At 41.6% G+C, this 43,392-nt stretch carries 44 protein-coding genes and 5 pseudogenes; 14 read left to right on the top strand and 35 right to left on the bottom strand.

The window, feature by feature from the left end:
- The first annotated feature begins 285 nt into the window (after positions 1 to 285).
- From ACED53_RS15050 to ACED53_RS15030, 5 genes are all read left to right on the top strand, one after another.
- Complete coding sequence (locus tag ACED53_RS15050; protein ID WP_241810843.1) at positions 286 to 1,023, top strand: helix-turn-helix domain-containing protein; 738 nt, start codon at positions 286 to 288, stop codon at positions 1,021 to 1,023.
- Positions 998 to 1,528 carry a hypothetical protein gene (locus tag ACED53_RS15045; protein WP_017098656.1) on the top strand — a complete coding sequence of 177 codons (531 nt, stop codon included), beginning with the start codon at positions 998 to 1,000 and terminating at the stop codon, positions 1,526 to 1,528. Before ACED53_RS15050 ends, ACED53_RS15045 begins: the two co-directional genes overlap by 26 nt.
- Entirely contained in the window at positions 1,509 to 2,306 is a 798-nt protein-coding gene (locus ACED53_RS15040) for a winged helix-turn-helix domain-containing protein (protein WP_017098657.1), read from the top strand. Before ACED53_RS15045 ends, ACED53_RS15040 begins: the two co-directional genes overlap by 20 nt.
- Positions 2,290 to 2,769 (top strand): hypothetical protein, encoded by a 480-nt coding sequence (locus tag ACED53_RS15035; RefSeq protein WP_017098658.1) that lies wholly within the window; start codon positions 2,290 to 2,292, stop codon positions 2,767 to 2,769. Before ACED53_RS15040 ends, ACED53_RS15035 begins: the two co-directional genes overlap by 17 nt.
- 157 nt (positions 2,770 to 2,926) lie before the next feature.
- Complete coding sequence (locus ACED53_RS15030; protein WP_017101131.1) at positions 2,927 to 3,955, top strand: GlxA family transcriptional regulator; 1,029 nt, start codon at positions 2,927 to 2,929, stop codon at positions 3,953 to 3,955.
- Between the two features lie 477 nt (positions 3,956 to 4,432).
- On the opposite strand, the gene ACED53_RS15025 is transcribed toward ACED53_RS15030, so the two are convergent.
- Both ACED53_RS15025 and ACED53_RS15020 read right to left on the bottom strand, forming a co-directional pair.
- Positions 4,433 to 4,690: a hypothetical protein gene (locus tag ACED53_RS15025; protein WP_017098660.1), complete on the bottom strand. Its 258-nt coding sequence runs from the start codon at positions 4,688 to 4,690 to the stop codon at positions 4,433 to 4,435.
- Entirely contained in the window at positions 4,680 to 5,075 is a 396-nt protein-coding gene (locus tag ACED53_RS15020; protein ID WP_017098661.1) for a hypothetical protein, read from the bottom strand. Before ACED53_RS15020 ends, ACED53_RS15025 begins: the two co-directional genes overlap by 11 nt.
- A 376-nt stretch (positions 5,076 to 5,451) precedes the next feature.
- On the opposite strand from ACED53_RS15020, the gene ACED53_RS15015 reads away from it, so the two are divergent.
- Complete coding sequence (locus ACED53_RS15015) at positions 5,452 to 6,957, top strand: aldehyde dehydrogenase family protein (protein WP_017098662.1); 1,506 nt, start codon at positions 5,452 to 5,454, stop codon at positions 6,955 to 6,957.
- Between the two features lie 193 nt (positions 6,958 to 7,150).
- Here the strand turns inward: ACED53_RS15015 and ACED53_RS15010 are convergent.
- Positions 7,151 to 7,285, bottom strand: a pseudogene (locus ACED53_RS15010) (transposase); the annotation flags it as partial.
- A gap of 67 nt (positions 7,286 to 7,352) precedes the next feature.
- Here ACED53_RS15010 and ACED53_RS15005 point away from each other — a divergent pair.
- Positions 7,353 to 8,275: pseudogene (locus ACED53_RS15005) on the top strand (IS5 family transposase).
- 124 nt (positions 8,276 to 8,399) lie between these two features.
- On the opposite strand, the gene ACED53_RS15000 reads toward ACED53_RS15005, so the two are convergent.
- Together ACED53_RS15000 and ACED53_RS14995 are read right to left on the bottom strand one after the other, a co-directional pair.
- Positions 8,400 to 8,819: a type III secretion system chaperone gene (locus ACED53_RS15000; protein WP_017096482.1), complete on the bottom strand. Its 420-nt coding sequence runs from the start codon at positions 8,817 to 8,819 to the stop codon at positions 8,400 to 8,402.
- Positions 8,820 to 8,880: 61 nt separating this feature from the next.
- Positions 8,881 to 10,911 (bottom strand): hypothetical protein, encoded by a 2,031-nt coding sequence (locus ACED53_RS14995; RefSeq protein ID WP_017100925.1) that lies wholly within the window; start codon positions 10,909 to 10,911, stop codon positions 8,881 to 8,883.
- A gap of 578 nt (positions 10,912 to 11,489) precedes the next feature.
- Between ACED53_RS14995 and ACED53_RS14990 the strand changes: the two genes are divergently transcribed.
- From ACED53_RS14990 to ACED53_RS14980, 3 genes and pseudogenes are all read left to right on the top strand, one after another.
- Positions 11,490 to 11,948 carry a CesT family type III secretion system chaperone gene (locus ACED53_RS14990; RefSeq protein WP_017096480.1) on the top strand — a complete coding sequence of 153 codons (459 nt, stop codon included), beginning with the start codon at positions 11,490 to 11,492 and terminating at the stop codon, positions 11,946 to 11,948.
- Between the two features lie 11 nt (positions 11,949 to 11,959).
- A complete protein-coding gene (locus ACED53_RS14985; RefSeq protein ID WP_017096479.1) occupies positions 11,960 to 13,429 on the top strand; it encodes a hypothetical protein in 1,470 nt (489 codons plus the stop codon).
- Between the two features lie 638 nt (positions 13,430 to 14,067).
- Positions 14,068 to 15,106 (top strand): annotated as a pseudogene (locus ACED53_RS14980) (IS630 family transposase).
- Between the two features lie 97 nt (positions 15,107 to 15,203).
- Here ACED53_RS14980 and ACED53_RS14975 read toward each other — a convergent pair.
- From ACED53_RS14975 to ati1, 18 genes are all read right to left on the bottom strand, one after another.
- Positions 15,204 to 16,181: a hypothetical protein gene (locus ACED53_RS14975; protein WP_017096476.1), complete on the bottom strand. Its 978-nt coding sequence runs from the start codon at positions 16,179 to 16,181 to the stop codon at positions 15,204 to 15,206.
- 12 nt (positions 16,182 to 16,193) lie between these two features.
- On the bottom strand, positions 16,194 to 16,634 hold the full coding sequence (locus tag ACED53_RS14970) for a type III secretion system chaperone (RefSeq protein ID WP_017096475.1): 441 nt from the start codon (positions 16,632 to 16,634) through the stop codon (positions 16,194 to 16,196).
- A gap of 422 nt (positions 16,635 to 17,056) precedes the next feature.
- Positions 17,057 to 17,692, bottom strand: a complete 636-nt coding sequence (locus ACED53_RS14965) for an HrpE/YscL family type III secretion apparatus protein (RefSeq protein ID WP_017096474.1) — start codon at positions 17,690 to 17,692, stop codon at positions 17,057 to 17,059.
- Positions 17,671 to 18,345: a SctK family type III secretion system sorting platform protein VscK gene (gene vscK / locus ACED53_RS14960; protein ID WP_017096473.1), complete on the bottom strand. Its 675-nt coding sequence runs from the start codon at positions 18,343 to 18,345 to the stop codon at positions 17,671 to 17,673. Before vscK ends, ACED53_RS14965 begins: the two co-directional genes overlap by 22 nt.
- Entirely contained in the window at positions 18,329 to 19,072 is a 744-nt protein-coding gene (gene sctJ, locus ACED53_RS14955; protein ID WP_029223148.1) for a type III secretion system inner membrane ring lipoprotein SctJ, read from the bottom strand. Before sctJ ends, vscK begins: the two co-directional genes overlap by 17 nt.
- A gap of 2 nt (positions 19,073 to 19,074) precedes the next feature.
- Positions 19,075 to 19,419, bottom strand: coding sequence for a type III secretion system inner rod subunit SctI (gene sctI, locus ACED53_RS14950; RefSeq protein WP_017096471.1), 345 nt, complete (start codon positions 19,417 to 19,419; stop codon positions 19,075 to 19,077).
- A gap of 8 nt (positions 19,420 to 19,427) precedes the next feature.
- On the bottom strand, positions 19,428 to 20,060 hold the full coding sequence (locus ACED53_RS14945) for a YopR family T3SS polymerization control protein (RefSeq protein ID WP_017100154.1): 633 nt from the start codon (positions 20,058 to 20,060) through the stop codon (positions 19,428 to 19,430).
- On the bottom strand, positions 20,060 to 20,416 hold the full coding sequence (locus tag ACED53_RS14940) for a YscG family type III secretion system chaperone (RefSeq protein ID WP_017096469.1): 357 nt from the start codon (positions 20,414 to 20,416) through the stop codon (positions 20,060 to 20,062). The genes ACED53_RS14945 and ACED53_RS14940 overlap by 1 nt, the downstream gene beginning before the upstream one ends.
- 3 nt (positions 20,417 to 20,419) lie before the next feature.
- Positions 20,420 to 20,668, bottom strand: coding sequence for a type III secretion system needle filament subunit SctF (sctF, locus tag ACED53_RS14935; protein WP_017096468.1), 249 nt, complete (start codon positions 20,666 to 20,668; stop codon positions 20,420 to 20,422).
- Positions 20,669 to 20,683: 15 nt separating this feature from the next.
- On the bottom strand, positions 20,684 to 20,890 hold the full coding sequence (locus ACED53_RS14930; RefSeq protein WP_017100155.1) for an EscE/YscE/SsaE family type III secretion system needle protein co-chaperone: 207 nt from the start codon (positions 20,888 to 20,890) through the stop codon (positions 20,684 to 20,686).
- Positions 20,883 to 22,178, bottom strand: a complete 1,296-nt coding sequence (gene sctD, locus ACED53_RS14925; protein ID WP_017096466.1) for a type III secretion system inner membrane ring subunit SctD — start codon at positions 22,176 to 22,178, stop codon at positions 20,883 to 20,885. Before sctD ends, ACED53_RS14930 begins: the two co-directional genes overlap by 8 nt.
- A gap of 5 nt (positions 22,179 to 22,183) precedes the next feature.
- Positions 22,184 to 24,055: a type III secretion system outer membrane ring subunit SctC gene (gene sctC / locus ACED53_RS14920; protein WP_017100156.1), complete on the bottom strand. Its 1,872-nt coding sequence runs from the start codon at positions 24,053 to 24,055 to the stop codon at positions 22,184 to 22,186.
- Positions 24,055 to 24,483, bottom strand: a complete 429-nt coding sequence (locus ACED53_RS14915; RefSeq protein ID WP_017096464.1) for a YscB family type III secretion system chaperone — start codon at positions 24,481 to 24,483, stop codon at positions 24,055 to 24,057. The genes sctC and ACED53_RS14915 overlap by 1 nt, the downstream gene beginning before the upstream one ends.
- A gap of 12 nt (positions 24,484 to 24,495) precedes the next feature.
- The gene (locus ACED53_RS14910; RefSeq protein ID WP_017100157.1) at positions 24,496 to 25,476 is read right to left on the bottom strand and encodes a T3SS regulon anti-activator ExsD domain-containing protein; all 981 of its coding nucleotides are present in this window, start codon (positions 25,474 to 25,476) and stop codon (positions 24,496 to 24,498) included.
- Between the two features lie 133 nt (positions 25,477 to 25,609).
- Entirely contained in the window at positions 25,610 to 26,479 is an 870-nt protein-coding gene (locus ACED53_RS14905; protein WP_017100158.1) for a helix-turn-helix transcriptional regulator, read from the bottom strand.
- Between the two features lie 480 nt (positions 26,480 to 26,959).
- Entirely contained in the window at positions 26,960 to 27,367 is a 408-nt protein-coding gene (locus ACED53_RS14900) for a YscW family type III secretion system pilotin (RefSeq protein WP_029223147.1), read from the bottom strand.
- 896 nt (positions 27,368 to 28,263) lie between these two features.
- The gene (locus tag ACED53_RS14895) at positions 28,264 to 29,751 is read right to left on the bottom strand and encodes a VPA0450 family T3SS effector inositol phosphatase (protein WP_017096459.1); all 1,488 of its coding nucleotides are present in this window, start codon (positions 29,749 to 29,751) and stop codon (positions 28,264 to 28,266) included.
- Between the two features lie 30 nt (positions 29,752 to 29,781).
- Positions 29,782 to 30,231, bottom strand: a complete 450-nt coding sequence (ati1, locus tag ACED53_RS14890; protein ID WP_017100160.1) for an Ati1 family type III secretion system chaperone — start codon at positions 30,229 to 30,231, stop codon at positions 29,782 to 29,784.
- 377 nt (positions 30,232 to 30,608) lie between these two features.
- Between ati1 and ACED53_RS14885 the strand changes: the two are divergent.
- Positions 30,609 to 30,923: pseudogene (locus tag ACED53_RS14885) on the top strand (transposase); the annotation flags it as partial.
- 381 nt (positions 30,924 to 31,304) lie between these two features.
- On the opposite strand, the gene vopD reads toward ACED53_RS14885, so the two are convergent.
- From vopD to sctW, 12 genes are read right to left on the bottom strand one after another with little or no spacing between them, the layout of a single operon-like run.
- On the bottom strand, positions 31,305 to 32,306 hold the full coding sequence (gene vopD / locus ACED53_RS14880) for a type III secretion system translocon subunit VopD (RefSeq protein ID WP_069591733.1): 1,002 nt from the start codon (positions 32,304 to 32,306) through the stop codon (positions 31,305 to 31,307).
- Positions 32,307 to 32,315: 9 nt separating this feature from the next.
- Entirely contained in the window at positions 32,316 to 33,515 is a 1,200-nt protein-coding gene (gene sctE, locus ACED53_RS14875) for a type III secretion system translocon subunit SctE (RefSeq protein WP_017096455.1), read from the bottom strand.
- 3 nt (positions 33,516 to 33,518) lie between these two features.
- Positions 33,519 to 34,010, bottom strand: a complete 492-nt coding sequence (locus ACED53_RS14870; RefSeq protein WP_017096454.1) for a SycD/LcrH family type III secretion system chaperone — start codon at positions 34,008 to 34,010, stop codon at positions 33,519 to 33,521.
- A gap of 12 nt (positions 34,011 to 34,022) precedes the next feature.
- Positions 34,023 to 35,909: a virulence-associated V antigen gene (locus ACED53_RS14865; protein WP_017096453.1), complete on the bottom strand. Its 1,887-nt coding sequence runs from the start codon at positions 35,907 to 35,909 to the stop codon at positions 34,023 to 34,025.
- 10 nt (positions 35,910 to 35,919) lie between these two features.
- Positions 35,920 to 36,210, bottom strand: coding sequence for an LcrG family type III secretion system chaperone (locus ACED53_RS14860; protein ID WP_017096452.1), 291 nt, complete (start codon positions 36,208 to 36,210; stop codon positions 35,920 to 35,922).
- Positions 36,211 to 36,250: 40 nt separating this feature from the next.
- On the bottom strand, positions 36,251 to 36,685 hold the full coding sequence (locus tag ACED53_RS14855; protein WP_017096451.1) for an LcrR family type III secretion system chaperone: 435 nt from the start codon (positions 36,683 to 36,685) through the stop codon (positions 36,251 to 36,253).
- Entirely contained in the window at positions 36,685 to 38,811 is a 2,127-nt protein-coding gene (sctV, locus tag ACED53_RS14850) for a type III secretion system export apparatus subunit SctV (RefSeq protein WP_102249940.1), read from the bottom strand. Before sctV ends, ACED53_RS14855 begins: the two co-directional genes overlap by 1 nt.
- The gene (gene vscY / locus ACED53_RS14845) at positions 38,795 to 39,133 is read right to left on the bottom strand and encodes a type III secretion system chaperone VscY (protein ID WP_017096449.1); all 339 of its coding nucleotides are present in this window, start codon (positions 39,131 to 39,133) and stop codon (positions 38,795 to 38,797) included. Before vscY ends, sctV begins: the two co-directional genes overlap by 17 nt.
- 5 nt (positions 39,134 to 39,138) lie before the next feature.
- Positions 39,139 to 39,516, bottom strand: coding sequence for a type III secretion system protein VscX (gene vscX / locus ACED53_RS14840; protein WP_017096448.1), 378 nt, complete (start codon positions 39,514 to 39,516; stop codon positions 39,139 to 39,141).
- Positions 39,513 to 39,887, bottom strand: coding sequence for a type III secretion chaperone SycN (gene sycN, locus ACED53_RS14835; protein ID WP_017096447.1), 375 nt, complete (start codon positions 39,885 to 39,887; stop codon positions 39,513 to 39,515). Before sycN ends, vscX begins: the two co-directional genes overlap by 4 nt.
- On the bottom strand, positions 39,874 to 40,158 hold the full coding sequence (locus ACED53_RS14830; RefSeq protein ID WP_017096446.1) for a TyeA family type III secretion system gatekeeper subunit: 285 nt from the start codon (positions 40,156 to 40,158) through the stop codon (positions 39,874 to 39,876). Before ACED53_RS14830 ends, sycN begins: the two co-directional genes overlap by 14 nt.
- On the bottom strand, positions 40,139 to 41,032 hold the full coding sequence (gene sctW, locus ACED53_RS14825; protein ID WP_017096445.1) for a type III secretion system gatekeeper subunit SctW: 894 nt from the start codon (positions 41,030 to 41,032) through the stop codon (positions 40,139 to 40,141). Before sctW ends, ACED53_RS14830 begins: the two co-directional genes overlap by 20 nt.
- Before the next feature lie 186 nt (positions 41,033 to 41,218).
- Here sctW and sctN point away from each other — a divergent pair, with 186 nt between their 5' ends.
- The 3 genes and pseudogenes from sctN to ACED53_RS14810 all read left to right on the top strand — a co-directional run.
- Positions 41,219 to 42,541 (top strand): type III secretion system ATPase SctN, encoded by a 1,323-nt coding sequence (gene sctN / locus ACED53_RS14820; protein WP_017100265.1) that lies wholly within the window; start codon positions 41,219 to 41,221, stop codon positions 42,539 to 42,541.
- Positions 42,538 to 42,999, top strand: a complete 462-nt coding sequence (locus ACED53_RS14815; protein ID WP_017096443.1) for a YscO family type III secretion system apparatus protein — start codon at positions 42,538 to 42,540, stop codon at positions 42,997 to 42,999. The genes sctN and ACED53_RS14815 overlap by 4 nt, the downstream gene beginning before the upstream one ends.
- A gap of 9 nt (positions 43,000 to 43,008) precedes the next feature.
- A pseudogene (locus ACED53_RS14810) lies at positions 43,009 to 43,392 on the top strand (hypothetical protein); the annotation flags it as partial.

Below are 43,392 nucleotides of genomic sequence, written 5' to 3'. Positions count from 1 at the left end.
AGCTGATCAGATCGTAGGTTCTTGATTTAGTTCCATTGAATTACGCAACAAAGCCGAGGAAGGCATCAACGCATCTCAATGAAACCAGACACATAAATGGAAGTAACTGTGCTGATTTAAGTATACCTTTCAAAGTTCTCGTTAAAAAACAAAGCAAAATTGCCCTCAACGCCTATAATCAATTCTTATTATAAACTCGAGTTCATACTATTTTACTAGTTGTTGTCTATTGAATAATTTGGTAAGTTTGTAATATTTCATTTAAAAACAACACCAAGTATAGGTATGCAGCTATCTATGTGGGATTTTAGACCTCATGAACACTCTCAACTTCGAAATAAAATATCAGGTGAAGAAAAGAGACTAACAAAAACAGAAAGCCAGTTATTATTGCTCTTACTGTCGAATAACCATCGAGTCGTAACTAAATCTGAAATTCACAAAAAAATTTGGCCGGGGAAATTTGTTTCAGATGCCAGTATCACACACGCCATTGCATCATTACGTTTAGCTTTGAATGATACAGTGGAAGCACAATGTATCATTCGAACCGTACCTAAAGCCGGTTACTTTGTCGCTTATAATAAAATAGCTCTAGTTTTAACTAACCAAGCCCAACCCGAGACTAGGCGACCTGATAAGGTAGTGGCTTTTAAGCTTAAATGTTCTTGGCAAGCTGGCGTAATAGTTTTATTAGTCAGCATGAACTGTTTACTGTTTTGGTTTTTGTTCATACCTTCACAAAGCGAACCTAAACTGAACATGTCAAGGTTGAACTCTCAAACTAACACCTTTACGATCAAGAACAACGATTTTCATAGTCAACAACTCTTAGAACAGCTGATTAGGCACCCTACTTTAAACAATGTGAATTTTTATATTGCTTCAAATAAAACTAGGATTTATGTAAGTTGCATTCACCAGAATGCATCATCACCTTACGGCCAAAGCATCAACTTTTCCATTGATGTTAAGCGCGCTATAGAGGGGATTAGCAATGATATTGTACAAAAATGCCAATAAACACTATTTGCTTAGCGTTGTCTTTTTACTTGCCTTGTTGCCTATTCAAATTTTTCTCAATGCATCGTTTATTCCTAGTTTTGCTCAAAACGTTAATACCCAAATAAGTAAAACAGTTCTGACTTACGGTGAGCAAATGGGAGATAAGAAATACAGAAAAATCGACTATCACTTAAAACCTTATCTATGGAACCGATTTCTATTAATGGCTTCTATCCATTTCGACAATGGAAAAAAACTGGACACACAATTTCTTATTACCTTTTGGCCGAAATCCATTTATTCCATAAAATATATAAATCAACTGGTTAACACTCCAGAAACAGAATATTTTGATTTACCAGAGCAACATGCGCTCTTTGATGGCGGCGAAGAAAATTTTCAAACTTTGTTAGAAACCTCCCACCAATATTGTTACATCCAACTGTCGAACAACTCAGTTCAATGTGTCAATATATCTGAAAATAAAGAAAAAATTGACGTCAATGACAAGAAAACAACATAGCATGTGGATATTTAATCCAACCCTTAGGCGCCAGCTAACTAACCAAAGTAATGGGGAGAGCAAAAAATTGCACTCTACAGATTGCAAAATTTTAGAGCTTTTATGTCAAAATCAAGGCGAAACCGTTTTAAAAAGTACCCTAATCGACGTGGCTTGGCCAGGGCGAGTCGTCTCGCAAGCTAGTTTAACTCAGTCTATAGCCCACCTACGTATAGCTTTAGGTGACAATGGCCGACAACAAAATATTATAAAAACAGTCCCAAAGCATGGTTATTTACTGGTAAGCAACATAATAAGCCTTGAGGTGCCAATAGTTCTTGAACAAAACAACTCATCAACACCTAGTTCAGAAATAATCCCAGACACTCTCCAACCTCAAGACCATGAGAAGACCAGTCTATCGGCCCATCTACAATACCTTCAAAGATTCATTCTATTGACTCTCTCACTGTTATTTTTAGTTAGTCTCACTTGGTTAACGCGGATCATATATTACAATAGCACCACAGATCGTATTCAATGGAACCAGCGTGAACATTTGGGCGTAACGTACTATTTTACTGATACTAAAAATGGAGATAAACGTTTCAATGACCTCAAAGGGAGATACTCAAGTGACTTACGTATGCTCTATATTTCTGAAAACCCTGAGCAACTCTATGTATCGTGTGTTTATCAACCTAATAATTTACATGAACACAACACAATGAATTTTAGTTTTTCCCGAGACTATTCAATCGAGCAAGTAAGAGAGGAAATTAATGAACAATGTCGGTAAAGCCATTATTTTTCTGGTCTTGGCAAATATACTCGTCATTACGTTTATCTCATGGATAAATACCCTTAATCATCCTCTATTCTTAGATGGTCGAAACAACATCATGTTATTTTCTCATGGTCGTACATATAAAAAATTTGAAGTCGACTCCTTCAAAGAAGTAATTACCGTAGATCATCTGTGGGGAGGAGTTCACGATGCGCATTGTAGCTTATTATCCGAAGGCGAAAACAAAGCCCTCAACATCTATTACTCCGTTTATTTCTGGGGTGCAGACCTCTTTTCGACAACCAACGCGCTACGTAGCGCAAACTACACTCCCTCAACAGAACTTGATTTCACTGAAGCACACTTGATTGAGAATTCATCGGAACAATTTTTCCAGACCTTATACCAAGATAAGTATATTTTCTGTTATTCCAGTTTATTGACCGGCAGTGTCCAGTGTATCACGGCCGATTAATTAGAGTAATCAATCTAAATCATCAACAGATTTAGTTATAACTAAACGTGTTGATTATAAACATGTAAATATCAATGACTTAATTTATTCATTTAAAATCAATCTAATGACGAGTAATTTAAATTTCGGATTTGTTTATTAGTGTTCTTAAGGGTTTATGGACATAGTACTAGCAAATAGGACATATTTGAGAAACGTAATACTCATGATCAGAAAAAGAGAACCTTTAAAGATTACTGCACTCTTGTTAGAAGGAAGCCCAATCACAGCAATTTCGGGACCAATCGAAATGCTGACAATTGCTTCAATGCAAGCAGGATTACCAGCGCCACTGGTCAGTTATGTATCAGTCACAGGGGGGCCGACTCAATTCTTAGGGGGGCTAACAATTAACAGTAGTACGCATTGGGAATCCGTCGAACATACCGACATTTTAATAATAGGTGCTTGTGGTGACATAAATAAGGGGTCTTATGTCTTACCCAAAGAGGTTAAATATTGGCTAAAAAAACAAATTACGCAGTGTGAATTTGTTCTCTCTTTATGTACGGGGACATTTCTTCTGGCTGAGCTTGGGGTTTTAAACAAACGAAGCGCAACTACACATTGGGTATATGCTGAAGATTTTCGAAATCAATTCCCCCAAGTAAAATTCAAACCACACTTGAAAATAACTCATGAAGACCGATATATTTGCACCTCCAGCATTAAAGAATACTTTGCTGCAACAATTTTGTTAATTGATGCTTTGTTAGGCACGGCCCAAAGAATTAAATGTGAACAGTACTTAGGAGGTGATGTTTCAAAAATTAAGCGAATTTGTTTAACGAGCTTTGCTCAATACCATCAACATAGCGACAGTTTGATTGATCGGTTACAAGAGTGGATGCACAATGAAGACCCAAGCAGGCTATCTGTCGCTATGTGTGCAGAGAAAAGTTTTTTGAGTGAAAGGCAAATGAAACGTCGCTTCAAAGCAGCAACTGGCGAATCTCCAATGAACTACATACAACGTATTAGAGTGGTATTAGCGAGAGACAAGCTGGACACTACCAGCTTAAACATAGAACAAATATCCCAGCAAGTTGGTTACAGTGACACAAACCATTTTAGGTCGCTGTTTAAAAAATTTTACGACATGACGCCCACAGAATATCGCAAAGCGACACAGGCTTGTGAGATTTAAGCACCTTAATTCTAACTGGACCTAAGCCCTTAGCTAAAAAGGGAGTTATTCACTTAGATTGAAATGATTAACCCAATAATAAAGCTGGTATCTCTCCGGCTTTGAGCTCCACAGCCTTCATCAATTCAACTTTAAGAAAGTTGATGTCTCTCCGCCTACGCTTGTATCTGCAAGCGTTCAACGACAAACCACAAGGGAAAGAAAAGCGAAACAAAAACAAAGTCGACTAATTTACCTGCAAGAAATAAACGATGACGATCTTGGTGAGTCAAATGCGTATTGATTATAAAATTCAGGGCGAGTAATCATGTGGATAAAAAGTGGCAACTAACATTCACTAGATACACTGTTAGCTCGTAAACCGTAAAAAGTTCAGCCTTAGGTTCAATCTGACAAACATCGCTTAAAAAATAATGACTGCCAGATTAGGCCCAAGCAACTACTTTTGATGTGACATTTTTGCCACTCAGACAAATACTATTGAGAGAGTTTTTCTAAGACAGGGGTTATGGACCGATGAAGCTCACTGGACTCATATGCACCAGCTAATAATTTACTCGGATAAGCAATTGAATGGCTTAATACCTCACCAATATTGTTAATATGAATACGCTTATCAGCCACACAAGCACTCAAACATGTTCTAATAAATTGTTGGGATGTATCAAGCTCAAGCAAGCGTGCGCATCGCAGCGCTTCTTTGGTTCTTTCATAAAGCATTTCTTCAGATAACACGATTTACCCCTTCTCCATTCAATAGCATAACAATATGAAACTCTTCGCTTTTCCTCATCGCAGCAAGGAAAAGGCTCTCTCTCATTTCTCTTTGAATTATATTGTCGCTAATTACATACTTCGTCAAAACGTCAATCGCTTGTTGCTCGTTAATGTCTTCCTGACTAACTATCGCTGACAAGACACTTTTCGATAGATTTGACGAAATATCAAAATTTAGTTCTTTTGCCTTTACAATCATCGCTTTTATAACTTTGTTTTTTTGAGCTCTGATAGTACATATCTTCAGCTCATGCTTATCAAATGCATATCCAATGTCATCTAACAGTTGGCTCAATTCTTGATACACTTTACATTCCTCTAGTTCATTGTTCTTGTTCCTCATATGTTAACGTTATATGTTTAAAATAAAACAGTGAAACCAATTGCACCAACAAAACAAACCAACCAAATATCATGTAGTTATAAAAATAACACCATTATTACGTCCATAAGATCAGATATATATGTCCTATTTGGTTACTATATTGGTAATGATAGCGATCTATTTACATTGATAGAACTAGCATATTAAAATGAAATTCATTAGAAAAAGACATATACCCTAAGCATTCAAGACTTTTAGTTTCACGGTTAATATATAAACCATTGATTTAGTATGGCTATTTTTATTCTAGCTTAACCTATGGTTGAAGTTGCTTATTTTATTTTTCATGTGCGGGTGGATAATAACGCACAGAATCTAAAAAAAGGAACTGAAAATGTTATATGCACAACCAGGAACTGAAAATTCGATTGTCGATTTCAAGCCGCAGTATCAAAACTTCATAGGAGGGGCATGGGTAGCACCGAAACATGGAAAATATTTTACTAATACCTCCCCAATCAACCATTCTGTAATTTGTGAAATTCCAGCTTCGACTCAAGAAGACATCGATTTGGCAGTTAATTTTGCGCACAATGCGAAAAATGACTGGGCTTCAACATCAGTCACTGAGCGTTCAAACATATTATTAAAGATAGCTGAGCGTATTGAGAACAACCTTGAGATGCTTGCTATTACTGAAACATGGGACAATGGGAAACCTATTCGCGAGACTCTCGCCGCTGATATTCCACTCGTTGTCGACCATTTCCGCTATTTTGCTGGATGCATTAGAGCTCAAGAAGGTTCCGCTGCGGAACTAGATTCACAAACCATGACCTACCACTTCCCAGAACCTGTTGGTGTTGTAGGACAAATTATCCCATGGAACTTCCCACTCTTAATGGCCGCTTGGAAGCTGGCACCCGCGCTGGCTGCTGGCTGCTGCGTAGTATTAAAACCAGCGGAACAAACTCCTGCATCAATCTTAGTATTGATGGAGCTCATCGAAGATCTAGTCCCTGCCGGTGTAATCAATGTCGTAAATGGCTATGGTTCAGAAGCAGGTCAAGCACTTGCTACACATAAAAAGATTGCTAAAGTAGCCTTTACTGGCTCTACAGAAGTTGGACAGCATATTCTGAAGTGTGCCGCTGAGAACCTAATTCCGTCAACAGTCGAGCTAGGTGGTAAATCTCCAAATATTTTTATGGCTGATATATTTGATCACGAAGACAGTTACCTTGATAAGTGTATCGAAGGTGTCTTGTTAGCTTTTTTCAATCAAGGTGAAGTCTGCACGTGTCCTTCTCGAGTTTTGATTCATGAATCAATTTACGATCGCTTCATTTCACGTTTGCAAACTCGCATGAAAACGATCCAACAAGGAAACCCACTCGATACCGACACACAAGTTGGTTCACAGGTGTCACAAGAGCAATTTGACAAAATTCGCAAATACATAGCTCTTGGTCATGAAGAAGGTGCCGAATTACTTATTGGTGGTAACAGCAATGAAGACAATGGTTACTTTGTCGAGCCTACCCTCTTCAAAGGAACTAACGATATGCGTATTTTCCAAGAAGAGATTTTTGGCCCAGTCGTTGCTGTTACTACATTTAAGGACACTGAAGAAGCTCTGGCAATCGCCAACGATACTGAGTATGGCTTAGGTGCTGGAGTATGGACACGTGACAACAATCTGATTTCACATATGGCGAAAAATATACAAGCTGGGCGAATTTGGGTTAACTGCTACCATGCTTACCCTGCTCACGCTGCGTTTGGCGGCTATAAAAAGTCCGGGATTGGTAGAGAAACACACAAAATGATGCTAGACCACTACCAGAACACCAAAAATATCATCGTTAGCCACAGTGTTAATCCTTTAGGCTTCTTTTAAAAATTAAGCTAATTGTCTGCCCGAAAACCTAATGGGCAGACAAACATTTGGTTCATTATATTTATGGTCTAAGCCATGCCCATTTCCTTGACCCCTTTACAATGCAAGACTGAAAAAATATCCGCCTTCTTAGAAGGCAATTTCGCTTTATCATCCCTAGAAAGGGGCTTCCGCGCTATCAATTCTTCAATAACTACAGTTGTTGCTCATACTCTATGTCCTGCTTATCTTGGTGTCGTACATATCGGCGAATGACTTTTTCATTCACACCGACCGTATCTACAAAATACCCTCTAGCCCAAAAGTGATTTCCCCATAGTCTCGGCTTTGTTGCGTAATTCATTGGAACTAAACCTACGATCTGATCAGCTACATTCACTCCCTCTTGTAGCCCTATACCTAAACCTCGTTATAAAACAACCAACTGGAAGCAAAATACAATCAATAACTCATTAACCGCGGTTCTTTGACCTTTTGGATTGATGAAGAAGCGATAAGTGGCTGGACGCAAAGCAAACAGAATAAGCGCGGGAGGCCTCGTCGGTTCAGTGATTTAGCTATCACGACAGCCCTCATGGTGAAACGAGTTTTTTCTATGCCATTAAGAGCGCTGCAAGGTTTTATCAACTCGATATTTAGGTTAGCCCATGTACCGTTAAGTTGTCCGCATTACACCTGCATCAGTCGTAGAGCCAAGCAAGTTGAGGTCTCACTTAAGACAAAAACGAGAGGTACGATACAACATCTAGCTATTGATGCGACTGGCCTTAAGGTTTATGGCGAAGGTGAATGGAAAGTCAAAAAACACGGGACAGATGGCAAACGTAGAGTCTGGCGAAAACTTCATATTGCCGTGGATACAAACACTCATGAAATTATTGCAGCCGAGCTAAGTCTATCGAAAGTTACAGATGGAGAAGTACTCCCGAATTTACTGAAACAAACTCGCCGAAGTATCCACGAGGTGTCTGGTGATGGCGCTTATGATACGAGAGCATGTCACGATGCAATTAAGATTAAGCGAGCCGTTGCGCTTATTCCTCCAAGAGAAGGGGCTGCCTTCTGGGAGCGGGGTCATCCCCGAAATCTCGCAGTAGGTTGCCAGAAGTTATATGGCTCAAATAAGTATTGGAAAGAGCGGTATGGTTACCACAAACGCTCCCTGTCAGAAACAGCGATGTATCGAGTTAAACAGTTATTTGGTGGTCGTTTAAGTTTAAGAAATTACAATGCACAAGTGGGAGAAACTTACGCGATGATAAAAGCGTTGAACAAGCTCACTGGGTTAGGTATGCCTGAAACTTGCCGTATTGACTAAGAAACGCACGAAATGGGGCTGCTCTGTCTCTAACTGAATTACGCAACAAAGCCGTGCTGATGACACGCAAACTTGTCACCTCGCGATTCAGATAAAATGAGTTGTAACTTTATCTACCCGTTAGCTACATAAATTTCACATTAATTAAAGCCAGATCAATATGAACATTTTCATTGCAATCATGTAAAGCATGAACCTTATCTTTAATTAAATGCATATTTTCAAAAATATTATTCAGCTCGTTATGGTCAAATTTATCCTTTGGTAAGGACACGCCTAGACATAGTTCTTCGTTGTTTAGTCCAATCCAGCAGCTTCCAAGTAAGTCCCGCTGCATATTTAAACTTAACCAATCACTCATCTTATATTGGTCTACAATGACATGTAGAGGGGTATACAAGGTAAATAAATCTGATTGCTTTGGCGATTCTAGAACCCAAAGGCTTTCCTGATTATCGATTATTTCAATCGCATCGGATTCAACGGGGATCTCAATTCCCCATAGTTCAGCAAGTTCTGATAATACGGCTTCAAATTTCAACATTACACCTCAATAATTTACTTTGCGAAAACAAGGGATCACGTGCGATCATCAAGTTTTGTTTTTAAGCTTTGCTCTGTAGCCATTCGTTCGAACTTAGCAGTGCATCTAGTTGCTTTTTCGCTGGAGAGGCGATGGTAAATGGCCCCAATTTATAACTTTGGCAATCTGATTTTAGTGATTCAACTTGCTTTGCCACTAAATATTGCATCCAAGGTTTATTCGATAGGTCGGTTAATTTCATTGCCTCCGAACTGGTTGATATATCGTCTTTCAGTGCCTGTAAGTGTGAAATATCCATATATTGATAAGACAGACGTTCAGCTTCGTTTTCGGCACCTTTAGGGTGAAACAGCTGAATTAGTCGGCTTCTCCAACTTGGTTTTGGCTCTAACAATAGAGGTTTTAGATTCGTCAATTTTGCCATCATTCTATCTACATCAATATTTAATGGGTTAATGCCGAGTGTGTTTACATTGGCGACTTCGGCTTCATTTGGAAGTTTTTCGATATGGAAGCCAATGTTCTGATTTAACCTTGATAGGTGATTCTCGAATGAGTCTGTCTTTTCTTTGATTACAAAATTACTGCTTACAATGTTATCAAAGTCCCCAATACCGTAGGTTTTGTTCGTATCGAATAGCGTGTGTTTACTTTGATCATTTACAGGTAAATCTATGCTAGGGCTTAGTTCTTTAAACACTGTTCCTTGCCCTCTAAATTCTGTTTTTCTTTGTAGTTCGTTATTTTTATCAACAGAATTAGTTCTGTTCACTGCTTTTACTAAAGCTTTTTGGAAGTTACGACATTTTAAATCTGCTTCTGGAAACTCTTTTACATTAGACTGGTAGAGGTTAGTTTGAAGTTCAAGCTTTTGTAGCTGTGACGGTAATTGTTTCTGTTTTAGTGCATTAAGTTGTTCTTGTTCGCTCACTTCCTGTTTTACTACTTTTTGGAAGGTTGCAGCGGTTTCGGTAGATAAGTTGCTTTTTAATACCACCTTCAGTGTTGTAGGCAACAGTTGAGACATAGGACCTAGCGTAGAGGCCTTGTTAACTCTCAACATCTGCCCTAATGTTGTCTTATTTGTTAACGCTTTTTTTACTAACTTCCCTAAGGAACCATTAGGGGAGTGCTCTTCAGTTAGCTTACAAAACTTACTTGCAAATTCTTCAGCCGTTTTAGGTAATGATTCAAGTTGGTAACACCCATTAGAGTATGTCATTGACCAATCATAAGAATAGCTCTGTGCGTATTCAGCATGTTTAGTGCTTGAGCTAGCATATGCGTTAAATAGTGATTCAAATTCTTTCTTGATAGAAGTGCTCTCATGCTCATAATAGTTTTGTAACTTAACGTCTGTTACTTGCTCTTTAGTCGCGTTTTTTTGATTGTCAGCTTGCTTGCTCTTTTCTATGGTTGTTTTTTCTGATGAGCTTATGCTGCCCTTAGATGTCTCTAGGCTTGGTTCTGATGTTACTCCTAGTGAAGTAGGCGCGGTTTTTGATGTCACATTAGTATCTGACACAGGCCTATCAACTAAAGGTGATACGACCGATGGCGACTTGAGTTCGATAGTATCTTTATGGCCTTTCTTCGGTGCTAGAGAAATAATCTCGCTGAAAGATTGTTGGACTAGAGCTTTAAATTTAGGGTAGAACTCACCTTTAGTTGGAGAGTGTCCTTTTGTTATATCTGAAAGTAACTGTTTAAAGCCCCCGACTTTACTTGGAAGTGGGCAGGTGACGTTGAAATCTTTGCTTACCGTTACATTCGCAATGTTTGACAGTTCTTTTACTCTTTTCTTTTCACTGCCAGGTTTACTTATCAAATACTCGGATAAAAAGTTTTCTAGTTTTTGTGAAAAAGACATTTTGTTTTGCGAGTAGAATTCTTGTGTCCCTTTTGGTGATGTATAGGCGTGATTGAAATGAGACTTGCCAGTCGTTGGGCTTGCGACGCTTGAACCTATAGAGGTTTGTTTTGCTGATGAGGCATGTACACTTTTTACGATACTTTGAGTTGATTCTGCGTGGTTGCTTTTCTTTATTGCTGTTGAGTTCATCGGTTGATGAATCGCTGAGATAGTAGGCATTGTGACCTCTTAGAACCTATATAAACACCGAGAGGGTAGTATAGGTTAAGAGTGCCAAGGGGGGCTCTCAGTATTGGCCTATTTTTTTTATATATCGAAATGAAAGGGGGCGAGCTACCTCCTTACCTTGACTAAGAACAGCTAGATGAAGTAAAAACGATAATTTATAAGAACCAGTGATTTAGCCAGTTTGCTATACTCCCCCCCCTCCTGCTGTAAGTATGCTTGCAAGCTGGCAACTCACTAAATCCAATAGAACCGTTACTAAGATCTGCTCTCGAAGACTTCAGGGGGTAAACACAGACTCTGACGACAGAGTCCGATCCTTGTTTACCCACTGCGGTGAATCCAAACACTTCGCAAAGAGCTTTACAGCATAACTCTTCTTGAGCATCAAGAACTGTTCAGGGGAACCTCACACTAGAGAGCTTAATTGCGTAACAAAGACGATTAAATTCATTTGTTCTTTGTGCTACACATCACGACAGTTTAGAAAATCAACAAAATAAAAGCCACTTTCGACATCGTAATTATACTATTTGTTGTTTACTAGCAAGATAAAACAGAAGGAATAAACGATGAACACATTACAAGTTCTAATAAAAGAGTTTTGTGAAATAAATGAACTACCTCCACTTTATTTTGCTGAAGAAAATCGTTGCCAATTATTAGTTGATGATCGTTACGTTATTTACTTTAGTGAGGCAGATCAAAACGATTTTGTTTTATCGGTGGTTTTTGGCGGTCTCGAAAAAAGCGGTGAACTGAGACTGAAAGGTCTTGAACTCATTGCGCATGCTAACTATTTCGGTATCGCGGATGGGAGCTTGACCCTTTCACTTGCACCAAATGGTAGGCAATTGGTTCTTGCGGGCAGAAAGCCGATTGAGTACTTAAACGCAGCGAGCCTATCAACTTGGTTTCACCTTCTAAATGAGCAAACCCTACTCTGGCAGGCTCGATTTGCAATGTTAGACCAAGACCCAACCCAATTTATCAATCCAGAACAATCCCACATTGAGACACTTAGAGTTTAAGGAGTTCACCCATGGTAATTTCAACTAGCCAAAGCCAGATTCCGAGCTTGGATCAATTTCGTACTGTCGCGGCACAAAAAGATAAGCGGGTGATCAGTAAGCACGGTAAAGCCAAAGAGCCGTCGACCTTTCATAAAGGGCAAAAGTTCACGGCAGTGAGTGACACCATATTGCGATCTACATATCAAAAGTACCACCAAGAAAATATTAAGACCCACCTTGATTTAAAACAGGCGCTGCTAAAAGAAGAAAAACCAGAAACGGCATTATTGGCATTCTCTCTTGTGAGCACAGCAGGGTATCGTGGCGAGCCTTTAACTGCGCGTAAGGTCCTCGAAGTCGTAAGCCTATTAGATGAAGTGAAGATTGACGATAAAGCTTATAAAAATCTAAAAAGCACGTTCGATTCGATCAGCAAAGACCCACGCTTACAAGTCAGCATCGAAAACCAATACCCAGGCAAAATGGACGGCTTAGGTGCTGAACTGCTTGAGATGGCAAAAGAAACAATCAAAGGGACTGGTATCAACGCAGTAATTAACTTGGCGTTACCAGGTGTTGGTTTGTTGATCGCCACGGGGCGTGAATTACATAAGTCGGCAGTCAATGGTGATGCTGAGGCGCACTATCACCAACTAGAACAGATTGCGCAATTGCCCGGTCATGACCAAAGGTTGGCATTGCCGATACAACAAGCATTAGCGCACGAGCACGCCACTCAATCTGCTGAAGGTGCGGTTGGAGCGACCTTAGGTATGGCGACGGGAAGCCTTGGTGCATTTGGTGTCACCTCTGTGGGCACAACTGGTGTCCTTGTTGTTGCAAAAGAAGCGCTAGGCAGTGTAGCAGCATCTGGCTTAATCACTGGTTCTGGGTTTGTAGCCGGTCAAGCGAGTTCCTACTGTCTGAACAACGAAGTTCAAGAGCAAATTCACCAAGAACCTATGTCTGGTGTGTTACCTCGAATTGAAGTGTCTAACAGCAAAGGGAAGTTCTCCTTTAGTATGCAAGATGCTGCATCAGGACGTGCTTTGATTGCGTACCTAGGCCCAAAAGAAGACAAATCTATGACATCACCTCAAGCACCGAAAGAAGCTCAGGATATGGAATTGGCGCGCTTAACGCTTAAGAAAATGTTGGGCTCTGATGCAAGTGAGAACTTGGTGCCAGATGTTGGATCAACGAATAAATTGAGTATCGAAGATACACCGAGCCAAACTGAGTCAGAGGCCAACAGTGCACTTAAGAAGTTGCTCAAAGAAGATTGGGACTGGCTAATGCCAGCAGTAAGATCTATCGACCAAGGAAAGGCACAGGATATCAATAAGACGTTGACTTACAAGCTCCCTCTAGATACACCGAACGGACGAGTATACTTGGATAAAAGCCCGAACCTCGATCAAGGCCAACTCTCGGCGCTAGAAAAGCTTGGTTCACCAAGTCAGCTAAGGTTGATGTACTTAGCAGAAGGCTGGATTTAATCGTCAATATCATACCCAAGTTATTGACGATGAAATTTTTCCGTTACACGCTCCCAAAGGACGAGTTCCCTTGGTTTGTATACCTTGTTTAACAGTTTTTGATTTAGAAGCATTGGCTCTACAAATTGTTGCCTCGCTTTCAAAACCCGACATTCTCGCCAAGCCAAGTATCTCGGGCAATAGATTTGAAAGAGGATAAGCAACTCAAGCTGAACTGAAGAACAGTTTCAATAGAATCATATATAAGGTTGGCCGTTGACGGATAGTCCCTCATTGTGTGCCAACCTTTGATATTCGAATAGCCTATTATTATCCGTTAATTTGATATCAGCGATGATTCCGAGCCTAGACGAGGTATTGAAAGGGCCCCGCGATAGTTAATCGCTATTGGCTTCGCAATCAAATGCCACTTAGCTTGTACTCAGTTTTTATCTGCCCCAACACGAGCTTATTTGATGAAGCATAAGCACTGATCATATGAATGGTGTCCGATAATGTATTCACGAATATCAAACCAGCCTTTTGCGCCCGCACCGCACATAACGAGCCAAAAAGGACTTCAAACAGGCAATCAGTAACACCCATTAAAGTAAAAATATGATCTAATTGAGGTCGTCGAACTCTTGCAGAAAATAGCTATGGATAGCCTTAATAAGACAGATTTTAAAAAACTAGCAAGCCAACAAAAAACCATTCAAATGAAGGTTTGTTTACTAGCACTTGCCCACTTCAAAGAAGGTCACTAGCACACTCAAATTGCTAAATACCTCAAAGTCAGTCGAACTAGTGTAAACAAATGGGTCCAGACATTTCTTGAAGAAGGATTGGAAGGACTTCAAGAGAAACCTCGCACAGGCAGGCCTGCATATCTCAATGTAGAGCAACGAAAACAACTCAGCGCGTTCATTAAGAAAGAAGCAGAGTCCCCTTCTGGCGGGCGCCTTGTCGGGAGCGATATACATGATTACATCGTGGAAAACTTTGATAAATACTACCACCCTAATTCTATCTATTATCTTCTCGACCACATGGGCTTTTCTTGGATAACTTCTCGATCCAAACACCCCAAACAATCACAGCAAATCCAAGACGATTTTAAAAAATTCAAAATAGAAACGATCCTTAAGATCCTCGGTCATATTGGGCTGGAGAGTGTTGATGTCTGGTTTCAAGACGAAGCTAGATCCGGACAACAAAACACAACGACACGCTTGTGGGCTGAAACAGGAACGCGCCCAAGGGCGCCAAAACAGCAGCAATTTGAGTACGCTTACCTGTTCGGTTCTGTTTGTCCTAGCTGAGGGATTGGAGAAGCTATGGTTGTGCCTTGGGTCAATAAAGACATTATGATCTAACACTTAAAGCAAATATCCGATATCACAGACAAAGGAAGGAAGGCATGCTGTAGTAATAATGGATGGCGCAGGTTGGCATACCGATGATATCGCCCACAAATTTGATAATGTCAGTATCATCAAACTTTCCCCATATTCGACAGAGCTTAACCCGATAGAACAAGTATGGAGTTGGTTACGACAACACTACTTAGCGAACCAAAGCTTCGAAGACTATGAGGACATTGTTTCCAAGGTATGCGTTGCGTGGAATAGGTTTCTTGAAGTGCCGAAAAGGGTATCGAAAATGTGCGCTAGAGAATGGATAGACTTGAGCAGTTAATTTTCCAGATTGATATCACTTACATTAAAAAAATAAAAGGAGCAAAGTAATACTGCTCCTTTTTGGTAGTAAATATTAGCAACCGATTATGGAATCTTTAGTCCAGTTTGTGGCTAGAAAAAATCACTTCAGATGGTGGGAACATGTTGGAAACCGGTGGATGAGCAATATCACCAAACATTCTCGCACCAAATGCTGAAGCTGCCCAAGGGTCTACAATTTTCACATCTTTATTCCATGAGCTTGGGTCTTTGATATCACTACCGTCCTGTCTACCAACCAAAACATACAAGTGCGTGCCTGAGTGTCCTTTCTTGAATGCCACTACTTCGACCTTAGTGTTTTGATTCGCATCACCCTGCATCCCTTGAATCATTTCAGCGGCCGCGGCAAAGGCAAACGTAGTACAGCAACCGGCTTTTGCGTCCTGAACGGATTTCGCAATGTTTTGAAGTGTCCCCATCTGAGGGCTATTGCCTCTTTGAGCCGCCACTTGAACCATGTTTGCTGACATGGTCGCTTTTTTATCTTGTTGAACTCTTGCTGGATTTGCGTAGAAGCCTTCTAGTCTTGGCTTCGCTTTCGCTTGATAGAACTCAGATCTCTTATCACCGAAGGTATTAAGGTCAGTACAAGCGAAATCACCCAACTTTTGCAGTGTAGCTTGGTGCTTTCTAATCAAGGCATCTGCTGGAGCGGTTTTACCTGCGCTGGATGGTTTTGAAGTGCTTGAAACACTTGGCCAATTCTCTCTAGGCCCTGTCGATAATCGCTCTAGGTCTTTAAGGTTTCCAAGAGTCAACTTATTTTCACCATTCAGTACGTTTTGCATCATAGCTTTGGCGACACCTTTTGGCAGACCTTGCTTAACCAATAGATCAACGACGATCGATTTCGCTTTGTTTTGGTGATTGATACGAGAGCTTACGCTTGTGTTTTTCGGCGCACCTTCTTTAACAAAGATGTCCTTGCCTCCGTGAGCCCGAACTTCTTTGTCGTCCGATTGGTTTTGTGTAGATAACTGTGCAGTGAGTTCGCTCAGCGAATGCATATGTGATGTATTGATATTTACCATAACCCTAACCTTTTAAACAGAGATGAAAGTATGCAGCTTTTTATGTTGCTCAATCGATTGAAACTGAGCCGTTAGATATTGCTTCCACAGTTCACAAAGCTCCATAAGCTGAGTAATCAGGATAGAAACACGACTCACTTCTGAGGTAAGTGGTATACTTATCTGCATGTGTACTTCATTGTTTTTAGGGTCTATACAGAACTGTACCCCACCTGACTCCCGGTATAAGAAGTTATATTCCAAAAGTGTTTTCAGTTTTTTAATTTCAAATGACTCTTCATCTTGGCAAACCTTGATTGAAAGTAACAGTTCTTCTCTCTCATCCAAGCCTTGAACTTCAATCTCTTTGCCTGCAGACATATATACTGTCCACATTTGATAATCATATGCAGTCACCCGTTCAATATCGAGTGTGTTACCAAGCTCAATTAGTAAGGTATTTACCTTATCCATACTCACCTACCATCCTGATATTTAATATTGATGTATCTATTTAAAATAAAAGATATAAAATTTCGAATTTAAATACACCTATCACATTATTTTATTTTCCATTGTTGCTGGTTAATTTTGTTAGATTAACCGTTTTTAGAAAAACAAATTCAGTATTCTTAACGAACGTTACTCTCTTATGAGGCGATAGTTAATAGAGCCTTTAAGATAATCAGAGTTCCCGTTGATGTAAGTATTGTGCTCAATAACAGTCACAGAATATGCCAGATATGGTCGGCTTTTTTTCATTTTAAGCCGTTTATAAAGATCGGATGGGAAGCTAAGATAAAACTAGAGAAATGGTAGAAAGGTACAGTGAATAGAAAGTAAAGCTCAAAAAGCCCAGCGTTTTTCTGAGCTTTCGAGAGTTAAAGATAAGCACGTCAAGACTGTATCTGTTGGCGCTCACTGAATTGCTTAGTGATCACCTGCTTAAGAGCTTGCAGTTGCCCGTCGATACTGGCATCGATAATACCGACTTCAGTTTCCAGTATGCACCCACCATTTTTGAGTCTCGCATCTGCAATAACGTCAACATAGCCGACCTCCGGGAAGTCACTGAGTATTAAGGAAACCTTATCTCGCACCTCTGTCACTTGCTCGGGGTGCACGTGCAGAATCACTTGTTTCTGATTACTGACCAGCTGAAGCGCTTCCCTCACCACTATTGCCGTTGTTTCCACATCGTCGAAACTACTGATAATTTTGCTTACGGCATCAAGCACTACGCCAGTGATTTTCTGTTCGACTTGCAAGTAGTACTCATTACATCGTGCAAGCGTTGACATCATAGTTTCTGCGCTCTCTATCTTCGCTTGATCGATACCATCCTGGTAACCACGCTGTCTTTCTAACTCATAAGCATCGTCAGCTTTTGTAATAATGCTCTCGGCTTTAGAGTGTGCAGCTTCAACCAAGTGTTGCGAATCTAAATAACTCACATAATCCTTTGCTTTGAGAATCTTTAGACCTGTAGCCAACTGCAAGTTGTCAGTTTTTATTTCAACAAATGAAACCATTGAGGGATTACCTGTTTTGCGATTTTCTTTATAAGTCGATAAGCAAGATCTCGATGCGTTTCATCGAACCAATCAGCACTGAGTTTTGTTTGGGTTAATGAACAATCGAGCTTGAACTGCCACCTTTGTACAAGCTCTGATGGTGATTTCTCCAGTAAAAATGTGACCCATAGATACCCAAGTTCACGGGCTGCCTTTTCAAAGCTGGCTTCATCTAAACTCGCCGGCAATGTTTTTTGCCAACCGTTTGGCCAATTTGAGATCATCATTGGCCCGTGTTGAATTAAAAAACGCGTTTCATCGACACCAAAAATATGATTGAGGCACTGCTTTGGTTGTTTCAAGACAACTTGGCGCATCGATTCACAATACATTGCCCCACCAATCAGCAACAGTAATTTGTTAGTCGTTTCAACTGGAAGTAACACCAAACTATTAAATGGATGATTAAAAACATGATCAGTAATCGTTGATAGCTGCCATTCTTCAATACACCATTGATTGATCGCAGCCTGGTGTCTCCAGTCTTGGACTCGTAATAACCAAGGCTGTTTCTTGCTTATCCAACTCTCATCAATATAACTGCAAGGACAATAATTAAACTGATGATAAATCTGAGAAACTGGCGTATCAGAATTAACCACGTTGCGCATTCCTACGACACCATGCAAACGTCGCTGCGTTAGAACCGATGATAAGTAGTAACAAGAAAACGAGGATAGCAATCAAGTTGCTTGCCGTGTCCTTGGTCACTTGAATAGACAAAATGCTTTCAAATTGCTTGCTTTGAGCCGTCACACGAACTTCCGAAGATGGTACTATGACAACGCTAATACGTTCGTAGTTAAGCCCTTCAATACTATTGTTCACTAACTGCTTAATTTGAGGTACATAAGAGTCGAGTGCCACATCCGCTGCGTGTTTAATAAACACTGATGCAGAAGCAGGAGTTGGACGTTCACCTGGACGAAGGTTTTTATCTTCAAGTACAATGTGAACGCGTGCCACTAACACTCCATCAATTTGTGACAGCGTTGATGATAGTTCTTGCGATTTCGCGTATATAAGCCTCGCCCTTTCTGCAATCGGAGACGAAATCAGGTCATCTTTCGGAAACACTTCTTTGAGTGTTGAGAACTGCTCTTTCGGGTAGCCTTTACGTTTCAGAGCATCAACCGAAAATGCGACTTGAGCGTTATCTACCATCAATTTTATGGTGTTGTCTTTATCCGGTTCTTTGGTTGCCACCACCCCCTCAGAAAGCAGAATAGACAGCATTTCATTGCCTTCTTTCTGGCTTACTCCAGTGTATAGCTCCGTCTGACAGCCAGCTAAAAATAACACGAGTAACATGCACACGGCACGTATTGTCTTCATCATGACTATTGGGCCTTCAACAATGTTTCTACATTCTGTGTCGTTTTACCTACCGTCTTGGCAATCAGCTCCTCTTGAAAGGTAATTCGACTCAACGCCCATTGCATCTGCAAGAGCTGAGCAGGGTCGTCACCAACCATTGCCATGCTATCGGTTAAGTTAGTTTTTGCATTGTCGATGGTGTTTTTCAGTTCGCTAATGTTTTCTAACAAGCCACCTTCTAAACCGTGGTTTCCCTCAGGCGATAGCATCGCTTGCTCGAAACGCTCACTAAGTCCCGCTTCAGCTTGTGCGTCTTGCACTTGCTCGAGGTTGGTTTGCATCACTTCTGTGTACTGCGTATTAATCATATCCGTTCCTATGAGAGGTCTAGTTTGTGGCTGTAACTCAACATGTTCTTGACCATGGCATTCTTTTGTATAACAAAGCTCAGTTCTTTTCGGACCACCTCCAATACTGGAGCTTGGGCAGGGATGTCTTTCAACTCACCCCAACAGTGCCAAAGCGCTTGTTCTTTTTGCGCACCAAGTGGGAAATGTTCAGAAAGCAACGCTTTCAACTCTCGGCGGTCTTTAGGGGGAGTCGCTAGCAAGCGCCCTGAAAAACTGCCCAACAGCTCATGCTTAAATAATGCCAACAATTCTGGTGATGCTTTATCAGTGCCTTTTGCGCTTTGTTCCTGACTAAAGGCATACCATAAGGCTTTTTTTTTCTCACTAGGCGAAATAAACGCGTCTTTAAGCGTTCTGCTAAGCGCTGCTGCGCTGAAGTCTCCAGAACGTTTTAGTGCTTCGTACCACTCTTTAATAGCTGCTGTTCTACCTTTAGACCGCGTGACACTATCCGTATTTTTTTTCGTAGTCGGTATGTTCTTATCTGGTGGGTTCTCACTCATCAAACGGTTCATCTTGTTCGCATCAGGTGTATCATTCCGGGGTGCTTTCGGCACCTGACTGAGCATGTTGTTGATTCCGTTGCTTTCAACCTTCATTAAAGGTTCCTGATGTCTTTAGAAAAACTCATGGCAAAGGCTTGGTTTTCTTCATTGCCTTTTAATGCCATATCTAACCACGATTCGGCTTTGCTTAAGAGCCCAGCTTTTCCTGCCGCTAGCGCAGCCAGACCGATTAAGTCTGGGCGTGTCACGCAAAGCGGTTCAAGTAAACGATGAGCGTCCTCGTACAAGCCACGATTCATCAAACTCATTGAACGAATCATAGCAACGACTTCTTCTGCATCACCTTGCAACTCAAGGCATTCCGCAATGGTATTTGCCTCTTCATGACGATGCAGACCGGTTGCCATCAACGCTGTCTCAGCCAGAAGTAAACACATGCCTTTATCCATAGGTTATACCTTCTGCAGAATTGATTGCATCACGTCTTTGATTGCACGTGTTGTGGTCGCATTGATGTTATATACCACAGACCATTTGTTGATTGTATGCTGTAGCTCTGCAAGCTTTGAAGGATCGTCTGCGTTCGTTTCTAAGTTTTTGATCGCGGTGTTTACCGCTTCATTCGCTGTTTTTGATTGCTGTAACAATTTAGCTTTAACTGCGTCGAGGTTAACGCCTTTACTCGAATCATAAAATGACATATATATCGCCTTCTTTTATTTGTTGTCTAGAAATGTTTCAATTACCGTTAATGCTGCTTGATAAGCCTCGTGCTGTTTGTGTAGCAACTGGTATTCTTTTGGTGAACAGCCAAGATGGAGCTGACGCTTTATCGCTGATTGCGCTTGCTTGAACTTAAAAATGATCACCTCTTTTTCTTGCTGCCCTGAATCGCCTTGTAATAACTGCTCAAGATTAGTCATTGTTATTTTCACCTTCATACTCTAGATCAATAGTGATTACCCGCCCGCGTTTTACGAGTTCAATTCCTGCCGGAGTAACGCTTGAAATACGGTACCCTTGAGGAGTGCGAGCTCCTACCATGTAACGAACATTGTCAGTGAGGATGACATAAGGAAATAGGCCAAAATTCACGCTACGAAACGGAAAATCGATGTTTGTTCCTTTGCTCACTTTAGGAATAGATTTCAAGACAAGATATGGTTTCTCGCCATACTGCTCTCGAAAATCTCTCGTTACACCATAAAATCGAGTTGTTTCAACATCATCAAGCTCGCCACGAACTTCAATACGATCACCGCTAGTAACAAGCTGAACTTTCTTTAAGAGCTCCGCTTCTCCTAACAACTCTTTTAGAGTAACCATGTATGCCCCCGCCCTTTGTAGCTCTACTTTCCAAGCGATAAGCCCTGGGACATCTCGTTCTAAGATCTGCTCAACTTGGTTCCAACGACTTGCATCATCAATGTAACCCGTTAACAGCAGCGTACCTGTCTCGTTACCATTTTCTACTTTTACTTGGTGATAACCGAGGTTTCGTAAGATAAAACGCACACCACGACGTATCTCTTCCATCGTTCTCAGGTCACTCTTGTAGTTGATACCTAATGCATCAATTCGACCAAGCAGTTGTACCTTTTGCGTTCTATCTTCTACGTAACCTTCAAGTACAGCCTGTAGAGCATTGGCATTCCATTCAACGCGAACATCGTTCAACTCGAGTTCACTAAGAATATTGCGTACCAAGACTATCGGCTCCGCTTCTGTGATTACGTCTTTGTCGCTCGCATGCACTTGGTCGTACCAAATACCTATAAAGATAACGCTTGGGATCAGGCCACAAATCAATCCGATGAGCAGCATTTTCTTCCAACCCGATGATGGTTTATGGCCAATTGGTTTCGCTTGCTTGCTTGCTACGTCATTTGCCATCTCAATAACTAAATCATCTTCCAAATAACCAACAGCAAAGGTTAAACGACCCACAGAAACCAAGGCTTTTCGCGACAAATCAACGCCACCGGCATCAACGGCGATAATTTCGTTATTGACTGAGACTTCTTCACACTCACGTAGTGAAACCGTTTCACCATCGCAAACTAAAACGAGGTGACTTGCTTTAATGCCAGAGTCGGTTAAGACTAAATCAGCGGTAAAGTCATCACTACCCAATACCAATGAATCGTTGGGTAAAGTGACTTCCACTCCGGAATGAACACCGGAAAGAATACGAATTTTCCATTGTTGCATTGAGGTTACTGCTCCTCTAATGGTCGAACGCAATGATTCTCTGAGCCATTACACTCTTTAATTTGTACTCTCCACCCTTTCTGCCCCGTAGGAAGCTCACATTCTGCTAACAACGATGACTTTCCTTGTGACAACAAATCTTGCTGATAACGTACTGCTTGTACTTCCTTTGTACAGCTGTACAAAGCAAGTGCTGATTTAAGGCCTGCACTGTTATTGGAAATACTATTCAACGTGCCAATCTTTGGCCTTAAGTCATATTCATTTCCGATAAGTACGTTGTCTCCGATACCATCGACAACAATTCTTGGTTCTATAATGAACATACGTACTGTTCTTCTCGTGGAGCTTTCCGTGCTTCTAAACAAAGCGCCGAGGTATGGAATATCTCCTAACAAAGGAACTTTTCGAAGCTTGTTGCTAATTTCATCACGGTATACTCCACCAATCAGCAAGCTTTGCCCCTGCTTTACCGTTGCCAAAGTACTAATTTCTGTTTTACGAATTGAAGGAACACCATCAATGTCACCATCGGGGATTTCCGCACCATCTTCTAGATGCAGACTCAAATTGATTTCAGGTCTTTCAACCAAACGGTCGCCAACGATGCGAGGTACAATTTTCAATAACGTTCCATAAGTCACTTTCTCTAGTGCTGCGGTTTCTTTGCCTATCAACTTGACATAAAATGTACTGCTGTTATTAAGGACCGCTTCCACATTTTCTTGTGTTAACAAGGTTGGTCTGGAAACCACTTGCGCACTACCTCTAGATTCAAGCAAACGAATTTGAGCCAATAAATAATTTAGGTTCGTCGCATCAAGCAGAGACTTAAAATTTTGCCCACTACCAAGCTTGACATCACCATTACCTACGTCACCAGTTGTTTTGAGGTCCAAAATACTGTTGTTACCCACTGCAAGACCAGCTCGCCAGTCAACACCCAACTGACTTAAGTCATTAGCACTAATATCAACGATAGAAAGTGCGACTTCGATCCTTGACTGCGGTTGATCTAACTGCGCCACCAACTTGTGATACAGCGGTAATCGAGCTTTTGTATCACGCACAATGATTGCATTTAAACCTGGTTCTGCTTCAACCGATGCACCGCTATGTAAAGAGACATTATTAGTAATTTTCTTAGGCGTATTGGTTATTACTTCTTCGTTCTTTTTCGCCACTTTAACCTGAGTTTGAACACCTGAAAGCACTCGGCTTAGTACCGAAGCAATCCCAGGAACCGTGACACCTTGGTCACGATAACTGATCTCTCGATCTGTCGCAGATGCATACTTCAAGGGAATAATATCGACAAACAATTCATCTGTTGAATTGGATTTCTGTACCAGTCTGCTTTCCAGTGCTTCTGCCGTTTGCACAACTAAATCGACGTATCTCGGTGGGCCAGCTAAGTAAACCAGCCCCTTATTTTCCGCTGCACGCCAGCCGTAACGAGAATCCCAAATCCCTGTCGAGATCAGGGTGCTACGTAATTCGCGAGCTGTTAACAGTTCGAGCTGCAACAATTGTGAACGGGTTTCTGTCGCTTTGTATACATGCAGCACTGCACCGTCGAAGTACCACATCAAGTTGTAAACCTGTGCCAGATAATCGAGAAACTCGGCTGGATCTTCTGGTGAAAATCGACCACTGGCTCGGTCATTTACCTTGTCGCTAACCGACACTGAAACACGGTAGTTTGCGCCAAAGTTATTCAGCAGTTCTTTTAGTGAATCATTGTCCGCGTAATAACGAAACGGTTGATCGACCCAATCAAGCTCAGAGGTATGTGAAGGAACTGCTATTATCAAACTTGAAACGTACACTACTGACAGCACGATTCTGCTTATTTGTGACTTTAAAACTGCAAGCATTATGGGATCCAAACACTGTGACTAACAGTATGATTAACACGTTGATGTTCGAGCAAATCATTGAACTGCTCCACTAAATTTACGTGCTGAGCAAGCTGCGTGCAAAGCTCTTCTGTCGTTGCACTTTCCATAATCATCTTCCCTTGCATAATCAACTGTTCTTTGTCATTCACCGTCAACGTGCTGCGTGTATCTCGCAACGTTTTCAAGGAGAGCTGCATACAATGTTTTAGCGCCTGCTCTTTTTGAAAATCAAGGTGCGATTCAAAATAAAATGGGAGCACGGTTTCCCACAAGATCCATGATGAGTGCTGGCTAATATTAAGCTGCATCTGGTCAACTTCGATATCATAGGAACCATTACTTGAGGCAATAAAATCCCCCTCCCTTAACGTTTCCGCTAGGGATTTCATCATTTTATCTAACATATTTAGTCCTATTTAAATCTGCCTGAGATTGTTACAAGCTTGCCCGCACTCATTGTTTTGAATATCAACGTAGTAATGATCCACTCTGCCAACGGTTTGCATATCTTGAAACCATTGCCAAATTTTAGCGACGGCATTTAGATCGCTAAACACAAGCTCACATGCATCCCAAATATCGCTCAGCTCAGGAGCTTGTACTCGAGCCTGGCTACACCATATTTTCCATTCAGATATAAATTTATCTGATATTCTACCGCACTCATATAAGCCCTTGAGTTTATCTAGAGTTGGCTTCCACTCTTCAACTAGTGCTCGATGAGATTCAATAACTTGATTTTGTTGCACATTGAGAACGCGAAGTTGGTCATGCAATTCACTATGCTGATTCTCAATGAGATCCAACTGTTGTTCAGCAAAAAATGTGCTACTCGCTTCTCCGGACAATCTCATCCAATACTCTTTCTGAATACTCAGTTGATTGATTAACTGTTCAAGCTTGATGGAGTCTTGTAGCGCCCTCTGATCCGTTTGCTGATTGCACCATTCATTTAAGGTTAAATACATCGAAAGAATTAGTGTCTTAGGTGACGCTAGATTGAAGCGGTAACCTAATCGCTGATTAATGTAATCCAGTCTTTGTTCAAAAGAGTTCAACACCCGTTCGTCACTTAGTTGCCCACCCACTTCTAAGAAAAGGCGCATAGCAGAGCGGTCTAAACACGTTCCAAGCTTTTGATATGTTTTAATTAGCTGACTTGCACATAAACAATCAACAACATTACGATCAAGCAAGCGCTGCAGTAAAGACAATTGGTCGTAACTCAGAACACCTTCACTGAGTAGCTGTCTGTGGTTTACATTAACAACGTTAAGCTCTTGAGTTGATTTAGGTAAGCCCTCGTACCTTGCGCCTCGCTGCAATACAGTGACCTTCCTCTGCAGCACAATGTTGTTAGGAAAAAGCGAACGGCGTCGCCAATGCTGCTTTTTCATTTTAATCTTCTCCGTATCTACTTCGAGCAATCCAGAAGGAAGTAGAGATAATAGTTTTGCTCATCGTTACGCTGAGCATAATAGGGTTTACACCCGTTAATGCCTTTCAAAATTAGTCAGAAAATTTTAGTCGTCAGACATTTCGCTTAACAATTACTACCGGATCATCTCCAGAACGGACCTTACTTGGTGTCGTTCCAAAGCGACGACGGTAACTTTGTGTAAAGTAAGACTGGCTTGAAAACCCCGCTTCCATCGCAACATCGACAATGTTCATCTTGCTTGTGAGCAATAGTTTGTGAGCGTGTAATAAACGACGTTCACTGATCCAAGCTCTAGGGGAGATACCATAATATTCGTTAAAAAGCTCTTTAAACGTAGTCAGACTCGCACCAAACTCTTGAGCATAGTCTGTCAGTTTCCACTCTTTAAGATAATGAAGATCCATAAAGCGACGGAGTCTCTCTGAGGTTCGATTTGTCAGTTGTGATAACAACGCGTAGAGGTGTTCACCTTGGTCACCATGCAGTAACAAGATGAGCATTTCCTCATACTTTAAGCGCATAATAGCATCAGGAAAAGATTGCTCTTCTAGAGTATTAATCCCTAATAACGTCTGTTCTAACAATAAGTTTAGAGTAAAAGGGAATAATCCAGACTGTACATCCTCAACCTTTGGCAACGACATCAAAAGGTCACTATGCTTTTGCAATAGTTGACTCACCAGTTCATTGTCAAATTCGATAACCGAAGCCGCATATTGACCGCCTATCGGTGTGTATTCTAGTAAGTAATCCCCTTGAGAAAGATAAACCCCTCGACCAGCGACCACGTCTAGCGTACAACCCCCGGTTTGCACCCTCAATTGACCATTGTGAACGATAACAATATGAGACTGGCTAGAATGAAACACTTCATCGTATTTTTCATAGCAGCACGCACCATGAATTTTTCGCAAGTGCGAGTCGACCCTTTCGGCGTTTAGTCGGCCTAACACATCCATTTTCTACCCTTCATAATTTTAATTCCTCCAGTTCAAACAAGAGAAACTGTCGAAGCCAGCAGTGCGATTGCAAATGCAGACCGATTACCAATAAATAGTCCATAACACTACCATCCAACCCGAATAATAACGAATAACCAAGCGCTAACTTCGATAGCAAAAATAATTCTGGCAAAAAAGTATTTTTGATATCGTCGTGACATATTTTTGATAGTTAATTAGTATTTTCTAATTTTCAACTGGTGATACAAAAAGAAATTTTACATTAAACACATGAACGTGGTATTTTTAAAGTTCGCTTGATTTACATTCCAACCAATAAGTGCGACATGCTTTATTAAAGCACCTGGGGATAGCCATATATATTCAAAGGAACTGATGCTTACATAATAAAAAACCCAATGACCTTATTTTAAATATACCTAGAACTAGGATATCCTCCAACGCATTAAGCATAATAATAAAGGAAAATATTACTTCCTAGTAATTATTATAAGCCTCTAGGTTTAAGTTGGTATATACACTGCCTTGCGTAAAGATATATCGCTCTTCCTTTTTTGCGATAATCTCACCTTGATAACGCAATATAGCGCGCACTTTCATCTCGCCATTTCCAGCTTGAATCGGAGCAATAACAAACGAGTATTGAACGGGTAACTGAACCCCTTGATACTCTTGTTGTAAAACAGTAAAACACTGACTATCTAAAACCTGACACACATCGACGCTTAGAAATGTACTCACTGGAGCGGTGTAATTATCAAACGTTATCCAACCAAATAGTGCTCCTTGAAGATGATTAGAAAACCCATTTGACACTGGGTTTTTGGTTGCACAACCGCTTAGCATCAATGCAAGGAATATTAAGCAATAAGAGTTCTTTTTCATAGGAGACAAGTATTCATCTAAATTGTCAGTGACAAAGTTATGGTTACCCATGGCATCAAAGCGGTTTAATCCAGTAATAAGGGGTATTTCGCTATACTCGCTATGGTTATCCGTTGTTATCTATCAAGGGCTGGAGCAATTTGACCACTGCAATTAGTATCATCAATACAGAGACCCCCCTTCGTATGGAGCACGCATAGCCTTTTTGCACGGTCGCGACTATCTACTTATGAAATACATCGTTTACTGGCACCATTTAGAAAAGGGCAATCGTTGCTTTGGCAGTTCGCCAAAGTAAATCAAGCAATCATGCTTCTCAAAAACATAACTGACCTCATCATATAATGCGCTGAACCCTCGATATGCAACATGCTTCCCATCCGTTCTTGCTAACTATCTATATTCTAATGAAATATCTTTATAAATAAAGGATGAACTCGATTGCATCACTTTTACACAAATCAATAAAATCAATAATTTAACAACAAACAAATAAAAAAAAAGTCCTAGATACCACTTAGTTTTATCCTTATTACCCGCCATCACTCACAACGAAGGGAATACATTTCTGTCGTAAACAGGTCTTGTTAGCTAAAGTTAACAATCCAAAATTATAATTTATTGACAGCAGACGACTTTGTTGCGTAATTCAGTTTTAACCACTCGTTAATCCTTTATATCGACAAATTCTTGAGTTTAAACTTCTTCTATCCAGCGAAAATTGAAGCGAGCCAAGGCGAGCAGATCATGACAAGAAACGAAATGCGTCAAACGCTTTTTGAGTATATATAGGTTGATTACTATCGAACGAAAAGGCAATCTTACGATCACCTTTTGTATTCATCATTCCTATTCATCTAGATAGATTCACAAATAGGTATTCTGGTGAGTCTATCTTAAAGGTTGGCAATGAACTGCTGGTTAAACTGAGCGTTTACTTTGCGGTTAAGCTGTTCGTATTTCTCGGTCAATTCAATTTGTTGAGTCTGTAGTTGACCGGTGGTCAGGTTAGCAGTGTGAAGCTGACGCATCTCTTCCATAAAGCCATTTGTTAGCTGGCTAAAGATGGCATCTTTGCCGATGATAAAGCTAGTGAAGTTCTCTTTTACAAACGCTTGTTCATCGCTACTCAAGTTTTCTAGACCAAGGCGAGCTTGATTCGCTGAGGTCACATCATCAAACGTCGCTTTTGCCGGATCAGTACCAGGATTTAAGTACGCTGCTTCATTTTTGAAGTCTTCTGCTGTATGTGTTTGTGCGTTTTCAATCAGCTTTTGAGAGGAGCCTCTTACTTCAAATGTAGACTGTACTGGCTTGTGGTCGCTGACATTATCAAACCCTTCAGTGATAACACTGGTTTCATGGTTTTGTAAGTTGCCTGTTTTATTTGTTAAGCCAGTATTATCGAGCTCACCGAAGTCAGGTCGGTCACGACCTTCTTTTTGTTTAATATTACCAGTGTGCTTATCAAGCTGCATGTAAGTGTGACTATTAAGAGGATTGAACTTAAAGCCATGCTTGGCTAAATGCGTATCATCATGTGCGACTGGATCGTACATCACATCAGAACCTTGAGCGGTGCGTTTTTCACGCTCATTCAGATCACCAGTGATCAGAACCTCTTCATGCGGTTTGCTCCCTTCCATCAACTTGTTACCTTCGAATTCACGTTTGACTTCTTTGTTAGAATCCAAGTGTGCAGAAATGACGTTTAGAGCTTGACCATTGATCTCTAGAGCCGTTTTTACGCCACCTTTGTTACCAGTGATGCCCATGAAGAATTCCATGTTTCGACCACCGATACCATGACGGTATTCAGACTCTTTTTTGACGTTAATATCGACGCCGTCTTTTGCAAAAACGGACATTGAAGTGTAGCTAACACCTTCACCAAGACCTTTCGTCATAACTTTCATTTTGTTTTGACTCAGAAGGTTCATACCATCAAGTTCAAGATCGTTAGCAAGCAATTTAGACTCTTGTTCCGCAAACAAAACCACATCATAGTCACCTTTTTGAATCAGGTTCTGGAAGTAGTTCTTTGTGTCTTCCGGCATCTTTTGGTTTGCTTGGTTATAGGTCAAAGTTAAGACCTTAACGTTGCCGCTGCCTTCTTTTTTATGCAGTTGTTGATTCATCTGATTCAGCTTTAAATCACCGTTTTTTGAAGAATCGGCTTTACTAAAGAAACGATTAAAAAAGCTTCGGTTTTCTTTTTGTTTTAGAGTAACGTCACCATCGCTATTTTTAGTTACGCTGTACTCTTTACCAAATACAGAACCAAATTTAACGGTATCGCCTTCTTTGGCGCTACTTTTAATATTTTGAATATCTGCGAGGTCTAAATTACCTCGATGCTGGCTATTAATTTGAATTGTAGACATACATTAAACTCGTATTTTAAATAAGGGAACTTAAACAAAGATCCCAGCAGGAAGTGTTTCTGGGATTGGCTCTGCGTTATCCGCTTGTTCAATAAAATGGTGCCATTGCTCCATTCTTTCTAACAGTTGCTGAAAAGTGTTCTGCACATAATCTTGAGGTTTGTTTGAGAGAAAAATAACCTTGTAGCTCGTTAACCTTCGGCTATCGGGCATTAGACCGATACCGAAACCACCACGGAAAGGTTCCAGAGCATGTTCACCAATCGCGATAGCAATCGTTTCTGGAAGAGGGGTTGGCAACTCCACAGGGCTGGTGAGAGACATGTGTAAGCTAATGGTGGTTTCGTTCTTAAATACGGTTAAGAAAAGTGCTTCATCATGATTATTCGTATCCGATGATAACTCACATTGAAATAATCCGTTTTCATCAAAATCCACGCCGTTACCTAAAAAACTGATACTTTCCTGATAAATATCCATTGTGTTCCTTCTGTGTATTTTTCTGAGGGTTCTTATTCGTAGTGAGAAGAATTATAAAGATGAGGGAATGGCAAGATATTAAATACGGGCGGAAGTTTTTATACTCAATGAACTTTAAGAGGCTTTGATGCTTAATTTAGTTTAGAGACAGAGTCGCACCGTTTCGTGTGCTTCTTAGTCAATACGACAAGTTTTATAACCCAGTAAGCTTGTTCAACGCTTTGCTCATCGCATAAGTTTCACCCACCTGTGCATTGTAATTTCTTAAGCTCATCGTCCTCCTAGTAACAGAGAATGAATGCATTGTTGCTTAAATCAGTTGAACCTTTTCCAAGTCTTGTGATCTGATCCTTTATGGTAGTTAGAACGGTGGTGACATGGGTAAAGCGGAAAAGAAGATAACTAACTGGGCGGAATACAATAAGGCTCTGTGCAAGCGTGGTAGAGGTTTCCAGTATTCTGATACCGCGATTGAAACTGCCTTGATGATTAAGGGGATCTTCTATCCGCCATTACGTGCTCTTCAAGGCTTTATTGATTCTATCTTTGAGCTATTGGATGTTCCACTGACGTCCCCTGACTACACCTGTATCAACAACCGTTCGAAGACAGTTCAGGTCAAATATCGCAATAAATCCAAAGGAGCTATTCGCCATATAGCGATTGACTCGACTGGTCTCAAAGTTTTTGGCGTCGTTGAACCTCAAACTGATTTGATCAACAACGCCGAGAATGAGTGGATTCCATACATCGCGGAAAATCTAAAGTAAAATGGCTATGAACTTATGCTAGGAGTGGGTTTTATTATTGGGTTGATAATCGCAACAAAGCGTAGATAAGCGTGTCAATGATCTCCTCAAGGAAGAGTTCTTGCTGACTCAGGACAAAAATCTTAACGAGTTAAAACGCTTATTGAAGAGTTGATACATACGTCTAACGAAATTAGGCGGCATTTCAGTCTAGGTGTGAATTTGCCAAATAAAATGCATGAAAAAAGCCAGTAACTTGCATTACTGACTTACTAAAAATTGCCAACCTACTTTAGAAGAAGGGGACTCTAATCCGCAGTGGTTTTAAACGGTAGGAGCAGATGCTCGCCATGCTTGGTTTTGGCTATCAGCAATTGAGCGAAACAGATCCCGCAGCTCTTTAAGCATACTATCTTGAAAACCAATATTTTCGTCAGCTTTCTGTTTCAATGCTTGTGCACGTGTCGCTAGAACTTCATCTTCTTTACCGCGAGCCTGAGCTTTAGTTTGCTCTACATTTGATGCTGAGTTTGCCATCTGACTAAGAGACTGAAGAATCGAATTTCGCGCTTGATTAGAGGTGGTAGCTTTGTCAAACTTTCGCCCCCCTTTTGTCAATTTATCAGTCAAATTACCAAGACGGTCTTGCCCGACATCCTGAACACGCTTTAACTGTTGCTGTTGAGTTTTCGATAACCCACCATTGTTCAACAAATCATTAGCCTTATCTACACCAGCTTTTTGTGTTTTCAGTAATGTATTAGTCGATGCTTCCGCTTTAATTTGTTTACCAGCTTTAGCAGAACCTATTCCGCCCAAAATTGCCGTTACACCGGCTAGAACTCCTGAAACTACAGCCATTGCGATCATCGCTTTAGCAGATTTATTTAGCTCTTGTGCTTGACTCTTAAGGCTCGCTACATTCGCTTCAACCGCGATTTCACGTTCAAGTGTTTGTTGTTCTCGGCTTAACTTCGAAACTTGGTACAGTAAGGTCATCAAAGCAAGAGATTCCGAAACCGTATTTGACGATGATTGAGTTCCAGATTGACCATGAAGTGCTTTTTCTAGGGTTTTCATAAGCAGATTTGCTGTTGGTGCCAAAGCGGTCATCAGCTTTTCAACCACGCGAGCTTGTTCTCCACTTTTCGGCGCTTTAGGTCCTTCCAAAAGATAATGTTTAGCACCTGACACCGCCGTCTCATCGTTACCACGAACCGCTGCTTCGGTTTTTGTCTCGGGGGCTTTTTCAACCTTAGTCGTTTTATCTATCTCACCCAAACCGTATAGATCTGCATTCCCAGTCTTACCAATTTTATCTAACATAAATTCTCCTTAAACCGTCGCTGGACGATTCATTACCGTTTCCATCGTTTCGCTTTTCGCCTGAATCATCTGCATGATGACATTCATCAACTCTTGGAAACCTTCCATCATCTTAGCGATTTCTTTTTTAAGCTTATCAATAACCGATTGAGTCAGCACCTTCTCCGCTTTCTGCTGAGTAAGATCCGCATTAATTTCTGTCACTTTAGCTTTATTATTGGAATGAACACTATCGGCAGAGCCTTTACCAACATTAGAAAGAAGATCTAATGACTCTGCAGCAAATCGAATACCTTTAGCTGTCGTCGTGGCTGCTTTAGAACCCATATCTGCAACTTTTGCCATATTAGCTGCCGCTTTAGTCGCAATATCAGTGATTTTTTGTGCTACTTTACTGGCACTTTTCCCCGCCAATTTAGCAATACCGCCCGCAGCCGCGCCGCCAAACGTCACAACAGCCCCAATAACCGCAACCGCAATCTCTAAAGCCATCATAACTTTGCTGAGAGCATCGACATTAATGCCAGCTTCTTTCATTGCATTTTGAACAGCTGGTTCTTGCATAGCCATACTGACTACACCCAATACACCACCGGCAATCATTAGTGCACCAGCTGCTGCTCCAACACCAGTTGCCACCATTACAGCGCCCACTATAATCGAAACTGCGGCACTGACCCACCCAAATATCTTGGAAACCAGACCCGATTTTTTCGCTTCTTTAGCCGCAGCTTCAGACTCTTTGAGTTTTTGTTCGTTATCCTTTATTTCTTGTTCGTGTTTCGCTTTCGCTACTTTTACTTCTTGGATCTTAAGCTTGTTTTGTACGCTCTTCAGTTTGTCTGTGATAGCAGCTAGCTCTACCTCAAAGTCATCGGCTGACCCTGCCAGGATTTTCACTGCTAGTGAGCCCGTGTTGTCGGCGACCGCATGTAAAACCTTGGCAATCGAATCAACGATTTTTTGTAGTTGATTCATGGCTTTCAGCGTTAATTCATTGACCTTATCGCTAACTGCAGCGTTCGGTGCATCAAGCTGAACTTTAACTTTACCAGTGTTCGGTACTTCAGATTTTTTACCTTTTACGTTTTCAACCGTTACTGAAGCTGACACGTGAGATGCAGTCTTAGTAACCTTATCTAACATTGTTTGACCAGAATCCGGTAAGTATGCCTGACTCTGAGTGCGGTCTAGTGCGATAGAATTCATATTCTAGTTACTCCTTTTGTTTTTCACCGCTTCTAACATGATGCCTGCGCGTTGATGCAAATCTGCATACTCTGGTTTTCCGGCAGACATCCCCTTCGCGCTGTAAAACCCACTCTCTGCCTCTGTTAATTGCTCAAGTTTTAGGTAACACTCTGCAGAGTGGAAAGGTGGGCGTGGGTCATTAATATCTACAAGCGCTGCATAACTGTAGGCGTCAATCGCCTGCAGGTACTCACCCAGTTCTTGACGAGCAGCTCCTAAACCAATAAAAAATCGTGCTTGGTAGTGGTCAAGCATGCTAAGCAGTTGGAATATCTTACCGGCTTGCTCTATTTTTCCTGATTGGAAAAAATTGAATCCAACAGCGTAAATGTGCTCAATGGTATCTGCTGATACATCGTGCAGCATTTTTAACGTTCCACCTTCCTCAAGAAACGAAAGGAGTTCCTCTGCTTGCATTTGAGATGGGTCAGTTACCGGGTTTTGTGTAGTCATGGTTATTTATCCTTAAATCGCTCGTAGGATTGCTTGCAAAATATTGTGGTACTTTTGAACAAATTTGTTCATAGCTTCAACAGTTGCGTTGTATTGGGAACTGATGTCGCTTAACGCAGTAGTTTTTAACTGTACAGAATCGTTAATTGGCTTCGACTTACTTGAAACCGAGCTAGAAAAATTACTAAGGTATTTGTTATCTGTATTGTTATAATATACATCGCGACTAACAGTCACTCCTGCATGCTCTAAAAATTGTTTGTGAGTAAAGTATTTAACTCCATCAGAACCAACCCTTGGAGTTATATGTTTTTCTAAATACTTAAACTCCTTACCTTTTTCAAACTTTTGTTGAGTCTCATATCCGAAATGTTTATAAGTAAAATGCTGCCTGTCTGGATAATAATGCCCACCACCAGTACTTGAGTTAATTATCTCCGATAACTTTGTACTGATGGTAGTCTGGACTTGACCAAATATTTTTAGTTTAGTCGTAAGCTCTTGGAGTTCCTCTTTCTTCTCGTTACGCTTTTCAAGACGGTTCACTCGACGCTCATTTAAAGAAAACAGCACGCGCTCATCAAAACGATCGCCAATAGTCGAATCAATCACAGATAACAAATCACGAGAGGTTAACGAGTGCTCAGCTTTAACATCTGCTTTCCTTTGACCGTCAGTCCCTACCGTTATTTTCTTTTCATCTTCTGTGATTTTACTTAAACGAGCTTTCAGAGCGGCTAGGTTACTCATCATTTTTTTATGACGAGTGGCAAAGTCGATACCAACATCTTTCCTCAACATCATTTTTTCAAACTGAAATCTTATATCTCGTGCTGTATGCTGTTTTATTTGGTCAACCTGTTGTTGTGGAGTTTGGAACTTCTGCACTTCGTGAAGACTGCTATAAAAGGCATCGACTTGAGTGTTTATAAGACTCACAGCCATATTCGAGAATAAGCTAGAGAGCGTTATATCCGTAGATGAGCTCCTTAGCTTTGCAATTGCCGCATCAAGTACTATTTGCAGCTTACTAACCGAACCTGCTCCATAAGCATTTGCGTATTGACCTTTTACTTGGTTCACCAGATCGTTCAGCCCTCCTCTAAGCTCCTGCTTAGACATACCTGGAAGCCAAGTGATTTTATTTGCCAAAAGTTGTGCATCACTGCCACTTAGCGTAAGACCTGCATTATTTAAAGATCTAGTAAGCTGTGCTAAAACTGCTGCTTTGAAGCTTTCTTTCGTTAATAAATAATCCGAGTTATTTAGCTCGTTGATGTCTACCGAACCTAGATTGCGAAATGCATTACGCAAAAAAGAAATAGCGTTCTCACGAACCTTACTAGAGCTCATTTGCTGAGAAAGTGAATTTATAAACACACTGATCTTCGCAGTAGCTTGTTTAAGTGCATCGGCATCTAAGTTAGCTATTTGTTCTTCTTGGGTACTCTGGCTTCCTAATCGGAACTGATTGATAAAGTCTGTAGGGAGCGAATTGTCTACCTTGTCACTTAACTGCTTTTCGAACCAAGTTCGGAATTGGTAAGTAAGTGTTTTGTTGACTCCGTTTACCAAGTCTTGAGGTGAAATCTGACCATTCACCGCTTGATTTTGCAACGATTTCATCCAATGAGCAGCAGTATCAACTGCAGCAGTGCCAGTAAATGCTGCTTGTTTTTCTAGTAGTTTCCTCAATGAATTGGCATAAAGATCAAGGCTATCTTGTTCACTACGCCCTAACACCTTAGGCAATTGACTAATCAACGCCTTCAACTTAGCCGCATTTGGCTCCCCTAAAATATTAGCCAATTTATCAGCCAAACGATCCTGAAATGAGGTCTGCGGCTCTGGTCGAGGTCCTACCCCACCTACTGGGTTTCTTCTGTTTATATCCGTCATTTAAAAACCTTTAAATTACTATGCCACGAAGTAACACAGGCCGCTTGCGCCTAGAGCCTTCGGCATTAGTGCCGTGGAGCGGATGTTGTTGTTGTCTGCGGCGTTGTACTTCCTCGAGCAATTCATGTTCTGCTTGTTTCATCAGTTTGGGATCGGCGTTTAACCCATCAAGCAGAATATTTCCTGCTACTGGACCAACACCTAATCCTTCAAGTAGTTCATTGAACACTTCAGCTCTGTCATCTGCAGTAAGGATAGCAAGTTCTGATTTTTCAATGGTTTCGGTAAAGGGTTGCTTCATCTTGATACCTATATTAAAGCGAAGCATCTATTAGATGCTGTCAGTAACAGTCGAGAGTTTTTACTTTCTTTCTCTTTTTAAGTGGGCGGTAGTCACTCAGGCGCAAGTAGTACCAATCATCTTGTTCATCGTGACTCGCACCACAGGCTCCCAAATAGAATTGCGCTAATCTTTGGTTACTCATATTGCTACCACGCAATACGTCAACGTTGCCACGAATGATCCAGTTGAGTGGGTACAATCGGATAGCATGTTCTGCGAGTAAAAACAGTGCAGAGAAAGGATTGCTCAAACCTTGGTTTGGAGTAATTCTTCGCAACAAAACGATGATAATTTCACCATCGTCTACTCGGAACACGAGCTCCATACCGTCGTATTCGTAGCGATGGCCAAGTAAGATCGTGCTTTTCTGCCAGAAATAAGGCCTCACTTTGATTCCTGACGTCACTAAAGACTGACTGAGTACACATGCCATTACATTCCCACCCTGCCTAAAGGTTGAATATTAATTTGTTGCGTTAGTTCTTGAAAAGACAGCACTGGCAGATCGTAGTATTCAGATTCAATCAATTTTCGCACGTAACGGCGTACGTCCATTGACACCACTAACACTGGTTTATTTGGCATACGGCTCAAATCACCAACTGCTTGCTTAACGTCGCTGACAAACTGTTGAGTAACGGAAGGGTCAAGCGCTAAGTAACTGCCCGACGAAGTCTGACGAATACCGTTACGGAGCATATCTTCCAAGCTCTGATCTAACAGGTATGCTGGCAACATATTTTGACCGCTGGCGTACTTGTAACAAATATAGCGTTTCAAACTTGAACGGATGTATTCAGTCAACTGAACCACGTCTTTTTCTTTTTGTCCCCACTCCACCATTGCTTCTAAGATCACTCGTAAGTTACGAATAGAAATATCTTCAGAGACAAGGCGTTGTAGGATTTCCGTCATTTTTTGCAAAGGCACAATACGCTGTGTCTCTTTTACTAATTCGGAATAACTGCCTTCCATTTGCTCTAGCAAATAACGAGTCTCTTGGATACCGATAAAATCTTGGGCGTACTCTTTTAGCACATGAGATAGGTGGTAAGTCAAAATACGGTCGGGAGTTAAAAAGCCCACTTGGCTGTTTTCTAGTTTTACTTTATGACTGTGGTCTACCCAAATACTCGAAATTCCCGGTAGAAAATCGTCATCTTTCTCGTAAGGTATACCAAGCAAATCGATCTGCTCATTATCTTCTGTCACCAGCAGTTTTAAGCTTTGAATCCGACCGCGGGCAACTGGCACTTCTTGCAATTGAATCAAGTATTCACCGTTGCTCATCCCTTCGTTAAATCGTAAGTGAATCCCCGGGAACGGCACGCCGAGATCTAGGTACAACGCTCGTCTTACTCGTGCGAGCTCATCATTCAAAGCGACGGCTTCTAAGCTCTCTTGTAAGCGAGCATCCAAATCGATTAGCAGCGGTACCGTCATAGCGAACTCTTCTTGTTCACCTAGTTTTCCTTTGCTGTTGCGCTGAGGTGCCGCTTTGTTCGATTTGGCGGCTGGCGAGCCCGCGCCTTGGGCAACAAAACTTGGTAAGTCGGCACTGCTTAATTTACTTTGTTGTTTTTTGTTATGGAGTAAGAAAAAGCCGCCACCACCGACTACAATAGCAAGAACAAAGAAGGTAACCTTCGGGAAACCGGGAATAAGCGCAAACAACACTAGCAACACACCGCCAATCAACAAAGCTCTTGGTTGTGCTGTAACCTGTGCTCCGATATCTGAGCCTAGGTCAGAGGACTCTTCATTCGAAACGCGCGTCACAATAATACCGGCAGTAATCGCGATAAAGAGAGCCGGAATTTGCGATACCAGGCCATCACCTACGGTCAAAACAGCAAATAGCTCCAATGCTTCCGACGCTGACATGCCTTTTTGAGTCACACCTATGGTTACACCGCCAAGAATATTCACCACGATTATCACCAGACCAGCAATAGAGTCTCCTTTTACGAACTTCATCGCCCCGTCCATAGAGCCGTACATTTGGCTTTCTTTTTCAATCACTGAACGGCGATGACGCGCCTCATGAACATCGATTACCCCGGCGCGCATATCGCCGTCTATACTCATTTGCTTACCCGGCATCGCATCAAGGGAGAATCGAGCACTGACTTCCGCTACCCTTTCTGAACCTTTAGTAATCACCATAAACTGAACGATTGTGATGATCAGGAAAACTACGATGCCCACGACCAGGTTACCACCCACGACGAAGTTACCAAAGGTAGAAACGATTTGACCAGCATCACCTTGCAGCAGGATAAGTCGTGTTGTAGTGATAGAAAGTGACAAGCGAAATAGTGTAGTGATCAACAGAACCGCTGGGAATGCAGAGAACTCTAGGGGGGATGTAATGTAGATAGCAATCATCAATAAGACGACCGCTATACTCATGTTGGTACCGATAAGTACATCCACCAATGTCGTAGGTAAAGGCAAGATCATCATAAAGACGATTGCCAGTAGCATCACGGCAAGCATGATGTCTTTACGCTGCCCAACCTTGTTAATAATATCGATCAACTTATTCATTTGGTTCACTATTTAGAGATTTTATATAACAGCGATGAGCGCGGCGCGCGCCCTCAACATCATCTTGTTTCCAGCGGGCTTGGCTAAGACAAAACCATAAACCAGCTTCATTAGAGTTGTTGGCTTCCAACAAGCTTTCGCACAGTTCGATTGAACGAGCGTACCGCCCTAAATCCAGGCATGCTACCGCTAATGTTTGGCGAGCTTCTTTATGCTGAGGTTCGATTTCCAACAGCGCTTCGAGTAACATAATTGCTTGTTTAGGTTTTTTATATTGAACTTGGAGAGCCCCGTGGATAAGCAATAGCTCCACATCTTTTGCTTGTAACATGGGAGTTAAACCTGAATCAGTAGATTCAACGCCATGGTGAGATAACGTTGATCTAATTGAGTAGTTTGCAACGTTTCCGCTGCTTGAGTTAGCGTATGAGAACCATTTTTCTTCGCCAAGTCTTGAAGTCTTTGCAGAGTTATATCAAACTGCTGACGGTATTTTTCTGGGCGAAGTAAGTCTGTATGTGTAATCTTTGGCTTAGCGAGTGGCATCAAGTACTGCTCTGAAGGGCGAAGTTCATACAATTTCTCTAGGTGCGTCGCGATGGCTTGACCGTCAGGTAGCAGTTGAAAACGTTGTGGAAAGTCGCTTTCGACTTGCTCAAGAGAGATATGAGCAAAACTTTCAATACCAACGTTTAATGTACTAATCCGATTCATGAGTTCACCACGTCGTTATGCAAACGAACTAGCAACGCGAATGCTTGTTCTATGGTTGGTAAGGTAACTTCATCGCCTTCAATTTGCGCTGAGAAAACTAACGCTTGTTCATCGAACAGCCCAGTTTTAATAGTGAATGGCCACCCTTGCCCTGAATGACAAAAGCTCAGTGCCTTTTTAATTGACTCATTAGATTGATGCCATGGCAGCGCTTTTACCAACATAAGAAACAAACAATCCTGATATTTCTCAAGGTACAAGGTGCCGCTTTGTTCAAAGCTCAACTGAACACGTCCAGCCGACGAGAAATTTACGGCTTCAAGCCCCATTCCTCGGCAAAAATCATCCACTGACGCATCAATCCAATTCATCGTTCCAAATTTCCTCTTCTTCTAAATCAATCGCTTCATCAAGCACTTTTTGTATTGCTTGTATTAGGTTTTGCCGCTGTTCTTCGTCGTTAAACACATCAATGGAAATATGCCGAACTAAGTTGTGCAGTTCTCGTAAAAAACTAATTTGTCGCTCAATGGCCCCCAACTTCATGGCGTTCACTAAGTTCCATATCTCTTCGCTTCCCACCCAGCGCTGCTCAACTAAGTCGATGACATCCGACATTAAATCAGTAACTTGATAAGCCATGGCTTGCCTGCTGAGGTTTAAACATCTGATAGATATTACTAACTTGATCTTGAAGGGTATTCAGCGTCTTAAGTTTTTGCATATCTGACATCAAAAGCTGCAGCTTAACCGAATCAATATTACTGCCTTGAACACTTAAATCTGCACTCATACCTTGCAACATAAAGTCGACGGCGGTGGACACCTCTTTTTCACCAAATCGCTCAACCACATCCTTGTATGCCGAGCCTAAGCCTTGGTAACTGTGTACTGTGTCACGATAGAAACCGCGTAGTTGGTGCAAACTGCTAAAGTCTTGCTCTTTGCTATATTCATCAGCAAAGCTCGACACACGAATCTCGGTATCAATCTGAGACCAAGAATCTGGATTTTGCTCAAAGTTCAGAAGGGCTTGGTCAATCAGCGCCAACAGATTCTTACTTTCTGGGTTCGCTCCGAGAAACTTTTTTACCGCCTTTAATGCAAGGTACTGGTGACTCTTCTCTTCAGAAAAGCCATTAAGGTAAGCTTGTAGCTGCGCGATCGTTGATAAGTTGCCACCCGCCATCTTGGTAGCAAGGTCTTTGATCTTTTGGTTCTTCTCAAGATCAGGAACTTTCCTTAAATATTCAGACACCAACTCATGAGCTTCATTAACCCGAAGACCACCATCTTTTACTTTACGTTTGGTTAGATCTTTTTCTGCTTTTTCTGAGCCTAATGACGTCAGCTCCTCCATTGCGTCAAATAATGATTGAGTAGCATTGTGTACTCGGACGCTCTCGCCTCGATAGTTTCCACCAATTGACTCCCCAGAACGTACGTACTCATGACCGCTTCGAATTGGCGTGTCAAACTTGTTACCCGTTGCAATTTGATTGTTGATAATACTCACTCATTTGCACTCCTTTCGTACAATATGACTTGAGTGTAAATGTTGTATTTGCAATAGGCTGTCAAAATCAGACGTGTTTTTTTAGGGCATTTTTAGTTTTCTAAAAACTCCCGACCAATAGTCACTATAAATACTGCCCCATCCTTTCTACTCTATCACTACCAGTTATTACGCATATTTCCTAAATTGAACGATTTCTCATACATCACCGAAACGCAACAATCTGCTATCAAACAAACTCGTTTGATACAAATCCGCGGCCGAGTTACTCAAGTTACTGGCACCATCATCAAAGCCGTGGTTCCTGGTGTTCGTGTTGGGGAACTTTGTGAGTTGCGCAACCCTGATCAAACCTTGTCGCTTCTCGCGGAAGTGGTTGGTTTTCAGCAACATCACGCGTTACTTACTCCACTTGGAAACATGCTTGGTATTTCCTCCAACACCGAAGTGAGTCCACTTGGAAAAATGCATGAAGTAGGCGTTGGCAACCACTTGTTAGGTAAGGTACTGGATGGACTGGGTCGCCCGTTTGATGGCACCCAAAATAAAGAACCGAGTGCTTGGTATCCAGTTTACAAAGATGCACCGCCACCGATGCAACGAAAATTGATCGAAAATCCCATCTCCATGGGGGTTCGTTCGATAGACGGATTACTCACCTGCGGCGAAGGACAAAGGATGGGTATTTTTGCCGCGGCTGGTGGTGGTAAAAGTACCCTACTCGCCAAGTTCATCCGCTCCGCTGACGTTGATGTCACAGTTCTCGCCCTTATCGGCGAAAGGGGGCGTGAGGTTAAAGAATTTATCGAACACGACCTTGGTGAAGAAGGCATGACAAGGGCGGTGTTAGTCGTAGCAACCTCAGATAGACCTGCAATGGAACGTGCCAAAGCTGCGTTTGTGGCCACCTCCATCGCAGAGTACTTCCGTGACCAAGGTAAACGCGTCCTACTGCTTATGGATTCTGTCACTCGCTTTGCCCGAGCTCAACGTGAAATCGGCTTGGCAGCAGGTGAACCACCAACACGACGAGGTTATCCGCCTTCTGTTTTTGCTGCATTGCCAAGACTGATGGAACGTGCTGGCCAATCAGACAAAGGCTCCATCACCGCTCTGTACACCGTACTTGTAGAAGGTGACGATATGACAGAACCAGTTGCCGACGAGACCCGATCAATACTTGATGGTCACATTATTCTTTCTCGGAAACTGGCCGCAATGAACCACTACCCAGCCATTGACGTGCTTCGTTCAGCAAGCCGTGTAATGAACCAAATCGTGGATAAAACTCATCAAGCATCGGCAGCTCATATGCGTGAAATGCTGGCAAAATATGAAGAAGTTGAACTGCTGATTAAAATTGGCGAATACCAACATGGTGCTGATAACCGCGCGGATATGGCCATTGATCAAAGTGATGATATCCGAGCGTTTTTACGTCAAGGCACACACGAAACAAGTGAGCTCGACGAAACCGTGACTCAGTTACAAGGACTCGCGGGCTTATGATCGAGCAGTTACTAGAGATCAAAACGATTCGTGCCGAGCGAGCTGACAGTGCAGTTCAGCAGCAAGAGTACCGAGTCAACAACGCCCTCTCTATAAGGCGAAAATCCGAGCAGTCCGTAGTCGATTATCACCAATGGCGAAAAGAAGAAGAAGAGCGACGATTTACCAAAGCGAAGCAGAAAATGGTGGTGCTAAAAGAACTCGAGATATTGCGACAAGAAATCGCACTATTGAGGGAAAGAGAAGCCGATTTAAAGCAGCGAGCCGCTGAAGCCAAAAAAGTATTGGAGCAAGAAGCTCAACGGCTCAAAGAGAGAAAAAAAGAAGCAATCGCCGCTCATAAAACCAAAGAAAAATTCATTCAGCTAAACGAACAAGAAATCGCTGAACAAATACGTCAAGTGCAGTACCAAGAAGAGCTCGAACAAGAAGAGTTTCGTAGTGCCATTGTTTCATAGAAGGTAAAAATGCGAGTCAAACACGATCACCCAGACACAGCAGGATTTCCCAAAAAGGTTCGACAGAGTCCCGCGACTAACGTCTCGGAAGAACTTGAGTCTATCTTTAACAATGCTCTGAAGCCTAAAACTCAGCCAGCCAATCTTCAGCAAAAGAGTGCCAAAGACCAAGCTGATTCAACGGATTCAACGGATTCAACGGATTCAACGGATTCAACGGTTTCAACGGTTTCAACGGTTTCAACGGATTCAACGGTTTCAACGGATTCAACGGATTCAACGGATTCAACGGATTCAACGGATTCAACGGATTCAACGGTTTCAACGGATTCAACGGTTTCAACGGATTCAACGGTTTCAACGGATTCAACGGATTCAACGGATTCAACGGAT

It is taken from the genome of Vibrio sp. 1F169 (assembly GCF_041439605.1).
In the GTDB taxonomy this organism is placed as follows: Bacteria; Pseudomonadota; Gammaproteobacteria; order Enterobacterales; family Vibrionaceae; genus Vibrio; species Vibrio tasmaniensis_A.
The sequence above is the reverse complement of the archived record's forward strand: the minus strand, read 5'-3'. Positions and strand labels throughout refer to the sequence as shown.

Excerpts from the sequence above, each read along its gene's own strand:
- vscX (WP_017096448.1), bottom strand. The coding sequence starts at position 39,516 with ATGAATCGGATTAGTACATTAAACGTTGGTATTGAAAGTTTTGCTCAT.
- ACED53_RS14970 (WP_017096475.1), bottom strand. The coding sequence starts at position 16,634 with ATGGATAAGGTAAATACCTTACTAATTGAGCTTGGTAACACACTCGAT.
- ACED53_RS14815 (WP_017096443.1), top strand. The coding sequence starts at position 42,538 with ATGATCGAGCAGTTACTAGAGATCAAAACGATTCGTGCCGAGCGAGCT.
- sctC (WP_017100156.1), bottom strand. The coding sequence starts at position 24,055 with ATGCTTGCAGTTTTAAAGTCACAAATAAGCAGAATCGTGCTGTCAGTA.
- ACED53_RS14975 (WP_017096476.1), bottom strand. The coding sequence starts at position 16,181 with ATGGTAAATATCAATACATCACATATGCATTCGCTGAGCGAACTCACT.
- sctI (WP_017096471.1), bottom strand. The coding sequence starts at position 19,419 with ATGATTAATACGCAGTACACAGAAGTGATGCAAACCAACCTCGAGCAA.
- sycN (WP_017096447.1), bottom strand. The coding sequence starts at position 39,887 with ATGAATTGGATTGATGCGTCAGTGGATGATTTTTGCCGAGGAATGGGG.
- ACED53_RS14865 (WP_017096453.1), bottom strand. The coding sequence starts at position 35,909 with ATGACGGATATAAACAGAAGAAACCCAGTAGGTGGGGTAGGACCTCGA.
- sctD (WP_017096466.1), bottom strand. The coding sequence starts at position 22,178 with ATGCAACAATGGAAAATTCGTATTCTTTCCGGTGTTCATTCCGGAGTG.
- ACED53_RS14965 (WP_017096474.1), bottom strand. The coding sequence starts at position 17,692 with ATGGTTTCATTTGTTGAAATAAAAACTGACAACTTGCAGTTGGCTACA.
- ACED53_RS15020 (WP_017098661.1), bottom strand. The coding sequence starts at position 5,075 with ATGAGGAACAAGAACAATGAACTAGAGGAATGTAAAGTGTATCAAGAA.
- ACED53_RS14915 (WP_017096464.1), bottom strand. The coding sequence starts at position 24,483 with ATGTTAGATAAAATGATGAAATCCCTAGCGGAAACGTTAAGGGAGGGG.
- ACED53_RS15030 (WP_017101131.1), top strand. The coding sequence starts at position 2,927 with ATGGACATAGTACTAGCAAATAGGACATATTTGAGAAACGTAATACTC.
- ACED53_RS15035 (WP_017098658.1), top strand. The coding sequence starts at position 2,290 with ATGAACAATGTCGGTAAAGCCATTATTTTTCTGGTCTTGGCAAATATA.
- ACED53_RS14830 (WP_017096446.1), bottom strand. The coding sequence starts at position 40,158 with ATGGCTTATCAAGTTACTGATTTAATGTCGGATGTCATCGACTTAGTT.
- ACED53_RS14940 (WP_017096469.1), bottom strand. The coding sequence starts at position 20,416 with ATGGATAAAGGCATGTGTTTACTTCTGGCTGAGACAGCGTTGATGGCA.
- vscK (WP_017096473.1), bottom strand. The coding sequence starts at position 18,345 with ATGCGCAACGTGGTTAATTCTGATACGCCAGTTTCTCAGATTTATCAT.
- ACED53_RS14855 (WP_017096451.1), bottom strand. The coding sequence starts at position 36,685 with ATGGCATGTGTACTCAGTCAGTCTTTAGTGACGTCAGGAATCAAAGTG.
- sctJ (WP_029223148.1), bottom strand. The coding sequence starts at position 19,072 with ATGATGAAGACAATACGTGCCGTGTGCATGTTACTCGTGTTATTTTTA.
- vscY (WP_017096449.1), bottom strand. The coding sequence starts at position 39,133 with ATGTTACAAGCAAAAGATGTGGAGCTATTGCTTATCCACGGGGCTCTC.
- ACED53_RS14860 (WP_017096452.1), bottom strand. The coding sequence starts at position 36,210 with ATGAAGCAACCCTTTACCGAAACCATTGAAAAATCAGAACTTGCTATC.
- ACED53_RS15050 (WP_241810843.1), top strand. The coding sequence starts at position 286 with ATGCAGCTATCTATGTGGGATTTTAGACCTCATGAACACTCTCAACTT.
- ACED53_RS14990 (WP_017096480.1), top strand. The coding sequence starts at position 11,490 with ATGAACACATTACAAGTTCTAATAAAAGAGTTTTGTGAAATAAATGAA.
- ACED53_RS14995 (WP_017100925.1), bottom strand. The coding sequence starts at position 10,911 with ATGCCTACTATCTCAGCGATTCATCAACCGATGAACTCAACAGCAATA.
- ACED53_RS14930 (WP_017100155.1), bottom strand. The coding sequence starts at position 20,890 with ATGACTAATCTTGAGCAGTTATTACAAGGCGATTCAGGGCAGCAAGAA.
- ACED53_RS14985 (WP_017096479.1), top strand. The coding sequence starts at position 11,960 with ATGGTAATTTCAACTAGCCAAAGCCAGATTCCGAGCTTGGATCAATTT.
- ati1 (WP_017100160.1), bottom strand. The coding sequence starts at position 30,231 with ATGGATATTTATCAGGAAAGTATCAGTTTTTTAGGTAACGGCGTGGAT.
- vopD (WP_069591733.1), bottom strand. The coding sequence starts at position 32,306 with ATGTTAGATAAAATTGGTAAGACTGGGAATGCAGATCTATACGGTTTG.
- ACED53_RS15000 (WP_017096482.1), bottom strand. The coding sequence starts at position 8,819 with ATGTTGAAATTTGAAGCCGTATTATCAGAACTTGCTGAACTATGGGGA.
- ACED53_RS14895 (WP_017096459.1), bottom strand. The coding sequence starts at position 29,751 with ATGTCTACAATTCAAATTAATAGCCAGCATCGAGGTAATTTAGACCTC.
- ACED53_RS15040 (WP_017098657.1), top strand. The coding sequence starts at position 1,509 with ATGACAAGAAAACAACATAGCATGTGGATATTTAATCCAACCCTTAGG.
- ACED53_RS14900 (WP_029223147.1), bottom strand. The coding sequence starts at position 27,367 with ATGAAAAAGAACTCTTATTGCTTAATATTCCTTGCATTGATGCTAAGC.
- ACED53_RS15015 (WP_017098662.1), top strand. The coding sequence starts at position 5,452 with ATGTTATATGCACAACCAGGAACTGAAAATTCGATTGTCGATTTCAAG.
- ACED53_RS14870 (WP_017096454.1), bottom strand. The coding sequence starts at position 34,010 with ATGACTACACAAAACCCGGTAACTGACCCATCTCAAATGCAAGCAGAG.
- sctF (WP_017096468.1), bottom strand. The coding sequence starts at position 20,668 with ATGTCATTTTATGATTCGAGTAAAGGCGTTAACCTCGACGCAGTTAAA.
- ACED53_RS14945 (WP_017100154.1), bottom strand. The coding sequence starts at position 20,060 with ATGAAGGTTGAAAGCAACGGAATCAACAACATGCTCAGTCAGGTGCCG.
- ACED53_RS15045 (WP_017098656.1), top strand. The coding sequence starts at position 998 with ATGATATTGTACAAAAATGCCAATAAACACTATTTGCTTAGCGTTGTC.
- sctE (WP_017096455.1), bottom strand. The coding sequence starts at position 33,515 with ATGAATTCTATCGCACTAGACCGCACTCAGAGTCAGGCATACTTACCG.
- ACED53_RS14905 (WP_017100158.1), bottom strand. The coding sequence starts at position 26,479 with ATGGATGTGTTAGGCCGACTAAACGCCGAAAGGGTCGACTCGCACTTG.
- ACED53_RS14910 (WP_017100157.1), bottom strand. The coding sequence starts at position 25,476 with ATGAAAAAGCAGCATTGGCGACGCCGTTCGCTTTTTCCTAACAACATT.